49 protein-coding genes and 1 pseudogene (2 of these 50 running past the window's edge) are annotated in these 57671 nt (G+C 64.9%); 24 read left to right on the top strand and 26 right to left on the bottom strand.

The window, feature by feature from the left end; all coding sequences use genetic code 11:
• From JYG37_RS28565 to JYG37_RS28540, 6 genes are all read left to right on the top strand, one after another.
• Window positions 1-521: the 3' portion of a glycine betaine ABC transporter substrate-binding protein gene (locus JYG37_RS28565; protein ID WP_089489584.1), read on the top strand. 241 nt of this gene lie to the left of the window's left edge; only the last 521 of its 762 coding nucleotides appear in the window; its start codon lies beyond the left edge, outside the window; its stop codon occupies window positions 519-521.
• Window positions 522-815: 294 nt separating this feature from the next.
• Window positions 816-1616 carry an SDR family NAD(P)-dependent oxidoreductase gene (locus tag JYG37_RS28560; RefSeq protein ID WP_089489585.1) on the top strand — a complete coding sequence of 267 codons (801 nt, stop codon included), beginning with the start codon at window positions 816-818 and terminating at the stop codon, window positions 1614-1616.
• 57 nt (window positions 1617-1673) lie between these two features.
• Entirely contained in the window at window positions 1674-2435 is a 762-nt protein-coding gene (locus JYG37_RS28555; protein ID WP_050012423.1) for an SDR family oxidoreductase, read from the top strand.
• Window positions 2436-2537: 102 nt separating this feature from the next.
• Entirely contained in the window at window positions 2538-3971 is a 1434-nt protein-coding gene (locus JYG37_RS28550; RefSeq protein ID WP_050012422.1) for a catalase, read from the top strand.
• 77 nt (window positions 3972-4048) lie between these two features.
• Window positions 4049-5413 (top strand): FAD-dependent oxidoreductase, encoded by a 1365-nt coding sequence (locus tag JYG37_RS28545; RefSeq protein WP_050012421.1) that lies wholly within the window; start codon window positions 4049-4051, stop codon window positions 5411-5413.
• 498 nt (window positions 5414-5911) lie between these two features.
• Window positions 5912-7240, top strand: a complete 1329-nt coding sequence (locus tag JYG37_RS28540; RefSeq protein ID WP_050012420.1) for an MFS transporter — start codon at window positions 5912-5914, stop codon at window positions 7238-7240.
• A 92-nt stretch (window positions 7241-7332) separates the two neighbouring features.
• On the opposite strand, the gene JYG37_RS28535 is transcribed toward JYG37_RS28540, so the two are convergent.
• The 14 genes from JYG37_RS28535 to JYG37_RS28470 form a co-directional block, all read right to left on the bottom strand.
• Window positions 7333-7977, bottom strand: coding sequence for a response regulator transcription factor (locus tag JYG37_RS28535; RefSeq protein WP_050012419.1), 645 nt, complete (start codon window positions 7975-7977; stop codon window positions 7333-7335).
• Window positions 7974-9872, bottom strand: coding sequence for a PAS domain-containing sensor histidine kinase (locus JYG37_RS28530; RefSeq protein ID WP_050012418.1), 1899 nt, complete (start codon window positions 9870-9872; stop codon window positions 7974-7976). Before JYG37_RS28530 ends, JYG37_RS28535 begins: the two co-directional genes overlap by 4 nt.
• Before the next feature lie 30 nt (window positions 9873-9902).
• Window positions 9903-10283: a response regulator transcription factor gene (locus JYG37_RS28525; protein WP_050012417.1), complete on the bottom strand. Its 381-nt coding sequence runs from the start codon at window positions 10281-10283 to the stop codon at window positions 9903-9905.
• A gap of 160 nt (window positions 10284-10443) precedes the next feature.
• Window positions 10444-11478, bottom strand: coding sequence for a LysR family transcriptional regulator (locus JYG37_RS28520; protein ID WP_050012416.1), 1035 nt, complete (start codon window positions 11476-11478; stop codon window positions 10444-10446).
• A gap of 398 nt (window positions 11479-11876) precedes the next feature.
• Window positions 11877-14483, bottom strand: coding sequence for a hypothetical protein (locus JYG37_RS28515; protein WP_213346267.1), 2607 nt, complete (start codon window positions 14481-14483; stop codon window positions 11877-11879).
• Window positions 14480-15640, bottom strand: a complete 1161-nt coding sequence (locus tag JYG37_RS28510) for an IS30 family transposase (protein ID WP_124632026.1) — start codon at window positions 15638-15640, stop codon at window positions 14480-14482. The genes JYG37_RS28515 and JYG37_RS28510 overlap by 4 nt, the downstream gene beginning before the upstream one ends.
• A 29-nt stretch (window positions 15641-15669) precedes the next feature.
• The gene (locus tag JYG37_RS28505) at window positions 15670-16086 is read right to left on the bottom strand and encodes a hypothetical protein (RefSeq protein WP_213346266.1); all 417 of its coding nucleotides are present in this window, start codon (window positions 16084-16086) and stop codon (window positions 15670-15672) included.
• Window positions 16056-17147 (bottom strand): IS630 family transposase, encoded by a 1092-nt coding sequence (locus tag JYG37_RS28500; RefSeq protein ID WP_176017029.1) that lies wholly within the window; start codon window positions 17145-17147, stop codon window positions 16056-16058. The genes JYG37_RS28505 and JYG37_RS28500 overlap by 31 nt, the downstream gene beginning before the upstream one ends.
• A gap of 33 nt (window positions 17148-17180) precedes the next feature.
• Window positions 17181-18641, bottom strand: a complete 1461-nt coding sequence (locus JYG37_RS28495; RefSeq protein WP_213346264.1) for a hypothetical protein — start codon at window positions 18639-18641, stop codon at window positions 17181-17183.
• Window positions 18642-18701: 60 nt separating this feature from the next.
• Entirely contained in the window at window positions 18702-19553 is an 852-nt protein-coding gene (locus JYG37_RS28490) for an FRG domain-containing protein (protein ID WP_050012414.1), read from the bottom strand.
• 22 nt (window positions 19554-19575) lie between these two features.
• Window positions 19576-19743 (bottom strand): hypothetical protein, encoded by a 168-nt coding sequence (locus JYG37_RS28485; protein WP_162484452.1) that lies wholly within the window; start codon window positions 19741-19743, stop codon window positions 19576-19578.
• Window positions 19744-19753: 10 nt separating this feature from the next.
• Complete coding sequence (locus JYG37_RS28480; RefSeq protein ID WP_050012412.1) at window positions 19754-20944, bottom strand: PIN domain-containing protein; 1191 nt, start codon at window positions 20942-20944, stop codon at window positions 19754-19756.
• A gap of 27 nt (window positions 20945-20971) precedes the next feature.
• Window positions 20972-21166 carry a hypothetical protein gene (locus tag JYG37_RS28475; protein WP_050012411.1) on the bottom strand — a complete coding sequence of 65 codons (195 nt, stop codon included), beginning with the start codon at window positions 21164-21166 and terminating at the stop codon, window positions 20972-20974.
• Between the two features lie 220 nt (window positions 21167-21386).
• A complete protein-coding gene (locus tag JYG37_RS28470; RefSeq protein ID WP_060734314.1) occupies window positions 21387-22310 on the bottom strand; it encodes a glutaminase in 924 nt (307 codons plus the stop codon).
• Window positions 22311-22549: 239 nt separating this feature from the next.
• Here JYG37_RS28470 and glsA point away from each other — a divergent pair.
• From glsA to JYG37_RS28455, 3 genes and pseudogenes are all read left to right on the top strand, one after another.
• Window positions 22550-23170: pseudogene (glsA, locus tag JYG37_RS28465) on the top strand (glutaminase A); the annotation flags it as partial.
• Between the two features lie 39 nt (window positions 23171-23209).
• Window positions 23210-23911, top strand: coding sequence for a hypothetical protein (locus tag JYG37_RS28460; protein WP_239468990.1), 702 nt, complete (start codon window positions 23210-23212; stop codon window positions 23909-23911).
• Window positions 23912-24130: 219 nt separating this feature from the next.
• Window positions 24131-24766, top strand: a complete 636-nt coding sequence (locus JYG37_RS28455) for a cysteine hydrolase family protein (RefSeq protein ID WP_213346263.1) — start codon at window positions 24131-24133, stop codon at window positions 24764-24766.
• Window positions 24767-24815: 49 nt separating this feature from the next.
• Here JYG37_RS28455 and JYG37_RS28450 read toward each other — a convergent pair whose 3' ends face one another.
• Window positions 24816-25493 (bottom strand): TetR/AcrR family transcriptional regulator, encoded by a 678-nt coding sequence (locus tag JYG37_RS28450; protein ID WP_213346262.1) that lies wholly within the window; start codon window positions 25491-25493, stop codon window positions 24816-24818.
• Window positions 25494-25639: 146 nt separating this feature from the next.
• On the opposite strand from JYG37_RS28450, the gene JYG37_RS28445 reads away from it, so the two are divergent.
• Entirely contained in the window at window positions 25640-27169 is a 1530-nt protein-coding gene (locus tag JYG37_RS28445; RefSeq protein ID WP_213346261.1) for an FAD-dependent monooxygenase, read from the top strand.
• 138 nt (window positions 27170-27307) lie between these two features.
• On the opposite strand, the gene JYG37_RS28440 is transcribed toward JYG37_RS28445, so the two are convergent.
• The 3 genes from JYG37_RS28440 to JYG37_RS28430 all read right to left on the bottom strand — a co-directional run bounded on the left by JYG37_RS28440 (window position 27308) and on the right by JYG37_RS28430 (window position 30254).
• Window positions 27308-28039, bottom strand: a complete 732-nt coding sequence (locus tag JYG37_RS28440) for a ribonuclease T2 (RefSeq protein ID WP_050012407.1) — start codon at window positions 28037-28039, stop codon at window positions 27308-27310.
• A 127-nt stretch (window positions 28040-28166) separates the two neighbouring features.
• Complete coding sequence (locus JYG37_RS28435; protein WP_050012406.1) at window positions 28167-28757, bottom strand: hypothetical protein; 591 nt, start codon at window positions 28755-28757, stop codon at window positions 28167-28169.
• A 93-nt stretch (window positions 28758-28850) separates the two neighbouring features.
• Window positions 28851-30254: an HdeD family acid-resistance protein gene (locus JYG37_RS28430; protein WP_050012405.1), complete on the bottom strand. Its 1404-nt coding sequence runs from the start codon at window positions 30252-30254 to the stop codon at window positions 28851-28853.
• 343 nt (window positions 30255-30597) lie between these two features.
• Here JYG37_RS28430 and JYG37_RS28425 point away from each other — a divergent pair, with 343 nt between their 5' ends.
• The 8 genes from JYG37_RS28425 (at window position 30598) to JYG37_RS28390 (ending at window position 40048) form a co-directional block, all read left to right on the top strand.
• A complete protein-coding gene (locus JYG37_RS28425) occupies window positions 30598-31236 on the top strand; it encodes a hypothetical protein (RefSeq protein ID WP_089489589.1) in 639 nt (212 codons plus the stop codon).
• Window positions 31237-31283: 47 nt separating this feature from the next.
• Window positions 31284-31850, top strand: a complete 567-nt coding sequence (locus JYG37_RS28420; RefSeq protein WP_050012403.1) for a helix-turn-helix domain-containing protein — start codon at window positions 31284-31286, stop codon at window positions 31848-31850.
• 79 nt (window positions 31851-31929) lie between these two features.
• Window positions 31930-32511: an HD domain-containing protein gene (locus JYG37_RS28415; RefSeq protein ID WP_050012402.1), complete on the top strand. Its 582-nt coding sequence runs from the start codon at window positions 31930-31932 to the stop codon at window positions 32509-32511.
• An 882-nt stretch (window positions 32512-33393) separates the two neighbouring features.
• Window positions 33394-34296, top strand: coding sequence for a DUF3658 domain-containing protein (locus JYG37_RS28410; RefSeq protein WP_235356164.1), 903 nt, complete (start codon window positions 33394-33396; stop codon window positions 34294-34296).
• Window positions 34297-34339: 43 nt separating this feature from the next.
• Window positions 34340-35098 carry a DsbC family protein gene (locus JYG37_RS28405; RefSeq protein ID WP_060734312.1) on the top strand — a complete coding sequence of 253 codons (759 nt, stop codon included), beginning with the start codon at window positions 34340-34342 and terminating at the stop codon, window positions 35096-35098.
• 331 nt (window positions 35099-35429) lie between these two features.
• Window positions 35430-36611: a macrolide transporter subunit MacA gene (macA, locus tag JYG37_RS28400; protein ID WP_050012400.1), complete on the top strand. Its 1182-nt coding sequence runs from the start codon at window positions 35430-35432 to the stop codon at window positions 36609-36611.
• 2 nt (window positions 36612-36613) lie between these two features.
• Window positions 36614-38662, top strand: a complete 2049-nt coding sequence (locus JYG37_RS28395) for a MacB family efflux pump subunit (RefSeq protein ID WP_213346260.1) — start codon at window positions 36614-36616, stop codon at window positions 38660-38662.
• Window positions 38663-38668: 6 nt separating this feature from the next.
• On the top strand, window positions 38669-40048 hold the full coding sequence (locus tag JYG37_RS28390) for an efflux transporter outer membrane subunit (RefSeq protein ID WP_050012398.1): 1380 nt from the start codon (window positions 38669-38671) through the stop codon (window positions 40046-40048).
• A gap of 51 nt (window positions 40049-40099) precedes the next feature.
• Here JYG37_RS28390 and JYG37_RS28385 read toward each other — a convergent pair whose 3' ends face one another.
• The gene (locus JYG37_RS28385) at window positions 40100-41638 is read right to left on the bottom strand and encodes an MFS transporter (RefSeq protein WP_050012397.1); all 1539 of its coding nucleotides are present in this window, start codon (window positions 41636-41638) and stop codon (window positions 40100-40102) included.
• Between the two features lie 185 nt (window positions 41639-41823).
• Between JYG37_RS28385 and JYG37_RS28380 the strand changes: the two genes are divergently transcribed.
• Window positions 41824-42744, top strand: coding sequence for a LysR family transcriptional regulator (locus tag JYG37_RS28380; RefSeq protein WP_124555604.1), 921 nt, complete (start codon window positions 41824-41826; stop codon window positions 42742-42744).
• Window positions 42745-42795: 51 nt separating this feature from the next.
• Here the strand turns inward: JYG37_RS28380 and JYG37_RS28375 are convergent, their stop codons facing one another.
• The 6 genes from JYG37_RS28375 to JYG37_RS28350 form a co-directional block, all read right to left on the bottom strand.
• Window positions 42796-43935, bottom strand: coding sequence for an enoyl-CoA hydratase/isomerase family protein (locus JYG37_RS28375; protein ID WP_050012395.1), 1140 nt, complete (start codon window positions 43933-43935; stop codon window positions 42796-42798).
• The gene (locus tag JYG37_RS28370; protein WP_124555603.1) at window positions 43932-44723 is read right to left on the bottom strand and encodes an enoyl-CoA hydratase; all 792 of its coding nucleotides are present in this window, start codon (window positions 44721-44723) and stop codon (window positions 43932-43934) included. Before JYG37_RS28370 ends, JYG37_RS28375 begins: the two co-directional genes overlap by 4 nt.
• Window positions 44720-45622, bottom strand: a complete 903-nt coding sequence (mmsB, locus tag JYG37_RS28365) for a 3-hydroxyisobutyrate dehydrogenase (RefSeq protein ID WP_050012393.1) — start codon at window positions 45620-45622, stop codon at window positions 44720-44722. The genes JYG37_RS28370 and mmsB overlap by 4 nt, the downstream gene beginning before the upstream one ends.
• An 18-nt stretch (window positions 45623-45640) precedes the next feature.
• Window positions 45641-47170: a CoA-acylating methylmalonate-semialdehyde dehydrogenase gene (locus JYG37_RS28360; RefSeq protein ID WP_213346259.1), complete on the bottom strand. Its 1530-nt coding sequence runs from the start codon at window positions 47168-47170 to the stop codon at window positions 45641-45643.
• A gap of 114 nt (window positions 47171-47284) precedes the next feature.
• The gene (locus tag JYG37_RS28355; protein ID WP_213346258.1) at window positions 47285-48991 is read right to left on the bottom strand and encodes an AMP-binding protein; all 1707 of its coding nucleotides are present in this window, start codon (window positions 48989-48991) and stop codon (window positions 47285-47287) included.
• Window positions 48992-49175: 184 nt separating this feature from the next.
• Window positions 49176-50309: an acyl-CoA dehydrogenase family protein gene (locus JYG37_RS28350; RefSeq protein WP_023477775.1), complete on the bottom strand. Its 1134-nt coding sequence runs from the start codon at window positions 50307-50309 to the stop codon at window positions 49176-49178.
• A 137-nt stretch (window positions 50310-50446) separates the two neighbouring features.
• On the opposite strand from JYG37_RS28350, the gene JYG37_RS28345 reads away from it, so the two are divergent.
• From JYG37_RS28345 to JYG37_RS28335, 3 genes are all read left to right on the top strand, one after another.
• Window positions 50447-51481, top strand: a complete 1035-nt coding sequence (locus JYG37_RS28345) for an AraC family transcriptional regulator (RefSeq protein ID WP_213346257.1) — start codon at window positions 50447-50449, stop codon at window positions 51479-51481.
• A gap of 121 nt (window positions 51482-51602) precedes the next feature.
• Entirely contained in the window at window positions 51603-53153 is a 1551-nt protein-coding gene (locus JYG37_RS28340; protein ID WP_050012389.1) for an NfeD family protein, read from the top strand.
• Entirely contained in the window at window positions 53150-53923 is a 774-nt protein-coding gene (locus JYG37_RS28335; protein ID WP_050012388.1) for a slipin family protein, read from the top strand. Before JYG37_RS28340 ends, JYG37_RS28335 begins: the two co-directional genes overlap by 4 nt.
• An 81-nt stretch (window positions 53924-54004) precedes the next feature.
• Here the strand turns inward: JYG37_RS28335 and JYG37_RS28330 are convergent, their stop codons facing one another.
• Window positions 54005-55282 (bottom strand): HAD family hydrolase, encoded by a 1278-nt coding sequence (locus JYG37_RS28330; protein ID WP_050012387.1) that lies wholly within the window; start codon window positions 55280-55282, stop codon window positions 54005-54007.
• Between the two features lie 507 nt (window positions 55283-55789).
• On the opposite strand from JYG37_RS28330, the gene JYG37_RS28325 reads away from it, so the two are divergent.
• Together JYG37_RS28325 and JYG37_RS28320 are read left to right on the top strand one after the other, a co-directional pair.
• A complete protein-coding gene (locus tag JYG37_RS28325) occupies window positions 55790-56689 on the top strand; it encodes a M24 family metallopeptidase (protein ID WP_050012386.1) in 900 nt (299 codons plus the stop codon).
• Window positions 56690-56733: 44 nt separating this feature from the next.
• Window positions 56734-57671, top strand: partial view of an SDR family oxidoreductase gene (locus JYG37_RS28320; RefSeq protein ID WP_089489595.1) — the 5' portion only. 850 nt of this gene lie beyond the right edge of the window; 938 of the gene's 1788 nt are visible here — the first part of the coding sequence; it begins with the start codon at window positions 56734-56736; its stop codon lies off the right edge, out of view.

Below are 57671 nucleotides of genomic sequence, written 5' to 3'. Positions count from 1 at the left end.
TGCACAAGATCACCGTCCTTTACCGGCCATATGCATTGTGGGGCGTACCCGACTACGTGCCCGAAAGCGCGGTGAGCTCCATCTCCGATCTGAAACGGCCGGATGTGGCGTCGCGGATGGTGAAGCGGATCCAGGGCATCAATCCTGGTGCGGGCATCAGCAGATTTTCCCGCGAAATCGTCGCGCAGTACGGCCTGGCGGACGCAGGGTATCACTTCGAAAACGGCACGCTCGACGATTGTGTACGCGCCTTCGAGGAGGCCGTCTCCGCAAGGCGGTGGGTGGTGGTTCCTCTTTGGACTCCACAGTATCTTCACGAGCAATACACCATCCGCGAACTCAAGGATCCGAAGGGTCTGCTCGGCGGCACGGACGACGCCACGTTGATTGTCAGAAATGCGTCGCTTGACGCGATCCCGTTGGCCGCATTGTCCGAACTGCGCACTCTCAGCCTCGGCAACCGGGAAACGAGCCGTCTGGACCATGTCCTCTCACGCACCGGTTCGCCGCGAACGACCTGAGGCGCCACGGGCGAGCACCTTCGGTGACGAACGCGTAGACGACGCGTATCGACCAGAACCGCCGCGAACGTCGACAGCCGTGATGCAGTTCGCGCGAACGAATATTCGGAGTGGGTGAAATGACTTTATGGGCGGAGCGCGTTGATCGACACGTCGCCTCGCCAATAAACTGCATCGCACTACATCGCAATCGCCGAGAAACAGAAGACTGAAACGAGCCGGCTGAGATTACGCACCGGTTCGGCGTTTCCCGGCATATGTCATTCACTTCGTAACCATCGACGGAACAACATCATGACGCAAGCACACAAAGGCACCGCACTGATCACGGGCGCATCGTCGGGTATCGGTGCGGTCTACGCCGAACGACTCGCACGCCGCGGGTTCGATCTGATTCTCGTTGCACGCAACAAGGATCGGCTCGACGCATTTGCGAAGCGCATTACCGACGACACGCAGCGCGGTGTCGAAGTGATCGCCGCGGATCTCGGCGATTCGCGCGCGCTGGCCGCCATCGAAGCGAAGCTGCGCACGGACGCGAGCATCACGCTGCTCGTGAACAATGCCGGTGTCGGTACGCATAAGCCGCTGCTCGACAGCGACGTCGACGCAATGACGCGCATGATCGATCTCAACGTCACGGCGCTGACGCGCCTCACCTATGCAGCAGCCCCCGGCTTCGTCGCTCGCGGCCACGGCGCGATTATCAACATCTCGTCCATCGTTGCGATCGGGCCCGAGCTGCTGAACGGCGTGTATGGCGGAAGCAAGGCATTCACGCTGGCCTTCACGCAGTCCCTTCATCACGAACTGGCAGACAAGGGCGTGCAGGTCCAGGCCGTTCTCCCGGGCGCTACGGCGACGGAATTCTGGGAGATTGGCGGGCTCCCGCTGGACAACCTTCCGAAGGAGATCGTCATGTCGGCTTCCGACATGGTCGACGCAGCGCTGACCGGCTTCGACCGTCAGGAACTCGTCACGATTCCATCGCTGCACGCTGGAGAAGAATGGGCCGCATACGACGCCGCCCGCCGCGTCATGATTCCCCATCTCTCGAGCAATACCCCTGCGGCGCGTTACGCCGTCGCGCAATAAGCGCAGCAAGCCTTTTTTCGCAACCACTCCAGTCGTCCATTCAAAGGAACTCCGATCATGAAACTCACCGGAAACACTGTCTTCATCACCGGCGGCACGTCGGGTATCGGCCGCGCTTTCGCAGAAAATCTTCACAAGCGTGGCAACAAGGTCATTGTCGCGGGGCGTCGCAAGGCGTTGCTGGACGAGATCGCTCGGGCCAATCCGGGTATCGACACCGTGGAGCTGGACGTCGGCGACCCCACGCAGATCGAGCGTGTCGCGCGACAGCTGATCGCGGACTATCCGACGCTGAACGTCGTGATCAACAACGCGGGCATCATGCCGTTCGATGACGCCGGCGGTGCGCTGGACGACGCGCAAGCCGTCCGGCTCGTGAACACGAACCTGCTCGGTCCGGTGCGTGTCAGCGCCGCGCTCGTCGAACATCTGAAGGCGCAACCCGAGTCGTTCATCATCAACAACAGCTCCGTACTGGCATTCGTCCCGCTTGCTGCCACGGCGCTCTACTCCGCGACGAAGGCGGCCATTCATTCGTACACGATGTCGCAACGCTTTGCGTTGCGCAATACGAGTGTCCGCGTGCTGGAAATCGCCCCGCCGTGGGTCGACACGGATCTGATCCACAAGAGTGGTGATCCGCGAGCAATGCCGCTGGACGCCTTCATCGCCGAGACGATCCAGCGTCTCGAAACCGCGACGACGGAAGTCGTGGTCGAGATGGCGCAGCCGCTGCGTAACAACGTCGGCCCCGACGAGTATGCGTTCGTCGATCAGTTCAATCAGGCGCTCGTCGAGAACCCCATTCCGGTAGCCTGAGGCGCCGCGAAGAAGGACTCCGGAAGGCGGCCCTGCGACGCCGCCTTCCGCCCCCGCAATTCAATCACTCACCGAACGACAAACGACTTGAGGCTGACAACAATGTCCGACAAGAGCCTGACGACCGCCGCCGGCGCCCCCGTATCCGACAACCAGAACTCGATGACCGCCGGCGCGCGTGGCCCGGTCGTACTGCAGGACATGTGGCTCGTTGAAAAGCTGGCCCATTTCGACCGCGAGGTAATTCCCGAGCGTCGCGTACACGCAAAGGGATCGGGCGCCTTCGGAACGCTGAAGGTCACGCACGACATCTCGCGCTACACGAAAGCCAAGGTCTTCGACCAGGTTGGCAAGGAAACGCCGGTTTTCATGCGATTCTCGACGGTCGCGGGCGAGCGCGGCGCCGCCGACGCGGAGCGCGACGTGCGCGGCTTCTCGATCAAGTTCTACACGGAAGACGGGAACTGGGACGTCGTCGGCAACAACACGCCAGTGTTCTTCGTTCGAGACCCGCTCAAGTTTCCGGATTTCATCCACACGCAAAAGCGCGATCCGCGCACGAACCTGCGCAACAACGTCGCGGCGTGGGATTTCTGGTCGCGCCATCCCGAGTCGCTTCATCAGGTGACGATCGTGATGAGCGATCGCGGCATCCCGAAGAACTACCGGCAAATGCACGGCTTCGGCTCGCACACGTTCTCGTTCGTCAATGCCGCCAACGAACGCTTCTACGTGAAGTTCCATTTCAAGTCCGCGCAGGGCATCGAGAACTATACGGACGCGGAAGCCGCTCGTCTGGTCGGCCAGGATCGCGAATCCGCGCAGCGCGATCTTTACGAGGCGATCGAACACGGGAACTTCCCCAAATGGCATTTCCGCATCCAGGTGATGCCGGAAGCGGACGCATCGAAGGTGCCGTACAACCCGTTCGACATCACCAAAGTCTGGCCGCACAACGATTACCCGCTGATCGACGTCGGGACGATCGAGCTGAACCGGAACCCCGAGAACTATTTCGCGGACGTCGAGCAGGCCGCGTTCACGCCGGCAAACATCGTACCCGGCATCGGGTTTTCGCCGGACCGCCTGCTGCAGGGGCGCCTGTTTTCGTACGGCGACGCGCAGCGCTACCGGCTCGGCATCAATCATCACCAGATCCCCGTCAACGCGCCGCGCTGCCCGTTTCACTCGTTCCATCGCGATGGCGCGATGCGCGTCGACGGCAACCTCGGCAGCACCGTGAACTACGAACCCAGCCGTCAAGGCGACTTCGCCGCGAATCCGGCAGCGGCCGAGCCGCCGGTGCAGGCAGGCACGGTCGACCGTTACGACCATCGCGACGATGACGACTATTACAGCCAGCCCCGCGCGCTGTTCCGCCTGTTCAGCGCCGACCAGAAGGAGCGGCTGTTCGCCAACATCGGGCGGGCGATCAGCGGCGTCCCGCAGGACGTGGTCGACAGAGTGCTCGTCCATCTCGAGCGCATCGATCCGGCGTATGCCGCCGGTGTCCGCACCGCTATCTGGGCAGAGTAAAACCGGCGCGCGCGTCGTGCAAACGGCGCGCGTCGATCTCGCGGATTCGTCTCTCGGATCAATCAAGGAGTAACGTCATGGAAAGCGCGAAGCAATACGAATATCTGTTCCTCGGCGGCGGCAAGGGCGGAAAATCGCTGGCGATGGATCTCGCCCGAAGCGGCAAGCGCGTCGCCATCATCGAACGCGGCATGATCGGCGGATCATGCATCAACGTCGCTTGCATCCCCAGCAAGACGTTGATTCAGAATGCACGCAACATGCATGCGTGGCGAGCGGCATCCGCCGACGCACACCCTTTTGCGGACATGTCGCGCGTGCATGCGAACGTACGCGCCGTCGTCGACGGCATGGTGGATATCAACCGTCGCGCTTTCGAGCAGTCGGGCCTCGATCTCGTGATCGGTTCCGGTCGATTCGTCGCGCCGCGACGCATCCTCGTTCGGGCCGGCGATGGCACCGAACAGCTGTTCGAAGGCGAGAACGTCTATATCAACACGGGCACCGTGGCGGCGGTTCCCGACGTGCCGGGCCTGCGTGATTCGAGCCCGCTCACGCACGTGGAGGCGCTGGACCTCGACGTGTTGCCGAAGAAACTGATCGTGATCGGCGGCGGCTACATCGGCCTGGAGATGGCGCAGGCATTTCGACGCCTCGGCAGCGAAGTCGCACTCATTCACGACGCACCGCGGGTCGCCATGCGCGAGGACGAGGACGTCAGCGTCGAAATCCAGCGCGCGTTCGAGGACGACGGCATCTCCCTGCATCTGTCCGCCCGGATCACCGGCGTCACCGGACGATCCGGTACAGGCGTCAACGTCGTACTCGACGACGGCACGTCGATCGACGGCAGTCATCTGCTCGTCGCGGCAGGCCGGCGGCCAGTCACCGACGAAATCGGCCTGGATCTGGCAGGCGTCGAGCGCGACGCGCGCGGCTTCATCAAGGTCGACGAGGCGCTCGCGACCACCGCGGAACGAACGTGGGCGATCGGCGAGGTCGCGGGTACGCCGATGTTCACGCACGCGTCGTTCGACGACTATCGCGTACTGAAGGCCGGTATCGAAGGGCGTGCAGGCAGCACGGCAGCGCGCATCATTCCGTACGCGTTGTTCACCGATCCGGAACTGGGGCGCATCGGCCTGAACGAAGCGGACGCCAAGGCGCGCAATACGCCCGTCATCGTCGCGAAATTGCCGATGGCGGCCGTACCGAGAGCCCGCACCAACGGAACGACGCGCGGCTTCATGAAGGCACTCGTGGCGCCCGAAACCGGACAGATCCTGGGCTTCACGATGGTCGGCTCCGGGGCGGGCGAAGTGACGTCGGTCGTGCAAATGGCAATGATCGGCAACCTGCCGTACACGTCCGTGCGCGACGCCATCATCGCCCACCCGCTTCTCGCCGAAGGCCTCAATCTGCTCTTTGCCACCATCAAATAAGCGAGTGCCTTTGCCATTTGCCTGGCTTGCCCCACCGAACGCGGGCCAACCCGATGCTCGTGCCGCCACGACGCGCTTTGCGTCGCGGCGGCTTTCGTGCTTCCAATTCAGTCGTCGCCGCCACGATAAAAATGCTGACAGCCGCTCTCCTGCGATCGACACTATCCGGTAAAATCTCCGGACGAGTTCGAATCGCGCAACGCCAGCCCGTCATGTGCCGCACGGGCAGTTCCGCGATCGCGGGCCCTGAGAAAAATATGCCTTCGTCAACACCGGCGTCCCGGTCCGGACGCCCCGAGTGAACGATGGGCAAAGTCGCCGTTCTTCCACCTCATCCAGCATTGCCTGCGCCTCGTTACCGACGCGAACGAAGTGCGGGCACGGCCGTGCGTCGTGGAGTGGATACATGAATTGCTGCTGGCATCCGATATCGACGCTCACTGGCGTCGATGTCGACACATTTGTGCGGCCTTGCTCGCCGAGCAACGGGGGAACCTCTTGGATCTGAACGCGACGCGCGCATCCGGTCATCCGGTCGATAGCAACGACCCGAACGACGAAGCGCGGGAAAATCGTATTTCGCGGCATCTCGCGCTGCGAATCCTGCCCATTTTCATGTTTGCGTATGTTGCCGCCTACGTCGATCGCATCAACGTCAGCTTCGCGAAACTCCAGATGGGGGTCGACCTGGGTTTCACCGACGCAGTGTTCGGATTCGGCGCGGGTACGTTCGCGCTCGGCTACGTGGTGTTCGAGGTTCCGAGCAACATGATCCTGCAGCGGGTGGGCGCCAAGCGATGGCTCACGCGCATCATCCTGTCCTGGGCGATTGTCTCGGCATTGACGACTTTCATCGCGACGCCCAAGCAGTTCTATGTGATGCGCTATCTGCTCGGGATTGCGGAAGCCGGGCTCGTCCCCGGCATCGTGTATTACATCTCCCAGTCGTTCCCGCGATACCATCGCGTGAGGGTGCTGTCGACCTTCTACGCGGCGCTACCGCTGTCCGGCCTGATCGGATCGCCGCTGAGCGGCTTCATCATGGAATATTTCGACGGAATCGGTGGGCTTTCCGGCTGGAAATGGATGCTGATGGTCGAGGCGCTGCCGGCGTTCGTCGCGGCGCTTCTGTGCTGGAAGTATCTCGAGGACGACGTCACCCAGAGCCGCCACGAGACCGAGGCCGATCGCGCCTATCTCGCCCGCACCCTCGCCGAAGATCGCGCGCTCGCCGCATCGGCCAACAACAGCGCGATGTTCGGCAGCTGGATCTTCTGGGTATTCGGGCTGATCTACTTCCTCGATGTCGTCGGCATTTACGGCTACACGCTGTGGGCGCCCACGATGATTAAGTCGCTCGGCGTGGGTCGGGATTTCTTCATCGGATTGATTGCAGCGCTGCCCAATGCGGTCGCGATGGTCGTGATGATCATGACCGGACAAAGTGCGGATCGCAGCCGCGAGCGGCGCCTGCATACAGCCGCACTGTTCCTGCTGGCCGCGTTGGGCCTGACGCTCGCCCTCGTCTGGCACGGCAATCTGTGGCTTACCGTCATGGCGCTGTGCATCGCCAATGCGGGGTTGCTGTCGCTGCCGCCCGTGTTCTGGGGCATGCCGACGGCGGTGCTCGGCCCGAGCAACGCCGCCAGCGGCATCGCGTGGATCAGCGCGATCGGCAACATCGGCGGCTTTTTCGGCCCTTATATGGTCGGCGTTCTCAAACAGTCATCCGGAGGCTTTGCGCTTCCCGTTTCGTGCATGATCGCGTGCCTGCTGCTGGGCCTGTGCCTGACGCTGTCGTTGCCGAAACACATCGTCAACAGATAGGGCCGCGCCGGGATGGACGCCGCGGGGCGGCCATCGGCGTCGGCAGTTGCGCCGACGCAGCGCACCGTCCATGCGCGTCGCGACCGACGCCGCTAGTCCGCGTTGGGATCCAGCCCCAGCGACTGCGCGCCCAGCACGAACTCGGGCAAGGTTCGCGCGCCCATCTTCCGCATTGCGTGGCCGCGATGGATCTTCACGGTGATTTCGCTGAGTCCGAGCTCCGCGGCGATCTGCTTGTTCAGGAGGCCGCTCACGACGTATTTCATCACTTCGCGCTCGCGCGGCGTCAGCGTCTGGTAGCGGCGGCGCACGTCGGCAACGCGGCTCTCCGACTTGCGCCTTTTCTCGTCCTTCAGTAACGCATTCTGGACGACGTCCAGCATGTCCTGGTCGCGAAAGGGCTTGGAAAGGAAATCCAGCGCCCCGTTTTTCATCGCCTTCACCGACATCTCGACATCGCCATGAGCGGTGATGAAGATGATCGGCAACTGCACGTCGCCAGCGACGATCTGCTCCTGCAATGCCAGCCCGCTCTGTCCTTTGAGCCGAACGTCGAGAATCAGGCAACTCGGCACATCGGGCTTGTCGAAATCAAGGAACGCCTGCGCGGAGCCGAAGAGCTCCACACCCAGGCCGACCGATCGAAACAGCCGGCCGAGCGCTGTTCGCATGGAATCGTCATCGTCGACGACGTACACGACGGAGTGTGTTGCGATGAGATCGGGACCCTGGCTCATGGCTGAGTGATTCCTTCAAGCGGTAGAACGAACTGCATCAATGCCCCCTTGTTTTCCTGCGACTCGGCCCAGATGCGGCCGCCATGCCCCTCGACGATGGAACGGCAAATCGAGAGCCCCATGCCCATGCCCTCCTTCTTGGTGGTGAAGAAAGGCGTAAACAACGAATTGACGTCTTCGCTGCGAATGCCGGGGCCGGAATCCTCCACGCGCACCTGCACGTTTGCGCCGTCGACGAGCGCGGTCGACACGGTCAGGATGCGCTTGCCGTCAGCGACACCGCTCATCGCCTGGACGGCATTCATCAGCAGGTTGATGATGACTTGCTGCAACTGCACGCGATCCCCGCGGACCCAAAGAGACGGTTCACCGGCCCGCGCGACCTCGACGCCGTGACTCTGCAGCTCCCGACGCATGAGATCGACGGATTGCTCGACGATGGACGTCACGTCGACGAGCGCGTCGTCCCGGTCTCTTCGCTTGGCCATCGCCCGAATCTGCCGAATGATGTCCGTCGCCCGTCTCGCGTCGTCGGTGATCTGTTCGAAGGAATCGCGCACCTCGACGAGATCCGGCACGTCGTGGTCGAGCCAGCGCAACCCCGCCTCGCCGGACGTGACGATCGCCGCCAGCGGCTGAGTGACCTCATGCGCGATCGAAGCCGCCAGCTCCCCCAGCATCGTGACGCGCGTGACATGCGCCAGTTCCGAGCGCGATCGCTCGAGCGCCTGCTCGGCCTGCCGCCGCTCCTCGATGTCCGTGTTGACGCCGTACCAGCGCAGGATCCGGCCGTCTTCACCGCGCAATGGCGCGGCACCGACGATCATGCAACGATACTCGCCGCTGCCGAGCTGGACGCGCGCGGTGACCTCGAACGGGCTGCCGGAAGAAATCGCATCGTGCCACGCTGCGCGCAGCGTCTCGATGTCGTCGGGATGAACGATATCGCGCCATACATCCGTGCCGTCAATGGTCCGCACGCCGTAATCCGTCCAGCGCCGATTGAGATACAGCAGGCGCCCGTCTTCGTCCGTGCTCCACACCATCGCGGGAATCGCGTCGACGGTGGCCACGAGTTCCTCTTTCTGGCGGCGCAGCTCGGCTTCCAGCGATTTCGCCTGCGTGATGTCGCTATCGGTGGACAGGATCGCGATCGGCAGGCCCGACTTGTCACGTGACACGATCCACCGACTCGAAATCACGACGCGTTCGCCGTTCTTGCGAATGCGCGTCAGCTCGCCCTGCCAGTTGCCGTCCGCCACCGTCTTCTCGATCAGCTCCGCAATCGGCAATGCGGCGCCGGTGTGCGTCAACTCGTGGAACGCTTTGCCGAACGCTTCCGGTGCGCCCCATCCGTACAGGCGCTCCGCGCCCTTGCTCCAGAAGCGGATACGCCCGTCGAGCCCGTACACCACGATCGCATCGTGAGTCAGGTTGAGCAAGTCGACCTGGTTCTGCAGCGTCGCCCGGCTGCTCTGATTGCGCAATGCCAAAGCAGAGACGGTCACGATCGCAATGACGCTGACGATACAGCGCGCGAGAGAACTGACTGCGATCTGATCGCTCTGGGCGAGAAGGAATCCGAGGACCGTCAGGGATACGCAGGCCCACGCCACACCGACGGTGACCGTTTGAGACGCGACCGACGCGACCAGCAGGACCACGACGACATACAGCACGGCGACGGCGACGTCGACGGGCGCAAATGCGTCGACGAGGAATACCGCGAGGCCGAGCGCAATCGCTACCGCGTACACCGCGGGCTGACTGTTCCGGAGCTGCGTCTGGAGATTGGGCCCGAGCGCCGACGCACGCGCCGCCGCGAGTTCGGCCGGCGCTATGACCGGATCCAGGTATGCGCCGCGGCCATCGCCCGCCTGGCGATCGTTGTTCATAAAGTCACTCGGTAAAGACGGATTTCCGGATCACGTCCGATTGCGCTCCGAGCCGATATCCTCGAGGCGCTGCTTGATCTGCGCCGGATCCACCGGTTTGCTGAATACGCAGATCGCGCCAAGCTTCATCGCTTGCTCGCGGGTGGCTTCGGATGGAAAAGCTGTGATGAAGATCACGGGTGGGGCCGGCCCGCGCTCGAGAAGCGCCTCATACATCTCCAGCCCGGTGATGCCCTTCATCTGGACGTCCGAAATGATACACGCGACGTCCATGATCAGGTCGGCGTCAAGGAATTCCTCGCCGGACTCATAGACCCTGACTTCCCAGCCGAGCGAGCGAACGAGGCTTCGCGTGGCTCTGCGGATGGACCGGTCATCATCGACGATGGAAACAATACCTTGGTTGGGCATACGAGCGGTCCTTGACCTTCCATTCAGTAACAATTTCGAGAACGCGAACATTTCAGGTCGACGGCTCGACCGAATCGTATGCTGCCGGCATGCGGCGCGCAAACTATACTTCGGTTTAAGTATGGCCTCGGCGAGCACGCTCGCGCGCTGCCGGCACCGGCTACGCGGTCGGGGCCGCCGCCCCAAGGCGCTGCAAACCCGTCGGAATGAACGGCGCCTCCTTGCGGCCGTCGGCGACGCTCCAGTACGGTGCCGCGTCGCGCCCGCCGCCGATCGCGGGAGCGCTGTCGAAACTTGCGATCTCCAGATCGCGGAGCTGGGCCTGAATCCAGTCGATGAACGCCCGAATCGACATGGGCACCTGCCGCCGGTCCGGATACAGAACGGAAATCGGCAGCGGCGGCGGAGCATATTCGTCAAGGATGACGACGAGCGTTCCTTCGGCGAGTTCGTCCGCCACCATGCGCTCGCTCACCTGGGCGATGCCGACGCCCTCCACTGCATAGCGAACGGCGGAACGGACGTCATTGACGCAAATGCGCTCCGCCAGCCTGAGCCGCGATTCCGCGCCGTCGACGGTGTAGCGGAATTCCCGGGCCGGGCCGAAGCGCCGCGGGGTGTAATGGATGACGTCGTGACAATGCAGGCTGTCGGGGTCGGCCGGCGTGCCGCGAACGCGCAGATAGTCCGGGCTCGCGACGGTCACCACGTGAAAATTCCCGACGCGCCGGCTGCGCAGCGACGAATCGGCAAGCTGCCCGACGACGACTGCGCAGTCCACGCCGTTCGCGATCAGGCCGTCCGCATCCCCACCTACGTCCACGCGCAGGCCCACTTCCGGGTAAGTTGCGTGAAACGCCGGCACGAACGGCAAAACAGAATGTGCGACTTCCTGGTCGACGTCCACGGCCAACCGACCGCGCGCGATCTTCCCCGCGCCGCTGAGTTGCTGCTGCATGTGCTCGATCTCGCCGAGAATGCGCTGGCAGTGCTCCTGATACTGCGCGCCCTCGGTGGTCAGCCGAACACAGCGGGTCGAGCGCTGAAGCAACGTCACGCCGAGATGCTCCTCCAGTCTCCGGACTAGCGTGCTGGCCGACGCCGCGCTGATACCGAGCATCTCGGCCGCTGCAGTGAAACTGCCCAGTCGGGCGACGTGACTAAACACTGACATCGCGTGCAGGGTACGGTCCATGCTGTTCTCCGGAAATCGTTGCGGTAGAAGGATTAACCAGAAGTCTAGAGAACAGTCGGCCCCGGCAATATCACCTCGTGGGAGCTTAATCCTTATACGATGGTGTTACGAGGCGCACGGCTGACGCAGCGCGATGAAATCGTGGCCCGCTTGGGATTCCCGGGCCAAATGAAACAGGTCGGCGGCTCGGGTTCCGGCGATGCTACTGCCGCGCGGCCGGAGCCACGCGTTTTGCGACAGCGGAGTTTGAGCAGCCGATCGTGCCATGGTGATAAGGTTCCTTTTTATCTCATTATCATGCTGTTCGGCGATGTCTGCGAACAGCCACGCAGCGACACCGGGTGGCCGTTCTCGAGCCGGCCAAAAGGCCCTTTTGCGAACCGACGCTCGCTTCTCAGTTAGTCTCTACCCGACCGCTTAGGTACCGACTTGGAAGGTTTGACGGGCCGAGCGCAGGTAGAGACATCGACGACGCAGATTTCGGGATGCGGGCCCGCTGCCGATTCGCTTCGGATACGTACGGCCAAAGTGAGCAGCCGCTGTACCACCCCCTCAAAATTCAAGTAGGTGCCGTCGGGCAGTTCCCAGCCCTTTGGCCGCGGCTTCTGATGCACCAAGAGAAGGATGCCTTCGCGGCCATTTTGCGCGCGCAGATATTGCCCGCATAGCTGGCTGACCAGCGCTTCCTCAAGCTGCTGCATCGTCCAACTCTCCGCGACCTTGATTTCAGTGGCCACATTTGCATCGCTGGCCTTCGCTCTGAAACGCAGGTCTGGTTCCTTCTCACCTGCTACGCGCACTTCGCGCTCGATCGAATAGGCAGTTCCCTGCATTTGTCTTAACCGATCAGCCATCCAGTTCTGCACAGCGGCTTCGTCAGGCCGTGCACTCAAGGTCGTGCCCTGCTGGAAATCGCCATGGACAAGATCGTGTTGCAAGTCTTCTAAGCGCTGCATCGCCATAAGCTGCAGTTCGTGGCCAGTCACTGGCTGCCTCTCAAACTGCTGCTCATAGCGGAGCGGCTCATCCGCACGCCAGGCTGTCTGCTCCGCGTCATTGGCAGCCCGTTCTCGCGCTAGTGCGAGCAGACGTGATCGAGCCACCGGGAAATTGGGTTCATCCATCAAGCGAAGGATAGCGGCATAGGTGGCATGTCCCGGTGTGCTGACCAAAGCTGTGAATGCCGCTGAACGTGCATCTTGCGCATCGTCGCGTTCGTCTGGCGAAAACACGCCATTGTTCGTGCGGTCACGATCCTCTTCCACTCGCACTATGCGATACGCGAGCATGACCAGACGCTCCAGGGTTGCTACATCGAGATGCGCGTCCGGCGGTGCCGACCGCGACCAGCGCGAACCGAATATCTGGGGCAATACACGCTCGACGAGCACTGTCTTCTGAGCCTCGCCCAGCAGATCGAGCTTTGCCATCAATGTGTCCGTCGCACCTTGCACGTCGATCGCATATGCGGCTCCCAAGTATTGCGCACTGACTTGCGGGTCCGTTGAAGACTGGAACCTGTCAAGCACCAATGTGTAGAACGCCCGCTTTGTGTCTGCTGGCAAGCCGCGCTTGAGGATGAACAGAACTGGACGCAGCGCAACACAATTCAGATCAGATCGAGCCTGCAGTTCGCGCCACAGGGAGGGAGCCATCAGGCGAGTCAGGCTTTCATCGCTGCGGCTGATGGCCTCCACGATTTGATAATGTCCTGGTGGCGTGGGGTCGTCCAGGTTGCTTGTCGCCTCTTGCGCGAACACCTTCTCTACCGCGGCAGGCCAGACTGCAGCTAGCGCTGTGGTCCAATCGGGAAAACCGTTGAGTTCCAGCGTCGCGTATTCAGCGGCACGAATTGCTTGCTGCTCGGTCAGATGCAGCGCCCAATCTGCCCGTGCCGCCGCTTCAATCGAAACCCCGGCGATGCCCAGACAATCAATCGAGCTGATCAGGTTGCGTTCGCCGGGCGGACGCGCACTATGCAGTGTCGGTTTCCAGGCTCGCCAAATCTCGGCAAGCCCGGCGGTAAACGCTGCCGCGACTTCCTCTCCGGCCAGTTCTTTAATGGGCGCGACGCTGTCGATCGCGTAGCGCGAATTGCTGCTGGTGGCCTCACTAAGCAACTGCCAAAGGCTATAAATCCGGTTGTCAACGCCCTTCGGTGTGATGGGGTGCAGGTGATGCAGCTGCGCCGGATTTGCCTGCAGATCCGCGATGAAGTCGACCCACGACTGCTCCTGCTCAACCTGTCTGTGCTCGCTTTCCAGAATAGCCTCTGCCAACTCTTCTTCGCTCTTGATTTCTTCCGCCGACTTGATGCGTGGAGTCATCCATTCGATATAAGCTGCTTGCATTTCCGTGTCCGTTGCGGCGACGCCAGCAATGCGTGCCTTCAACGCCTCTGGCTCGCCAGCCGTGAGCCAGAGATTGAGCGCAGTGTTGATAGCCAGTTGCCGCTCAGTAGCGAGCGGCCGAGATGCACCGTCGGTCAAAAGCCAATCGATGTCGTCGAGCACCAGCCCAGGCGGCCAGCCAAGAAACTTCATTTGGAAAGAGTAGAGCAACGGGCGTCCCGACAGATTTTTGTGGTTGCCCAGTCGGTCGGCAGCTCGCCAGAAGACGGCACGACGGCGCTCCGGCGTACGATGCAACAGTTCGACCGCATCGGCCGCCTTGTTGATTTGCCGCTGCGTCATGTCCAGATGCCCATCACCGATACACAGCACTGCGTCGATCGCTGCGGTTGGCGATACATTGGATGGTGACAAATCCAGTAGACGCTGTGCTGCCACGCCGAGCGCCGTAGCGTACTGCTCATGCCTTGGCGATCTTTCGCCAATACCTACTTCCGGCTCCGCTTCTAGCTGTTGCAAGAGCCCTTCAATCAATCGAGTCAGGTCAGCCGCGCTCGTCAGCCGCTCGACGAGCTTTGCCCCGTCCCAATCGAATCTGAAGCCACCGCCCTCGGCGTCACCCAGGTGAATGACCGCCAGGATCTGCGGATTCAACCGGTCGATGCAACAGATTGATGGAACCGCTGGGCGGGTGTGTCAAAGTTTAGCGTCTTACGCGGACGCTCGTTGAGACGCCTCGCTACAGCGTCGAGTTGGGCTTGGGAATAGGCAGAGACGTCGGTGCCTTTCGGGAAGTACTGCCTCAGCAGTCCGTTCATGTTTTCATTCGAGCCGCGTTGCCACGGATTCTGCGGATCGCAGAAATAGACCTGGATCTTGGTCGCCACGGTAAAGCGTTTGTGATCAGCCATTTCCGTGCCCCTGTCCCAGGTCAGCGATTTATATAGTTCTCGAGGTAACTTGCTGGCGTGTCGTATCAGCGCGTTGACCACAGCCTCGGAATCCTTACCGGCTACTTTTACCAGCATCACGTATCGACTCTGACGTTCGACAAGAGTCGCAATCTGGCTGGTCGCGTTGCCAAACAGCAAGTCACCTTCCCAGTGCCCGGGTATCGCGCGATCCTCCGCCGTCGCGGGGCGTTCACTGATCGATACAGCGTCGCGAATGTTCGTGCGGTCTTCGGTTTTCAATGTGTGATGGCGAGACCGGCGCATCGCTCGAGAGCGTCGCAAGTGTTCAAGCAATTCCTTTTTCAGGGCACCGCGAGCTTGAATATAGAGGCTCCGATAGATCGTCTCGTGTGACACCAGATGGTCCTTGTTGACGGCATACGTATGCTTGAGCCAACCAGAAATCTGCTCAGGGGACCACTGCAGCTTCAGCTTTGCAGCGACAACTCGCGCCAGCGTCTGATTGCTCACTAATTTGCAAATCTTCGGGCGACGTGCCCGATCCCAGGCGAGCTCATCCGCCCGGCTCGCTCGATAACCTTGGCTGCCTCCGTTGCGCTGCAGCTCGCGGCTGATCGTGGAAGGAGCACGTCCCAGCTTGGCCGCGATAGACCGAATCGATAATCCGCTTACCAGGCAGCGAGAGATTTCCTCGCGTTCCGCGAGCGTCAATGTCTGCGGTGCGCGATGTCTTTGCGGTGGCTCGATGCCGCCGGCCTCTGACAGGATCCGCTGTATCGAAGAGTGGCCCCGATCGAACAGTTTGGCAATTTGATGAATCGTTTCACCTTTGCGCCAGCGGTCCCACATGAGTGCTTTCTGACTCTCAGAATAGTAGATCCTCGGCCTCTGCTTCATTTGCAACACCTCCACTGCTTGCGCAGATTCTAGTGTGTTGCATCGACCGGTTGAATCCGCATCGCCAGCAGGTCATCGACACCGAGCAGTCGCGGGAACAAGTCCTCGACGGCTTCCCGGACGACTGTTGGCGAGATTGATGCACACTGCATCTTGATGTATTCGGCATAGTCTCTGTGTGCGGCTTCACCACCAGCAGCAAGAAGAGCGCGACCGGCGGTGATGGCTGTGTAGAGATCTTGGTATCGGCCGAACGACGCGGCGACCGCCAGATCAACACAATCTTTGATCTTGCCCAACCAAATCAAGCGCAACACGAAGCGTCGAATTTCGTCGTGTTCCTTGTCCGCCGCCCAGATGCCGCGCAGCGTCGTCGCGATATCCGGCTGAGCAAATCGCGCAAGGCTACTCAGATCTAGTGTCCTGTTCCGCTGATTCGCGAGCAAAGTCGATGCAGCTTTTCGAGGATCGAATCGGCTGACGCGGTCCAGACGAAGGGTTTGCAGTTTTCGTTGTAGTGGGAGACGAATTGATCGATTCGCTTGACCAGTTGTTTGACCGAGCCGAACGAGCCTCTACGGATCGCTTTGTCGGTGATCAGCGCAAAGAAGCGTTCGACCTGGTTGAGCCACGAACTGTAGGTGGGAATGAAATGCATATGCCAGCGGGGGCGTGCCGCCAGCCACGCCTTGACCTTCGGATGCTTGTGACTGCCGTAGTTGTCGACGATGCAGTGCACGTCGAGTTCGGCTGGCACGGCCTTGTCGATTTCGCGCAGAAACGACAGGAATTCCTGATGTCGATGACGCGGCTTGCAGGTAGCGAGCACGGCGCCATTGAGCACATTCAGGGCGGCAAACAGCGTCGTGGTGCCATGACGGACGTAATCGTGAGTGACGCCTTCAACGTAGCCGAAACCCATCGGCAGCATGGGTTGCGTGCGCTCGAGCGCCTGACATTGGCTCTTCTCGTCCACGCACAGCACCAGAGCGTTCTCCGGCGGACTGAGGTACAAGCCGACCACATCGCGCAGTTTCTCGATGAAGAACTGATCGGTCGAGAGCTTGAAGCTTTCACTTCGGTGCGGCTGCAGACCCAGCAGTTTGAAGTAGCGGTGCACGCTCGTCGGCGAGATGGCGGTTTCGGCGGCAATCGTGCGCACGCTCCAGTGAGTGGATCCATCTGCCGGCTTCGTGTGCAGGGTCTTGTGAATCAGTTGGGCCAGCCGTTCGTCGTCGATGGTGCGTGGCTTGCCGGGACGTACTTCGTCGTAGAGTCCGTTGATTCGCTGCTCCAGAAACCGCAGACGCCACTTGCCCACCGTGGTACGTGTGAGTTGCAGGCGTTGCGCGATCGCGCTGTTGGGCTCGCCGTCAGCCGCCGCCAGCACGATGCGCGCCCGCGAGACCAGCGCAGCCGAAATCGAGCGAGAACGCGCTATCGATGTCAGTTGCGAACGCTCGTCTTCGCTCAGCACCAGTTCCGCCTTCGGTCGTCCCATCGCCATGCTGACGTCTCCCGTTCCGTTGACGTCAACATGCTACGTGAACATAGACCGGTTAACAACGGAACAGGACACTAGGTGTGGCACTTCTTCCTCCCGGCGCATCCGCTCCACCAGCGCCGTGAGCAATGTTTGCCGTGTTTCAAGAGAAAGGCTTGCCGGGTCTCCTGCGGTGAACAGCAGAAAGGGCGCGCGACGCACAACCTCCCTGGCGACGCTTTCGTCCCAGAGAGCAAGCCAAGCCGCCGTTTCCAACATCGAAGGCTTGACCAACTCGACTTCGTAGGTCCGTGAAAAAAGCAGATCATGCAGTCGGCGTTGCGGGAGGTTTGCACGCCGCAACCGCTGCAGCCAACGTGCCGCAAGATAGGCGCGCACCACGCCTTCGTTGTCGTTGTGCAATCTGGCGCGGCCGAAAGTCGCTGGGTCGAATGCCGGCCTCGTGAGCAGTTTCATCCGATCTTCGCTAGACCAGTCCGGAAGCACGTCGTCGATCTTGGCTACGCTTCCTTCGGTTTCGAGCCGGGTATCGTTATCCGGTATTGCGACGGTCGTCTGCCGTCCAAACACGAGGGCTGCACCGATCCGTTCTAGGCCCTGTTTAGCGCGCTCGGTGTCAAGGCTATCCCGGCGACCGCGTTCCGGGTCTGTTTCCTGGAGTCGTTCACGCAGGCCCACTTCCGTCATCACGGTGAAGCTGCCAAGGTGCCCGTGGCTGTCCCAGTAGCTCACGATCCAGTCTAGGTCTAGCGGCCGGCACGCGAATCCCCATAGGCTCGCAGCCTCGATAGCGTCCATTAGCCCTTCGAGGTTCGGGGCGTTTTTGGCTGCGGCATAAGTCCGTACCTGCTCGGTATCGAGCTGGGCCATCACCACGATGAGAGGCGTTTCAGCCGGCGTCGGTTCTGGGCGTTTTTCGCGGCGGAGGACGCGGCGGACCAGCGTTCCGAGCGGGGGAAGAGGATCGGCGGGGTTGTCGTGGGGCAGTGGCAGTTCGTCGTTCAGCCGCTGCGCATCGCGCGCGAATTCCCAATCAGTGTGCCGTCCGGACAGAACGATGTGGGCGCGGCTCTCTCCACCGGCAATCCCTTCAGCAATTTGTCGCAGCGCTCTTTCCAGGCGGATATTGTCGAGTTTCGCCTCATCAATGGAGTCAATGAAAAACCATCCCGGTTCATTGCTGTTGCGCCAATCATTTAACCGTTGCCGGTCGGCAGGCCGCAAAGCCTTATCGAGCCCGTCGCGACCAACATCTTGAACAGTCGCGTAGACAGCAAATCTGCCTGCAGCCGTCTGCTGGCGTGCTTGCTCGGACAGTTCCACGGTCTTGCCACTACCTGCCTCAGCTAGGATAACGACGCGGCGCTTAGCAATAAGCTCGGACCAACCCAGCAAGCCATTCGACAAGCCAGCCGCGGCCCGAAACCGTGAACGGGCGAGCGGATCTGTATTTTCTCGCCATTCATAAAACTGGCGATTCAGCGGGATGGCGGTCATTGGTATAGGTGCGCAGCGGCAGTAGGTCTCTGTTGAGGGCGATTGGCCACGGGAGGCGCCTCAGAGATTGCCAGCGCCGGGCGTTGGCTGGTCAGCTGGATACAGGATGGTGTCGGTGATGCGGCCGGCGACCCCGTCGAGGTCCGGGAACAACACACCGCGATTGATGCCGGCCCGCTGAAGCTGTCCCCGAATGATGCCGAATTTTTCGCCTGGAATACGAATATAGCGCAGCCGGTCGCGAAACTCAGGGTTGGTGTCGAGCGCGAAGTACTTCGTGTCGAGCCCACTCTGCTTGCCGCGATGCACTGTAAACCAGCCATCCTGGGCAGCGATACGGCGGGACACGTGCCGCGGCTTAAGCAAACGTGTTTGGCCGAGCCCGAGCGGATCTTTGCTCTCATCGGAGGAGATCAGATCGCCATGCGTAACGGGCAACATCCAGACCGCGCCCGGCAACACGCCGCGGCCCTCCTCGTTTTCACACGAGCGGTTCTCGCACGGTTTCTCGACGGCTGGCTTTTTCACGGCGAACCAAAGAGCCGACAATGCACTCCCCGACCAATCCAGCAAGCGGGTTGGCATCGCGTGGTGTTGCGCGATCGCGAGCCAGTCGGCATTCGTCAACTCCACGGTCGATTCGACGTGAGGCACGGCACGCTGCTTGAACTCGTCGAGCATGCGTTGCTCGGTGCCGGGCCGAAGCCGCATCTGGTACGGTGCGCGTCCAATGGAGGGCAGCAGCCGCCACGACTCGACTTCCTGACCGCGAAACAACGGGAAATCGAGATCCATCACGGGGACGCTGGCAAGCCAGTTGTCGACGTGTTGTAGAAAGCTCACGAGGTCCGTCGCTTCCCCGACACATTGGACATCGCGGAGATTGGGATCGAGACTGGATGAGGTGCTCATTGGTGAATCCTTTGTTCGTGGGTCAGGGTAACGGCCCGAAGGCTGCGCTTTCGATCATGTGGGGACGACATGGCATGACGCGCACATCGGTGCTCGGCACGCCGTAGTGTGCGCGCAAGATCGGCTCGTCGAGCTCCCCCAGATACGCGCGATACAACGCGAAGTGAGCGGGGGTCAGGCGGGTCAGCATCGTCAACCTCTCAGTTTCCGTCCGCGCCGACGCCAAATGTGGCATCGGGCAGGCCTATCGCATTGATCGGATCGATCCACTCCGGCGTGATCTCGCCAACCGCAATCCGATGCGCGGTCGGCAGAAACTCAATATCGCGTACCGTCACCCGATGGGAGGTGTCGCCGTCGACCGTGACAAGCATCCCGCAGGGGATCTCATCATCGAACACCATCGTCGAGCCGCCAACGGTAACGGTCCCGTTACCTGCGCCCGTCATGGCCGAAAACGTGAAGTAGACCGCGATTTTTGTCTGGAGCGCCCCCTTGACCCGCACCACCACTTTTCCGTCGCGGTGATCAATGGCTTCGCATTCGTCGAGCACCCCGTCCGTCGCGGGCCACCGGATCGCTTCAACATGGACGTCATAGGTCCAGGTAAAGTCGAACGCCGAGCGAACATCGAGCCCCACTCCGATTTGACGCGCGAAGGACCGACCGGCCGCCAGCAATGCCTGCGCCAGTTTCCCGTCCAGGCCCTCGACCAAAGTCTCAGCCAGCCGATCGGCGGCAAACTGCGCACTTTCGTCCTGAAACGCCGCCAGCGCCCCGCCCAAATTATTGGTCCAGAGCAGCCGCGGATGTGCCGTACAGAAGCGTTGCCAGTCAGCATCGGTGGACACCACCAGCACCGCCGTGTCGTGCTCGCCGGCCCAGTGTTCGAGCGCCAGCAGCGCCACCGCGTCGGGGAACTCGTGCTTCTTCTTGCTCGACTCCGCAAACGGCGGCTGCGCCGCAAAGTACCGGTCGAACAGGGTGCGCATGTCGACCCGCGCGGCGACGTCGAGCACCTCGGCGCGCGTGCCCGCCAACCAGCCTTCCATGCGCATCCTCGCTGCGAGCGCCGGCTCGTCCATCTGATACTCGATGACCCGCAGCTGCTCGAGCGCGTCACTCGACAGCAGCTGCGCCCGGGCCGCCATCCGCACCGAGCGCGCCAAGCCACTGCGTGCTTCGGCGGCATCGCGCTGCACATGCGCCTCCACCTCACGTCGCACCACGTCCGGCATCAGCACCTGGACTCGGTCGCTGCGATGGAACTGCTCGACACGGCGCAACAGCCCGCCCTCCAGATTACGTTGTTGCGCGTCGAACACCGAGGTGTCGAGTGCAATCGCGCCGAGCCGATTCGTGGCGATCAATTCGATGATGCGGGTATCCATCACGTGTTCCTGGCGAGTAGGTATGGGTTAGCGCGGCGCATCGATCGCGAGTATCGCGCGCAGGTTGGCCTTGGTCTGCACGAGCGCGCGTTGCTGCGCCTGCTTCTGGTCGACGAACTCGGCGGACATCTGCTCGCTGCCCCCGAGCTCGGCCACGGCATCAAGCAGCAGTTGGCGAATCGCCGCCAGGTGGCCACCCTCGTCTTGGGCGTCGCGCCGCAAATTTGCTCAGCAGGAAATGCTGCCAGGAGGGAAGCGTCTAAGCAGACTGGGCGTCAAAGATGTTGAATGTCGGCTGAGCCATGATGATTCACCGCCCCAATACAAGTGCACGCAGCTCAGATAGTTTCGAGCCTGCCTGATGACTCTTCGCGCGCCAAGTCACCGGAAACATATCCGTCATCCGCGCAGCATGCCCTTATACCCTTCTGCGTAGGCGATGTTAAAAAATCGAATGTTCGGTAAGCGTTGTTAGCCATTCCAACGATTTGACGCCGGCGAGCGAGTTACCGTTTGCATCAAGTCCGGGTGACCATACGCATACCGCCATCTCCCCCGGCAGTACCGCGACGATGCCGCCTCCCACACCACTTTTCGCCGGCAGACCAACTCGATAGACGAAGTCGCCCGCTGCATCATAAGTGCCACAGGTCAACATCAACGCGGACAAGCGCTTTGCAGAACTCGCATCGAGGACACGCTCCCCTGATACAGGGGCAATTCCCCCGTTGGCGAGAAAAAGCGTAGCCGTGGCAAGCTCGATGCAATTCATCTCGATAGCGCACTGACGACAGTAAGCATCGACGACGGTTTCAGGCGGCATCTCCATGTTGCCGAAGCTTGCCATGAAATGCGCCATCGCGCGGTTACGGTCGGCGTGCCGAAGTTCGGAGTCAGCAACACGCAGGTTATAGTCAAGATCGGAAACGCCAGTCAGTCTTCGCACGAACTGCACTAGGGCCGTTTCGGCGCCAACGAAGCGCCGACACAATACGTCGGTCACAACGAGCGCGCCTGCATTGATAAATGGATTACGTGGTACGCCGCGCTCGGTTTCAAGTTGGACGAGGGAGTTGAATGCGGTCCCCGATGGCTCCCGACCGACACGCTCCCAAAGTTCGTCACCGAGGAGTTGAAAAGCGAGCGTACACGCAAACAGCTTGGAGATACTCTGGATGGAGAAGCGCTCTCGCGCATCACCAACCGCAAATACACGACCGTCTAGCGTCACTATAGCCATGCCAAAACGGTGAGCGCTTACGTTGGCGAGTTCTGGGATATAGTCGGCGACCCGGCCAGCAGTACGCCAGGGAGCAATATCGCGATGAATCTGTTCGAGGATCGCCGGATAGTTCGGGTCAGTCATTACAGGGGGCTGAGCATCAACATGCAGGGACCGCGATAATAGCGCAACCGCTCCACGCCCGACCCTCCGAGGATTGACGACTTCTCTCCGTTGCATGTCAACAAATCGTGCCTCCAAGCGGCGATTGGATGCTTGCTATTGACTACTTCCCGTGATTTGGACCCAATATGGCTCACGGACCCCAATGAATAATTGGCTTCCCGCACTTATTGACGCTTGACAGGTCACCATAAGTTGAACAGCTCGAAAGCGAGCGCGGCAAGCCGCGCAATCCGTTCATCAATGCGGGCGCGCTGGTCGTCACCGACGTGCTGTGCCGCCGCTTCGTGAAGGCCGAGACGGCGCTCGTCGAATTCGTGCGGCGGCTGATCGGCGCGAACGACATCGACTACGATTCGCGCGTCGCGACGTCGGAGTTGCAGCATGCGGAGCGCAACCGCGCGATGGCGCATTTCATGGCGAGCTTCGGCAACATGCAGATGCCGCCTGATACGGTGATCGACGCGTATTGCCGGCAGTGTGCGATCGAGATGAATTGCGTCGAGCTGGCCAGCGCCGCGCTGTTTCTTGCGAACGGCGGTGTCGCGCCGGCGACAGGCGAGCGGATCGTCGATTCGAGTTCCGCGAAGCGGCTGTCGGCGCTGATGCTGACCTGCGGGACCTATGATGCGGCCGGTGATTTCGTGTATCGGGTGGGGCTGCCGGCGAAGAGCGGCGTCGGCGGCGGGATCGTCGCGGTGCTGCCGGGGGAGATGGCCGTGTGCGTGTGGGCGCCGGGGTTGGATGCGAACGGGAACTCGTTGGCGGGGACACTGGCGCTGGAGTGGTTGACGACTTATTCGGGAAGGTCGATTTTTTGAGGCGTCTCAGTGGCGCACCCGGTCGTCCGGACACCTCGAATGAACATCTTTGCTTGGCGCTACGACCACCCGCTACAAGGATCCAGCGTGATGCAGGTCAAGAACGGAAATCACGTCGCTTCGACCGGCCGTACCCGGCGCGGATTCTTCCGCCCCGTGACGGTCATGGCGGCATTGAGTTTGTGCCTCCCGTTTGGCGGCGCACATGGGCAGCCGGCAGACGCCCCGCCCAACAGCACGGGGGCGTCGCAGGTCGAATCTCGAACCGAGGCAAGCCTGACCGTCACGCAAGCGCTGCAAGGCATGCTGGCGCTGATACGGGTCAGCAATCAGGTTACCGACATGACGCCCGACGCGATGCACCGCAGCTTTGGCGTGCAGACCAAAGCGACCGCCAAAGACAGCTTCGGCTACGGCCAGCGCTTGCCTGGCAACTGGGCGTTCGGTATCGAAAGGTTCGTGGTCCCGGGAAGGGGGACACAGGTGGAACTGGGCTTCGATCCGATTCCCGGAATGCAGGCTGCGCCGCTGACGGCATGCGAGCCGAACTTCGCGCAATTCACGGCAGCACTGGAATCCTTGGGGTTCAATCATCGTACTCGGTACGGCGAACACGGCCGCCGGATCTCCGAGATCTTCTGGCGTCAGGAGATCTCTGTGGAGGTAGCCCCCTATAGAGCATTCAGCGATAACGGTGAGCCATTGGGTCCGGCTTGCGTAAGAACGGTACGGGTGCGATAGATCGCCGTCACCGCGCGATGCAATTACGGCAAGCGTATGGACGAAACGCCGTGATCCTCTGCTGTCAAACACGCAGGAAATCGCTCGACTCGTGGATACCCCGAACCCAATCCGGCGAAGATTTCGCGACGCGTGGGCACGCCGGCGCCGACGTGATTGACGACGTATCGAACGACCAATTTTCCGACATTTCGCAGCGATGACTGGAGAACGCAACGCATGAATCGGGACAACGCATCAGAAGTCACAACGTCAGCCCCCGCGCGCGCGGGCAGCAATTCCTCCTCGCCGATCCCGCCCATCGCGCCATCCAAAACCGCGCTGCTCGTCATGCATTACCAGACCGACATCCTCGGCCTCTTCCCGTCGGTCGCGCCTGAATTGCTCGCCAATACGCGCCGTCTCTGCGACGGGGCACGCGCTGCCGGCGTCGGCGTCTGGTTCGCGAATCTGAGGTTCAGCCCCGGCTATCGGGAGGTCAGCCCGCTCAACAAGAACGGCCAGGGCATCAAGCAACTCGGCCTGTTCATCGACGATGCCCCGTGCCCTGAACTCGCCAGGCGGCCCGACGAACCGCTGATCCTGGCCCACCGCGCGAGCGTATTCTTCGGCACCGATCTGCAGACGCGGCTCATCGCACAAGGTGTCGATACGCTGATCATGGTCGGCATCGCGTCGACCGGCGTGATGCTGTCGTCGATAGCCCACGCGAGCGACGCCGATTTCCGCCTCTACACGGTCAAGGATTGCTGCTACGACCCGGACCCGATCGTCCACGAGCATCTGTTCGCCACCGCGTTCGAATCGCGCACGACGGTGCTGTCGCTCGCGGATGCGCTGCGGCTGCTGGCATGACAACGGACTCGTCGCACCGCCGTTCGAAACCATGCATCCGACGGCGGGCCTACCGGGTCGCCGCCCCAATCCCCGCCAAAATCAGATCGATGCCGGCCAGGAACTGCGCACGCTCGTCGTGCGCGGCCAGTTGCTCGGCTACCTTGCGCACGAACGGATACTGCGCCGGTTCGAGCTGCGCCCACCGCTCGGCCACGACCGCGATGACCTCCGACTGCCCCGTCTCGCGCGGATGCAGCCGCGCACCCGCCGCGTACTGGCCGGCCAGCCCGAAGATGTAATGCATCAGCGCCGACGCCGCGTTGAATTGCGCGGGCTCGGGCACGCCCAGCGCCTGAAGCTGCCCGCCGACGCGCTCGAGGATCCGCAGCACCGCCTGCTGCCACGGCGCCCGGAACAACTGCGCACCCACCCACGGATGCATGCTGAACGCGTCGAACAGGCGCAGCGCGACACGCCGGAGCGCTTGCGCCGCATCGCCGTCACGCTGCGTCGGCACGTCCGTCAGCGCAGCCGCGATCACGTGATCCGCGGCCGCCGCGAGCAGATCGTGCTTGTCGGCGACGTGCCAGTAGATCGCGCCGCTTCCGGTCGCCAGATGTGCGGCGAGCGCGCGAAACGTCAGCGCACCCTCGCCGGCATGGTCGAGGATCCCGATCGCGGCCTCGACGATCCGGTCTTTCGACAGCGCGTCCGCGCGCCGCTCGGTCCGTTTGCTGGTTTTCATGCGCGCTAGCTTGACACATCTGGAACAGCGTTCCAATATCGCATCGATGGAACAACGTTCCACCAGTTTCCTGACGCATGCGCAATGCCGGCGCGTACCGCCCTCTCGATCCCACCGGGCTGCCTTGGCCCGAAACCGAGCCACCGATGAATCTGCCCGTTACCCATGATGTCGTGATTGCCGGAGCCGGCCCTGTCGGCCTGTTTCTCGCCTGCGAGCTGCGCCTCGCCGGTGCATCCGTGCTGGTGGTCGAGCAGGCGGACGATCCGGAATCCCCGCTGAAGCATCTCCCGTTCGGCATGCGCGGCCTGTCCGCGCCGACGATCGACGCGCTCTACCGCCGCGACCTGCTCGACGGCATCGCGCTGCCGGGCCGCGCCGCGGACACCGCGCACTGGATGCAGCAAGCGCGTCGTCCGGCCGGTCATTTCGCCGGCATCCAGTTCTTCCACGACGACATCGATGCGTCGCAGTGGCCGTACCATCTGCCCGGCCCGGCCGGCACGCACATGGCGACCGACATCGCGCGGATCGAATCCATGCTGACCGCCCGTGCGCACGCGACGGGCGTCGAGATTCGGCGCGGTCTTGCCGCCGAAGGCTTCGATCAGTCGGACGATGCGGTCACGCTGTACGCAGGCGGCGAGACATTCCACGCACGCTGGCTCGTCGGCTGCGACGGCGGCCGCAGCGCGGTCCGCAAGGCCGGCGGCTTCGCGTTCGCCGGCACCGACGCCGAATTCACCGGCTACTCGATCGAAGCCGAGTTCGCCGATCCGGGCGCGCTGCTGCCGGGCCGTCACTACACGCCGGCCGGCACGTACACGTACACGCCGCCCGGGACCGTCGCGCTCGTCGAGTTCGACGGCGGCACGTTCCACCGGAGCGGCCCGGTGACGCTCGAGCACGCGCAGGCCGTGCTGCGCCGCGTGTCCGGCGTCGGCGTCACGGTGACCGCGCTCCGGCTCGCCGCCACGTGGACCGATCGCGCGTACCAGGCATCGACGTACCGCGACGGCCGCGTGCTGCTCGCGGGCGATGCCGCGCACATCCACTCGCCGCTCGGCGGCCAGGGGCTCAATCTCGGGCTCGGCGATGCGATGAATCTCGGCTGGAAGCTGGCCGCGACGATCCGCGGCGACGCACCGGCCGGGCTGCTCGACAGCTACACGGACGAACGGCATCCGGTGGGCGCGCGCGTGCTCGACTGGTCGCGTGCGCAGGTCGCGCTGATGCGGCCCTCGCCGGGTTCGCGCGCGCTCGCGGCGATCATGCGCGATCTCGTCGACACGCGCGACGGCGCGACGTACTTCGCCGAACGCCTGTGGGGCGTGTCGCTCGCGTACGATCCCGGCAGCGGCCATCCGCTGGTGGGCCGTAGCGTTCCGGACTTCGAACTGGCCGACGGCACGCGGCTCGGCGAACACGTCAGGCACGGCAAGGGCGTGCTGCTGGACTTCGATGCGGATCGGCCGCTTCAGTCCGTGGCAGGCCGCTGGCGCGACCGCCTCGCCTATATCGCGAGCGACGCGAAGGAGCGGCTCGGATTGCGTGCGATGCTCGTGCGTCCGGACGGTTTCGTCGCGTGGGCCTGCGATGACGATGCGGACGTGGACATCGACGCCGCCACGCAGGCAGTCACGCGATGGTTCGGCGCGCCTTGCGCGGCACATTGAGCGCAGCCGCCCAACGCAGGAAGCGGATGTGTGTCGCCGAGCGCCAAACGTGCATGGGCGCCAGCAACGGCGCGCCCGACATCCTCGAATGCCCACCGCCCGCGACGTGCGCGATAGCGCGCACGCCGGCCGCGCCCCTCACTTCGCGATCAACACCCCCGACGTCGGGCACGTACCCTGCGTATTGCCGTCCGTCACGAGCGACGCGGCGCTCGGAAACTGCGCGGTCGCATTCGTCTTCACCGCGATCCATGCTTCGGTGAAGTAGCTCACGCCGTTCGTCTTCGTGCATTTCAGCGACACCGCGCTGCGCGTGTTGCTGCCGAATGCGCCCTCGAACGCCGACAGCAACTGGTTACGCGTGACCGTCTTGCCCGCGTTCGCCTGCAGGAATGCGTTGAACGACGTGTTGCCCAACCGGCTGATCATGCCCGACGCCTGGTTCCAGTACGCATCGGGCGTCGCCGAATTCGAACAGGTGCCGTGCTTGAACCACTCGTGCTTGTCGAGACACGATGCGACGCCAGGCATGTATGTCGACAGCGTATTGCGCGTTGCGCTGCTGATCGGGTACGCGTCCATGCTGCACCACTGGTGCGCGTTGTCGAGGTCGATGTCGTTCTGCGGCACGCCGCAGTAGAACGGCTGGTTCCCGTCGTAGCGGTTCGGCCACAGCCCGTGCAGCGACAGGCTCGTCGCCGCATACGAGCCGGCGAGGTTCGTGCATTCCGGTGTGTCGTGCGACGCGCAGAAGCCGGGCTCCCACGACGCGGCAAGCAACAGGTAGTCGTAGCTGGTCTGCGCGGCGGCGTGCAGTGAAACGGAAGCGACGGCGAGTGCGGCAGCGGCGCGGGCGAGCGTCTCGAGCATGGCGTGTTTCCTCGGAAAAGGCTTGCGGTCGCGGGATGCGCCGCAAGATTGTCGAATGTCTGCCCGCGATTGTTGCTGCCGCAACATGGCACGAATGTGAAGGTGCACGAAAGAATGCGCGGTTCGCTCAGGTGCCGAGCTGCGTGCACGCGCGCGCCGACGCTTCGGGGCCCTCGAGCGAGAGAATCTGCCACACGCCGACGCTGACGCGCCGGCGCGCCGCCATCGACGGATCGGCCAGCAACGCCTCGACACGCGGCGCGGCGTCGGGCGCCTTCTGCTTCAGCGCCGCGTGGTGCCGCGCCCGCGCCGCCGGCTCCGGTTCGTACACGTCGCACAGACGCACCATGCCGGCGAGGCCGGCCAGCGTATCGTCCTTGTCGATCGCGGCCGGCTCGACGGGCGCGAGCCCGTCGCGCTCCGCCGGCGGCAGCTTGTTGCGCGCGCCTTCGTCGATCGCCGTGGCGGAAGCCGGCGGCAGGCCGCCGATCGCCGCGACGATCCGGCTGCCCGCGGCGATCATGTCGCCCTGGCACGCGATCTTTTCGGCGGCCGCGACGTTCGAGCAGAACGACACCGACATCCGGTACACGTCGTTGCTCATGCGCGGCACTTCGTCCGTGTCTGCCTGCGCGAGGCCGGCACTCGCCAGCGACAGCCCTAGCACCAGCGTCAGCGCGGCGGGAGTCTGGATGCGCAACGCTCTCGTCTCGTTCATCGTTGTCGTCCGTGGGTTTTTATCGCGGGCAATCTCGCCGGGCCGCACGGTGGCGCCCCTTGTGATGCCGGGCCCTCATCCGGCGCCACGCGTTCACTTCATCGACGCCGCCTCCGATCCGCCGGGCGACAGCGCCGCACTGTCCTGCTCGCGCCACGCGCGGCGCGACGCCATGATCGCGCTCACCGCCGAGCGCGCGACCTTCCACCACGCGAACGGACGCGGATCGGCGAGCATGCTGAGCGCGCGCGCATAGTCGAGCGTGAGCCCCGGCGTCCACGCCATCGTCACCGCGCGCTTGCGGATCTGGGCGGCCACCCACAGCTCGGGCGTGAGCAGCAGCCGCACGAACGCGCCCCACCCGGCCCGCGCGCCCTTCAGCCGCCACACGGCGCCGTCGAGCGCGGCCTCGAGCGCATTCGACACGGTGCTCGAGCAGTTGCGGTGCGTGAGGTTGTACGTCGTGTTCTGCCGGTACGACGACCAGAACGCATCGAGCTTGGCCGGATCGTAGTTGCGGATACGCACGCGCACGGTCGACGGGCACCACGCTTTCGACTCGGTCGCGTAGTCGGGCTGGAACAGGCCGGGCACGTCGTTCTCGCGCGTTGCGCGCAGGATGCGCGTGAATTCGTCCGGAGAGCGATCGATTTCGACGCCCGGATACAGGCTGATGTAGATGCCCTCCGGCGATTCCAGCGCCGCATGCCCGGTCGAGATCACGCCGTTGACGTCCACCGCCGCGATATAGCGGTCGATCAGCGGATAGCGCTGCGCCTCGGCCTTCGACGTGCCGGTCGGTGTCCATACGTGCACGGTGAGCGCCCGCTCGCCGTCGGCCGGCGGGCCGTCCCATTCGGATTGCGCGAACTGCGGCAGGCCCTGCGCATCGTCGAGATCCGGCGCGAGCGCCGGCGCGGGCGACGTCGCGAACGCCGGGTTGCGCGTCAGCCGCCGCACGCGTGCGGCGAGGCTCAGCAGGTGCATGCCGCCGAACATCAGCAGCAGGCCCAGGCAGTACGGCACGGTGCCCGCGTAGTGCGTCGGGTACGGCTGGAAGAAGAAGATTGCCAGCAGGATCTCGACGACGCCCCACGAGAACGCAACGTGCCAGCGGCGATAGCGCACCATCCATGCGGACGTGCACTGCAGCAGCCCGTCGACGAGAAACAGCGTGCCGAAGATCATCGACAGCAGGAAATGGCCGTGATGATGGCCGGCAAACACGAGCCCCGCGGCCACGACGACCGCGATGCCCTTCACGTAGCGCAGGATGCGCTGCCCGCCGACCCCGCTGCCGGCCACCGCGAGCGTCGCGAGCCCTTCGATCAGGAACAGCCACGCGAACAGCTCGATCGGGAAATGCAGCGCGCCGTCGAGCGCGTCGACGAAAATGCCGACGCCCGCGACGACCCACAGCCAGCCGAGCACGGTCAACCCGCGCCAGCGGGTTCGCAGATATTCGATGCCCAGCAGCAGCAACACCAGTCGTACCATCGCGCCCTCGTATCTTTTTCGGGACACGCGCGGCCTCGCGCGCCCTGTCGTGTCGACCGCGCGTCGGGCGACGCGCCGGCCGGAAGGCGGTCATCGTTGCCGGCGCATCATGTCGTCGACATGATCGCTGGTAGCCGGCACGCGCCGCTCTGGCCGAATAATAAGATATGGCGGGATAGGTTGAAAGCGTCGCGGAAACGTTGTCGATGGCGCGGATGCGCACGGCGGCCCGCTGCCGCGGCAGCTTTCCGGTTCGACAACGTGCGGTGGATACGCGAGAATCCGGCTTCCGAGGGCGAAAGCCACTGAACTGAACCGAACCGCCCAGACGGGACAACAAGAAATGAGCCTATCCACCACGCGCCGGCGCCTGCTGGCCGCCGGCGTCGCCGCGAGCAGCGTTGCGCTGTCGGGGTGTTTCACGCCGAAGCTGTACAAGAACGACGCGTACAGCGAACACGTATCCGCGTTCATGATGACCGAAGACGGCAAGAAACTGGTCGTCCTCGGCACGCGCTACCATTACATCTTCGATCTGCCGGCCCGCTTGCGGCCCGTCCTGCTGTCCGGCTACCGCAAATCGGTACGCACGACGTTCGCGGACTTTCATGCGAGCGGCGGCAGCGTCACCGGGCATTACCGGATCGTGCTGCCGAAAGACGCTTCGGACGACGATCGACAAGCCGCCTCCGCCGACGGCTTCGCGAGCGAGCCGACCGGCCTCGTGCTCGAAGGCGACATCGACGGCAAGCGCTACTCGACGGAAGGCTTCGTCCAGAAGGACAACGCGGCCGCGCAACCCTTCAACCGCCCGTACTCGGTCTACATCGTGGAATCGCCGTCCGTCGTCGGCATGGGTCTGCGGATTCTCGCGACGCCGATCACGGTGGCCGCCGACGGCGTACTCGTGCTGGGCGGCATCGTGCTCGTGCCGTTCGCGGCCATCGCGATCCAGGCAAGCGGCGGCATCCGGATCATGTAACGGTGCGGTAACCACGCGCCTGGCACGACCGCAACAGGAGCATCGCCATGACCGCCTCACCGCTTCATTCGTTCTCGCTCGGCCCGCCACTGAAGCGCTGGCGCGCGCTGCACCGCGTGAAGCAAAGTCACGCGGCCGAACTGTTCGGCGTCGCGCAATCGACGATTTCGCGCTGGGAGGCGGGCCTCCAGCAGATGTCGCCCGACGAGCGCGCGACGGCCGAACGGCTGCTCGCCGCGCGCATCGATTCGGCGGGCGACCGCGCGCTCGCGCGGCTGATCGCCGGCAGCGCGGGCCGCATGCATCTCGTCTGCGATCTCACGCACCGGCTGCTGGCCAGTTCGCCGGCGCGCGCGGCCGAATTCTCGCAGCCGCTTTCGATGCTGCTCGGCACGTCGCTGTGGCGCTACGCGACGCCGGAAATCGTCCGCATGGAAGCCGCGCTCGACCCGCTCGGCTGGCACGATCGCGCGGGGCCGCCGAGCGTCGAGTTCGATACCGGCGCGAATGCGTCGCGCGTCGTGCCGATTCGCGGCAGCCGCTGCCGGTGGACGCGGATGACGCTGTCGGACGGCTCGGCCGTGCGGCTCGTGGAAACGCTCGACGCCCTCTGACGCGCCGCGCATATTTCATGCGTGGACGCAGCGTGGCCGGCCCGCTTACGCTTGGTGGCTCATCGCAAAGACGCCGACCATGAATCCCGACACGATCCACGCGCGGCTCGCTTTCCTGCGCGAAGCCGAACGCCTGAAGAACGTGCTGCGCAGCGGCTACACATCCGCCGGACGCGCGGAAAGCACGGCCGAGCACAGCTGGCGGCTGGGCCTGATGGCGCTCGTGTTCGCCGACGCGTTGCCCGGCGTCGACACGCTGAAGCTGCTGAAGCTGTGCGTCGTCCACGACCTCGGCGAGGCGCTGCACGGCGACATCCCCGCGATCGAGCAGGCCGCGCACCCCGACAAGAGCGCACACGAACGCGACGATCTGCTGACGCTGACCGCGTCGCTCGACCGCACGCTGCGCGACGAGATCGTCGCGCTGTGGGACGAATACGAGGCGGCCGCGTCGCCGGAGGCCCGCGCGGCGAAGGCGCTCGACAAGCTCGAAACGATCCTGCAGCACAACCAGGGCAGCAATCCGCCCGGTTTCGACTATGCGTTCAACCTCGGCTACGGCCGGCGCTACACCGACGCTACACCGCTGTTCAGCGCGATCCGCGAGATCGTCGACGCCGACACGCAGCGCAGGATCGACACGGGCGGACGCCGCGCGTAAGCGTGCGGCACGGCGCTAGCGCGAGGCATCCTGTTGTCGTACCCGTCGCCGACTGTTCGGTACATCCGTAGTCACTAGCGGCGCGCGAACCCCTCCACCCGGAAGCCATGTTCGACTGACACGACTGGCAAAGCCGCCGCGCGTCGCATTCGGCACCAGCACGGACGGGCTACATATCTGCCCGCCTTCCCTACCATACACCCCTACGCGAACGCCATCTGTTCGATGCCTTCGCCTCCTCCGGGCAGTCCGCCCGCTGCTTTTACCGGACCGGACACAACATCCACGCCATTCCCCAACGGCACTCCAATTTCCTGCCCCGGATAAGCAAAACCCCTTGGCCCTGCCGCTCGCGAGAATTCCGAGTCAACTCGGATTGCAATTGGCAAACGCCAACCAGTCCGATTTGACAAATTTAACAAAAATGACAATCGGCAACAATTTGATTATCTCAAAAAAATAAATCCCTGAAAAACCACCGATCGAAAAATTAATCTATCAAACACAGGAATACTAAATTGAAATCGGCAAATAAATCTCAAAAACATACCCGTTGCATCAAGCAGTCATTGTCTTTCCTCAACCCGCCACAAAGGAGGTTTCGATGCATTCCAAGCAACGCTTCTTCACTCGAAAGGCCACCAGGTCGGCTGCAGTCACCTTTGGCATCGTCATTGCCTTGCTTCATCCTGGCAGTGCTGCAGCCGATGGGCTTGCGAGCAAAATCCTCGAGGTCCCGAACACTTCCAATCAACGAGCATTCACAAGTTGCTCTGTTTTCTACACAATGTGCATTCAGCGATACGGCAGCAGACCCGGTGGCACGGCTGGCATGACACGATGCGCAGATTGCTTGAATAACTGCAATCGCTCGAATGGATGGTGGCCGATGATCAGCGGTTGTGCCGTATAACGACAGTGATGTGCTTCGTCGCGAGTAGTTATGTCGATGGCGGTCAACCGAGCCAAAATCCACCGTTCGCTCGCGACGAGGTTGAAATTTCTACCCGAAATCAAGGCATACCAATGCTCCGAAACAACGATTACCAAAATTTGATCCACGCATCATTCTCGGACATCACGTCCAACGTCATCGCATCCGCAATTTCGGAAGGGCAGTTGATGGGGTCACATGTTCTTATTGGCGGAAACTGGCACCTCGGCCCTCTCAAAGAACGCAACATCTCGACACTGTCGGCGTGGTTTTCCGATATTTTTGGATATATCCCAAACGACTTGACTATCGACACCCCAATCATCCCCACCCACGAGTCGATCAAAATATGCGCATGGGTAAGTCCCTTATCATCAATCGAATACGCGAATTTCATACACTGGATAAGTCATGATACTCCACACGATTTCCTGTTGATTTCGGTCTCAGAAAAGTGCATCCATTCGGCTGCGGAGAATTTCTTCGATCTCGCCGAGCTTCTCGGCAATGCAGTTGAAATAAAATCGAACGATGTCAGTCCCTATATCACAGAATGGGGTTCCCTGGTTGAGGAAAATGCCGATTTCAGAATGATCAACGAAATTGGAAAAATTCAATCATTCCGATCTACAGATTTCGATGAATACATCATCAATTCCATGACCAGGAAGTGGGAGCCCACGCCGATAGTAGTATTGCGCATAATAGAAACAATCCACTCGGAAGGACATGATTTTCCGGGAGACATTTTTCTCTATCATCGACTCGAGAAATTCTTCTTGAATGGCATCATCGAGAAACAAGCTGAAGTCAGCATCACGCAAACACAGATACGAATTGCAAGTTCCTGACATCGCCATTCCTCAGATGTGAAAATTTCATCTTCCACACGTCATGCCGAATAATCTACAGCTCCTCCTGACATCACTATTTACAATTGCGCTCGCAACAGCGCACACCGAAGCAGCTGCCGCCGATGTAGAAGCGAACTTGCAACGAAAATTGCAAGCCAAGCTCCCCGAACTGAAGATAGAGCACGTTGTCCCGTCAAAAATCGACGGACTGTATGAGGTCACTGCAAATTCCCAAATTTTCTACAGCAATTCATCGGCATCGCACATTATTATCGGCAGCCTGTTCGACACCAACAGCCAGGAAAACATAACAGAAACACAACTCAACAAGATTAACAGCATAAACATCAATGACCTTCCATTTCAATACGCCATCAAACAGAAAAATGGAACCGGAGAGCGCGTGATTGCTACATTCTTCGATCCGAACTGCTCGTTTTGCAAGAAAATGAGTCCCGAGCTAGGCAAGGTTCCCAACGCAACCGTATACATTTTTCTGTATCCAATTCTTTCTACCGACTCCATCATCAAATCCGAAGTCATTCTGTGCGCCGACAACCGACTCCAAGCATGGAAGCAATGGGTCGAAAGAGGGAAAACCACCGTCCCCCGCAAGCGTTGCCAGTCCATCATCACGAAAGAACTCCTTTCACTGGGAAAGAAGCTCAACATCAAGGGAACACCCACCACGTTCCTGCCTTCCGGGGAAAGAGTCACGGGATTTATTTCCGGGAAAGACTTGGCTGACAAGATTGATCGCAATAACCACGTTGAGCCTAGAACCCCATCCCGCCCCTGAAGTTTGAAGGGTCATTCCGCGATCACGGTAGCGTGGATTGAGCCCGGATGACGATCCTCTCCGTACCCTTGTATTGACCTGCCATTCCATGAATTGAAACACCGACAGAGCTCGGCAGCCCCCGTAGAACTGCCGGCACAATTCAGCACAATTCCTACACGAATTCACGAAATTACCTCAATTATCATGGCCGCCTGACCCGAACCTGCACCGCCGCGCGGTATCCATCCGACTCCTGTATCGATCTGCACTGCATGCCACGATTGCAGGACCACCCTGATTGGCCGCCCACGCCGCCGACGCCCGACTCATCCATGCCGTATGTATTCTCATGAATAAGAAGATCCGCCGCCGGCTCACCGTGCTGGCCATCAGCGGTGCCGCCATTGCCACCGCTGTTGTAGCAATAACGATAGCCACACCAAACAAGCACCCGCAATACCTGTCCGCGCCCGTCACGCGCGGCGATCTCGAAAACGCGGTGCTCGCGACCGGCGCGCTGCAGGCGTTCAGGCAGGTCGACGTCGGCGCGCAGGTGTCGGGGCAGTTGAAGACGCTGAAGGTCAAGCTCGGCGACAAGGTCACGAAAGGCCAGTGGCTTGCCGAGATCGATCCCGTGATCTCGGAAAACGCGCTGCGCCAGGCGCGCGCCAGCGAAGAAAGCCTGCGCGCGCAGCAGCAATCGGCGGCCGCGCAGCTGACGCAGGCCGAACTCGCATTCCGCCGCCAGCAGGCGATGCTGCCCGACGACGCGACGTCGCGCGAATCGTTCGAGGCCGCGAAGGCGACGCTCGACGTGCAGCGAGCCACCGTTGCGTCGCTCGCCGCGCAGATCCGTTCGGCGCGCATCCAGATCGAGACCGCGCAGGCCAACCTCGGCTACACGCGCATCGTCGCGCCGATCGACGGCCAGGTCGTCGCGATCGTCACGCAGGAAGGCCAGACCGTGATCGCGCAGCAGCAGGCGCCGGTGATCCTGAAGCTCGCGAATCTCGACACGATGACCGTGAAGGCGCAGGTGTCGGAAGCCGACGTGATTCGCGTGAGCGCCGGCCAGACCGCGTATTTCACGAGCCTCGGCGAACCGGACAAGCGGCACTACGGCAAGCTGCGCGCGATCGAACCGGCGCCGCAGAACTACGCCGACGCGCAAAGCCCGCTCGGCGGCGGCGGCGCGAAGCCGAACGCCGCGGTGTTCTACAACGCGCTGTTCGACGTGCCGAATCCCGAGCACCGGCTGCGCATCGCGATGACCGCGCAGGTCAACATCGTGCTCGGCGACGCGCGCAACGCGCTGATCATTCCGGCCGCCGCGCTCGGCGAGAAGCGTAAGGACGGCACCGTCGCGGTACGCGTGCTGCGCGCCGACGGCAGCACGGAAACGCGCCATGTCCGCATCGGCATCAACAACAACGTGCGCGTCGAAGTGCTGGCCGGCCTGAAGGACGGCGAGCGCGTGGTGATCGGCGAAGCATCGGCGGACGAACGCGTACCGCTGTCGGACGTGGTGTAACGATGCGCCAGCCCCTGCTCAAACTCGCTGCCGTCACGCGTCGCTTTCCGGCTGGCGACAAGGACGTCGTCGTGCTGAACAACGTCAACCTGTCGATCGATGCGGGCGGGATCGTCGCGATCGTCGGCGCGTCGGGGTCCGGCAAGTCGACGCTGATGAACATCCTCGGCTGCCTCGATCATCCGAGCGAAGGCACGTACACGGTCGGCGGACGCGACACGCACATGCTCGACAGCGACGAGCTCGCGCAGCTGCGCCGCGAGCACTTCGGCTTCGTGTTCCAGCGCTATCACCTGCTGCCGCACGTCGACGCGGTCGCGAACCTCGAAATGCCGGCGATCTATGCGGGCACCCCGCGCGCCGAGCGGCACGCCCGCGCCCGCGCGTTGCTCGCGCGCCTCGGCCTCGCGGATCGCGCGCATCACCGGCCCGGGCAACTATCCGGCGGCCAGCAGCAGCGCGTGAGCATCGCGCGCGCGCTGATGAACGGCGGCCAGGTGATCCTCGCGGACGAACCGACCGGCGCGCTCGACACGAAAAGCGGCCAGGACGTGATCCGCATCCTGCACGAGCTGAACGCGCTCGGCCATACGATCGTGATCGTCACGCACGACAAGGCCGTGGCGCGCCATGCGCGGCGCATCATCGAGATCAGCGACGGCGAGATCGTCGCCGACCGGCCGAACCGCCACTACGCGGAAGCGCTCGCGGAATCTAGCGTCGGCGCGGACGCAACGCCAGCAACGCCCGAAACGGTAACCGACACGCCGCCCGCACCGCCTTCCGAAGATGCACCGCCGCCCGCCAGCGCTGACACCGACATCGCCCCGCGCACCCGCCGCTTCGCCGCCGGCACCGGCCGCTTCGCCGAAGCGTGCCGGATGGCGTGGATCGCGCTCGTATCGCACCGGCTGCGCACGCTGCTGACGATGCTCGGCATCATCATCGGCATTACGTCGGTCGTGTCGATCGTCGCGGTCGGCGAAGGCGCGAAGCGCTACATGCTCGAAGAGATCGGCAGCATCGGCACCAATACGATCAGCCTCTATCCGGGTACCGACTGGGGCGACAGCCGCGCGGACACGATCCAGACGCTCGTGCCCGCCGACGTCGCCGCGCTCGCCGAGCAGCCGTACGTCGACAGCGCGACGCCCGAAACGTCGCGCACGCTGCTGCTGCGCTACCGCAACGTCGACGTCCACGCGCTCGTGAGCGGCGTCGGCGATAGCTACTTCCAGACGCGCGGGATGCGTTTCGCGCTCGGCGTCCCGTTCGACGACGATGCGGTGCGCCGCCAGGCGCAGGTCGCGGTGATCGACCAGAACACGCGCCGCAAGCTGTTCGGCGCGACGCGCAATCCGGTCGGCGAGGCGATCCTGGTCGACAACGTGCCGTGCGTGGTGATCGGCGTGACCGCCGACAAGAAAAGCGCATTCGGCAGCGTGAAGAGCCTGAACGTATGGGTGCCGTACACGACCGCGAGCGGGCGCCTGTTCGGCCAGCGCCATCTCGACAGCATCACCGTGCGCGTGCGCGACGGGCAGCCGAGCGCCGCGGCCGAGAAAAGCCTCGAGAAGCTGATGATCCAGCGCCACGGCCGCAAGGATTTCTTCACGTACAACATGGACAGCGTGGTCAAGACCGTCGAGAAAACCGGCCAGTCGCTGACGTTGCTGCTGTCGCTGATCGCGGTGATCTCGCTCGTCGTCGGCGGGATCGGCGTGATGAACATCATGCTGGTGTCGGTCACCGAGCGCACGCGCGAGATCGGCATCCGGATGGCGGTCGGCGCGCGCCAGTCCGACATCCTGCAGCAGTTCCTCGTCGAGGCCGTGCTCGTATGCCTGCTCGGCGGCACGATCGGCATCGCGCTGTCGTTCGGGCTCGGCGCGCTGTTCTCGATGTTCGTCGCGCAGTGGAAGATGGTGTTCTCGGTCGGCGCGATCGTGACCGCGTTCGTGTGCTCGACGCTCACCGGTGTGATTTTCGGGTTCATGCCCGCGCGCAACGCGTCGCGGCTCGATCCGATCGATGCGCTCGCGCGCGACTGACGAAACATGGCCCTCACGCATTCCTCCCCGCTTCACCGTCTCGGCGCATTCGCGTGCGCGGCCGCGCTGCTCGCCGGCTGCGCGGGCGCGCGCCACGATCCGCTGCCGGCCGTCGCGATGCCGGCGAACTGGGCCGCGCCGGTCGCGTCCGACGCGCCGGCCGCCACGCGCGACTGGTGGCGCAGTTTCGGCGATCCGCAACTCGACGCGTTGATCGACGACGCGCTGCGCGCCAACAGCGACCTCGCGATCGCGGCGATCCGCGTGTATCGCGCGCAGTTGCAGGCCGGGCTCGCCGATACGAACCTGACGCCCAACGTGACGCTCGGCGCGAACGGCGCCGTGTCGCGTACGCTCGATACGCATCGGATGAGCCGCTCGAGCGGCGTCAATGGTTCGCTCAGCTACGAAATCGACCTGTGGGGCCGGCTGGCCGCGCTGCGCGATGCCGCGCACTGGGAAGCCGACGCGACGGCCGCCGATCTCGAGGCCGCGCGGCTGTCGCTGATCGGCACGACCGCGGCGCTGTACTGGCAGATCGGCTATCTGAACCGGCAGATCGCGCTCGGCGACGCGAACATCGCGTATGCGGAGCGTACGCTCGCGCTGGTCCGGTCGCGGCACACGGCTGGCGCCGTGTCGGGGCTCGACCTCGCGCAGGCCGAACAGAGCCTCGCCGCGCAGCGCGCGGCGCAAACGCAGCTGATCCAGCAGCGCACCGAGAACCGCCACGCGCTCGCGATCCTGTTCGACCGGCCGCCGCAGCAGCGCGCGGCCGAACCGGCGGCGCTGCCCGACGCGGCACCGCCCGACGTGGCGGCCGGCTTGCCGGCCAGCCTGCTCGGCCGGCGCCCCGACCTGCGGGCGGCGGAATTCCGGTTGCGCGAGTCGCTCGCGCAGGTCGATGCGACGCGCACGAGCTTCTATCCGACCTTCACGCTGACCGGCAGCGCCGGCACGACGAGCACGAGCCTCGAGCGCGTGCTGACGAACCCGGTCGGCACGCTCGGGCTCGGCCTCGCGCTGCCGTTCATCCAGTGGAACACGATGCAGTTGCAGATCAGGGTGTCGAAGACGCAGTACGAGGAGGCGGTGGTCGGGTTCCGCCAGCGGCTCTACACGGCGCTCGCGGAAGTGGAGAACGCGCTGTCGGCGCGCGTGCAGCTCGAACGCGAAGCCGAACAGCGCGCGCTGTCGCTCGCGCAGGCGCAGCGCGCCGAACGGCTGGCCGCCGCGCGCTTCGTGGCCGGCGCGACCGCCGTGCAGCCGTGGCTCGACCAGCAGCAGGTGCTGAGGAGTGCGCAAAGCGCCGACGAACTGACACGCCTGAACCGGCTCAACAACCAGATGAAGCTGTACCGCGCGCTCGGCGGCGGGACTTCCTGACCGGCCGTCACACACCACACGCCACACGTCACGCGCCACACGCCGGCCGCGTCACTCGCACACGGCCGCCCCGCGCCGCGCCGGCGCGAACGCCACCGCGCTCGCGGTCGCGAGCACGGCCACGCCCGCCGCGCCATACACCATCACCCAGCCGAAGCCATGCACGAGCGCCGCGTGCAACGCCGCGCCGCTCGGGTCGGCCTGCGCGAGCGCCGGCGCGATCGCCTGCAGCCCGTCGGTGCGACCCGACGCGATTTCCTGCGCGAGCCGGCGCAGCGCCGCGTCGCCAATCGCGCCCGCCGGGCCGCCCTTCAGGCTCGCGACGATCCCCGCCACCAGCACGAAGCCCATCGTCGCGATGTTCAGCGCGAGCGAGATCATCCGCGCGCTCATGTCGATGCCCGACGCCATCCCGGCCCGCGCACTCGGCACCGCGCCCGTCGTCGTGTTGGTAACCGGCGTGTTGGTCAAACCGAGCCCGATTCCGGCGATCGCGCAACCCGGCAGCATCGTCAGCCAGCTCGCCTGGTCGGCCGCGCTGCCGAGGCGCATCAGCACGAAGCCGGCCGCGATCGTGAACAGGCCGCCCGGAATCACGACGCCCGGCCCGTAGCGCAGCGCGAGCCGTTCCCCGACCGGCGGCACGATCAGCGTCGGCAGCGTGTACGCGAGCAACGCGAGGCCGGCCGTCACGCTGTCGTAGCCGAGCGCGACCTGGAACCAGATCGGCAAGTAGATCATGAACGGCCAGAAGCTGAAGTTCATCCCCATCGAGCCGAAGATTGCGCCGGTGAACGCGCGGATCCGGAACACCGAGAAGTCGAACATCGGCCGCGCGCTGGCGCGCTCCGCGATGACGAAACCGGCCAGCGCGAGCACGGTCGCACCGAGCACGCCGAGGCCGGCCGCGCTCGTGAGCCCGAGTTCGGCGCTTTGGGTGATGTAGAACGCAAGCCCGAGCACCGCGAGCGACAGCGTGACGATGCCCGCGACGTCGAGCGTGCCCGCATGCGGATCGCGCGATTCCCGCACCGCGCCGCCGATCAGCACGAGCGCGACGGCCGCGAGCGGCGCATGGACGAGGAACACCCACGGCCAGCTCGCGAGCGCGACGATCGCGCCGCCGACGATCGGCCCGAACCCGAGCCCGATGCCGAACACGATTCCCCAGATCCCGAACGCGCGGCCACGCTCGCGCCCTTCGCGAAACTGGTGCGACAGCACGGCGATCTGGCAGATCAGCATCGCGCCGCCGCTCGCGCCCTGCAGCAGCCGGCCCGCGACGAGCACCGGCACGTTCGGCGCGAGCCCGCACAGCAGTGACGTCGCGCCGAACAGCACGGTGCCGATCACGTACACGCGCTTGCGGCCGAACCGGTCCGCGAGCGTGCCGGCCGCCATCAGCACCGTCGTACAGGCGATCGTGTACGCGTTCATGATCCACTGCATGCCGTTGAAATCGCCATGCAGCACGTGTTCGAGCGTCGGCAGGATCACCGGCACGCTCGATATCTCGAGGCCGAACATCAGCGACGTGAGACAGACGGCCGCGAGCGCGACCGCATTCCTGCGGGAGTCGGATAGCGTCATGCGTATTGCGCGGCGGCCCGGCGACAGGCCGCGCGCCTCCAGGTCAGTAGGATTCGCCGCGTGCGGCCGGCAACGCACGCTGAGCGGGAATCGGTACTATAGTGAGAATTCATCTCCCCATTGACGCACGCCTTTCCATGCACTGGGGAATATCAGGACCCAATCGACGCAACACCTCACCCACGATGACCGACAGACTCGACGGCGTCACGACCTTCGTCCAGGTCGTGGAATCGGGCAGCTTCGCGCTGGCCGCGGAGCGGCTCGACATCACGCGCTCGGCGGTCGGCAAGACGATCGCGCGGCTCGAGAAGCGGCTCGGCGCACGGCTGCTGCAGCGCACGACGCGCAGCCAGAGCCTGACCGACGACGGCCAGGCGTACTACGACCGCTGCGTGCGCGCGCTGGCGGAGCTGGAAGCGGCGGAAGCCGATCTCGACTGCGGCCGCCACGAGGCGCGCGGCAAGCTGCGGCTGAGCGTGCCGCTCGCGTTCGGGCACCACTGCGTGACGCCGATCGTGCTCGACCTCGCGCGCCAATACCCGCATCTGCGGATCGACGTGTCGATCACCGACCGCTTCGTCGATCTCGTCGAGGAAGGAATCGATCTCGCGGTCCGGATCGGCACGCTCGCGGACAGCACGAGCCTCGCGGTGCGGCGGCTCGGCACGCAATACGGCAGCCTCGGCGCGGCGCCGTCGTATCTCGCGCGCTACGGGACACCGAAGACGCTCGACGACCTGAAGCACCACCGGACGATCGCGTATTCGCGTTCGGGCGTGGTGCAGCCGTGGGATTTGCGCGCGCCGGACGGCTCGACAGTGCGGATCGACATGCCGCATCAACTGAGTTTCGACGACGTGCAGGCGATCGCCGCGGCCGGTGCGTCGGGGTTCGGGATCGCGTGGGTGCCGAGCTGGCTGCTCGACCATTACGTGAAGCGCGGAGAGATGGTGGTCGTGCTCGATCGCTGCTTCGTCTGCGAAGGCGACATTCACGCGATCTGGCCGAAGACGCGCTACCTGCCGCGCAAGACGCGCTGCGTGATCGACGCGCTCGCGCAGGCGGTGCCGCCGATGATCGAGCGCCCGGACGACGCGCGCTGAGATGAGTGGAAGCCGACGCGCCGTGCGGCGCGTCGGGCCCTCACGCAGCGATCACGCCGCGCCGAGATCGGCGAGCGGATGCGCGAACAGCTTCCACGGCGACGTCAGGAAATGCCGCACGCGTTCGGCGCGCAGCTCGACGAGCGACGCGGGCGCCCAGCGCGGCTTGCGATCCTTGTCGACGAGATGCGCGCGCACGCCTTCGCAGAAATCGCCTTCCTCGATCGCGCGTGCGACGATGCCGAGCTCCATCCGGAACGATTCCGCGAGCGTCATCTGCCGGCCGCGCAGCAATGCCTCGCGCGTCACGGCGAGCATCGTCGGCGAATGGCTCGCGAGCGCATCGAGCGTCGCCTGCAGCCATTGGCGGTGCTCGCGCGCGAGTTCGTCGCGCGCCAGATCCTGCGTGAGCGTCGCGACGATCCGCTCGACGGTCGAACGCTTGTCGAAGTGGCGGACGATCCACGGCATCTGGCTGTCGAGCGCCGCATGCGGCACCACGTTGCACGGCGGCTCGAACACCTTGCGCAGCAACGGCAGCGCGTCGCCGTCCCACTTGACGCTTTCGATCCGCGTCTCGAACGTGTCGAGCCACGCGGAGGGCACGCACAGGTCCGCGAGCTTCGCGCTCAGCGCGTCGGCGCCCGACAGCATCGCGCCGGTCAGCCCCACGTACAGTTCGAGTTCGACCGGCATGCGCGACAGGAAATGCGTCGCGCCCACGTCGGGCACGAGGCCGATGCGCGTTTCCGGCATCGCGATCTTGCTGCGCTCGGTCGCGACGCGCAGCGCCGCGCCCTGCGCGAGGCCCATGCCGCCGCCCATCGTCACGCCGTCCATCAGCGCGACCACCGGCTTCGGGAACGTGTGGATCGCGTAGTCGAGCCGGTATTCGTCGACGAAGAACGGCAGCCAGGTTTCGCGCTGCGCGACCATCCTGTACAACGCACGCACGTCGCCGCCCGCGCAGAAGCCCTTCTCGCCCGCGCCGCGCAGCACGACCGCGACGATCTGGTCGTCGTGGCGGCAGCGCTCGAACAGCGCCGCGAGTTCGCCGATCATCGCGTACGACAGCGCGTTGAGCGCGGCCGGCCGGTTCAGCGTGATCAGCGCCACGCGGTTCACCACGCGAAACAACACCTCGGGCGCATGCTCCGCGAATGCGTCGTGATTCGTCACCGGCGTGCTCATCGTTGCGGCTCTCCATCGGTATGCCATTGCGGCGCGCGCTTGCCCAGGAACGCCGCCACGCCTTCGCGCGGATCGGCCGTGTCGAACAGATCGACGAAGCGTTCGCGCTCGACCGCGAGCGCCGCGCTGCGCGGCACGCCGCGACGCGCGAGGCCGATCAGCTCCTTGCTGTAGGCGACCGCATGCGGGCTTTGCCGCGCGACGTTGCGCGCCAGCGCGAGCGCCGCATCGCGCGCCGCGCCGCTTTCCACCACGTCCTCGACGAGGCCGATCCGCAGCGCGGTGGCCGCATCGACGCGCGCGCCGGTCAGGATGATCTTCTTCGCCCAGCCTTCGCCGACGAGCCAGGGCAGCGTCTGCGTGCCAAGCCCGCACGGCAGCAGGCCAACCGACGGCTCGGGCAGCGCCATCTGCGCATGCGTTTCGGCGATCCGCAGATCGCACGCGAGCGCGCATTCGAGGCCGCCGCCCATCGCATAGCCGTTGATCGCCGCGATCGTCACGACGCGCGCGTCGTGCAGCGCCTCGAATGCCGCGCCGAAGCGCGCCGCCATCGCGCGCGCGACCGCGCGATCGCCGTCGGCGAACGTGTTGAGGTCGGCGCCCGCGCTGAAGAACTTCGGGCCGTCGCCGGTGATCACCAGCGCGCGCACGTGCGGGTTCGCATTCAGTTCGGCAACGGTCTGCTGCAATTGCTGCAGCCCGTCGGCTGTAAAGGCGTTCGCGGGCGGACGCTTGAGCGTCGCGCACGCGATCGCGCCGTCGTCGACGAAGTCGAGTTCGATCATGAGGCGTCCTTCTTCGTGACCGGTTGGTACAGGCGGATCACCGCCGAGAAATCGAGCTGGCCGTCGCCGCGGCTGCTCATCGTCTGGTACAGCTGCTGCGCGAGCGCACCGAGATAGACGGGCTGGCGCGCCTGCTTCGCCGCATCGTTCGCGAGGCCGAGATCCTTCAGCATCAGGTCGGTGCCGAAGCCGCCCGTGTAGCCGCGCGACGACGGCGCGGTGTCGATCACGCCCGGATACGGGTTGTAGGTATCCGAACTCCAGCAGCGGCCCGTCGACGTGTTGACGATGCCGGCCAGCACCTTCGGGTCGATGCCGAGCGCGACGCCGAGCGACATCGCCTCCGACACCGCCGCCATCGAGATGCCGAGCACGAGGTTGTTGCAGACCTTCGCGACCTGCCCCATTCCCGTCGCGCCGCAGTGGACGATGTTCTTGCCCATCCCGGCGAGCACCGGCTTCACGCGCTCGAAGTCCGCGTCGCTGCCGCCGACCATGAAGGTCAAGGTGCCGGCCGCCGCGCCGCCGGTGCCGCCCGACACCGGCGCATCGACGAACGCGCCGCCGTGCTCGCGCACCAGCGCACCGAACGCCTGTGCGCTCGCCGGGTCGATCGTGCTCGAATCGATCACGGTCGCGCCGGCGCCGAGGCCGGCCAGCACGCCGTTCTCGCCGGCGAGCACCGAGCGCACGTGCGGCGCGGCCGGCAGCATCGTGATCACGAAGGTCGCGCCCGATGCTGCATCGCGCGGCGACGCGGCCACTTGCGCGCCGGCGTCCTGCAATGCGCGCAACGCGTCGGCGCTCAGGTCGAACGCATGCACGTCATGGCCGGCTTTCAGCAGGTTCAGCGCCATCGGCGCGCCCATGTGGCCGAGGCCGATAAATCCGATTTTCATGTTCGTTTCCTTCGCCGCTCAATGCAGCCGGATCGTCGTGTTCACCGGGCCGGCCGTCGTGTCGTCGTCGAACCAGCGCGCGGTGACCGTCTTCGTCTGCGTGTAGAACTGCACGACCTGCTTGCCGTACGGGCCGAGATCGCCGAGCTTCGAGCCGCGCGAACCGGTGAAGCTGAAGTACGGCACCGGCACCGGAATCGGAATGTTGATGCCGACCTGCCCGACGTCGATCTCGCTCTGGAACTTGCGCGCGGCCGCGCCGCTCTGCGTGAAGATGCCCACGCCGTTGCCCATCGGGTTCGCGTTGACCAGCGCGATCGCGTCGTCGAGCGTGTCGACCTCCATCACGACCAGCACCGGCCCGAAGATTTCATGCGTGTAGATCGACATGTCGGCTTTCACGCCGGAGAAGATCGTCGGGCCGATGAAGTTGCCTTCCTCGAAGCCCGCGACCTTCACGTCGCGGCCGTCGAGTTCGAGCGTCGCGCCTTCCTTGATACCCATGTCGATCAGCGACAGAATCCGCGCCTTCGCGCCGCGCGATACGACCGGCCCGACGTCGGTGCCCGCTTCCGAGCCCGCGTTGACCTTCAGCGTCCTCGCCTTCGCGACGAGATCGGGCAGCCATTCGCGCGCGCTGCCGACGAGCACCGCGACGGACGTCGCCATGCAGCGCTGGCCGGCCGCGCCGAAACCCGCGCCGACCAGCGCGTTGATCGCCTGCTCGCGGTTCGCGTCGGGCAGCACGATCGCGTGGTTCTTCGCGCCCATCATCGACTGCACGCGCTTGCCGTGCTGGCTGCCGAGGTTGTACACGTGCGTGCCGACGGCCGTCGAGCCGACGAACGAGATCGCCTTCACGAGCGGATGCGTGCAGATCGCGTCGACGACTTCCTTGCCGCCGTGCACGACGTTCAGCACACCCTTCGGTACGCCGGCCTCGAGCGCGAGCTCGACGAGTTCCATCGTCGACATCGGGTCCTGCTCGGACGGCTTCAGCACGAACGTGTTGCCGCACACGATCGCCATCGGGAACATCCACAGCGGAATCATCGCGGGGAAATTGAACGGCGTGATGCCGGCGCACACGCCGATGGGCTGGCGCAGCGTGTAGGTGTCGACGCCGCCCGCGACGTTCTCCGCGAATTCGCCGAGCTGCAGCGTGCCGATCGAACACGCGTGCTCGACCACCTCGAGGCCGCGGAAGATGTCGCCTTCGGCATCGGGAAGCGTCTTGCCCTGCTCGGCCGTCAGCGTCTTCGCGATGCGCTGCTGGTTCGCGCGCACCCGATCCTGGAACTTCAGCATGATGCGCATGCGTGCGGAAATCGGCGTGTTCTTCCACGTCGCATACGCGGCGTGCGCGGCCCGCACGGCCGCGTCGACTTCCGCGACGGTCGCGAACGGCACGCGCGCGAGTACCTGCTGCGTCGCCGGGTTGACGACGTCGCGCCACTCGTGGGTGGCGGACTCGACGAAAGCGCCGTCGATCAGCAGCTTGACCGTCGGCACGTCTTGCCCCGTACGGGGCGTCGGATTCGCGTTCATCAGTGCACTCTCCTTGCAGTGAGCCGCGTGGCGTCAGGCGACACGCGGCCGGTTCGGTTCAGTCAGGCTGCGGGCGGCGCGCCGTGAAATGCGACGCGCTCGGCCCGTTTCCGGTCATTTCAGTTCGTTGGCGAAATCTTCTTCCCAGTATTCGCCGGGCATGCGCGCGGTTGCATCGTCGCCGCGCTCGATCTCGCGGCGGCGCAGCTCGACGCGGCGGATCTTCCCCGAGATCGTCTTCGGCAGCTCCGCGAATTGCAGCCGGCGGATGCGCTTGTACGGCGCGAGCTTCTCGCGCGAGAAACGGAAAATCTCCAGCGCAAGCGCGGGGCTTTCTTCATAGCCCTGGCGCAGCGTGATGAACGTCTTCGGCACCGACAGCCGCACCGGGTCCGGGCTCGGCACGACGGCCGCCTCGGCGATCGCCGGGTGCTCGATCAGCACGCTTTCGAGTTCGAACGGGCTCAGCCGGTAGTCGGACGACTTGAACACGTCGTCCGCGCGGCCGATGTACACGTAATAGCCGTCGTCGCGACGCATCGCGATGTCCGACGTGCGGTAGTGGCCGTCGCGCATCGCGTGGGCCGTCGCGTCGGGATTGTTCGCATAGCCAGTCATCAGCCCGACCGGGCGCGTGACGCCGTCGCCGATCGGCAGCGCGACTTCGCCTTCGGTCACCGGCGCGCCGTCCGGGTCGAGCAGCGCGATCCGGTAGCCGGGCAGCGGCCGGCCCATCGAGCCCGCGACCAGCGGCTGGCCCGGCGAATTGCCGATCAGGCAGGTCGTCTCGGTCTGGCCGTAGCCGTCGCGAATCGAGATGTTCCATGCCTTCTTCACGCGCTCGATGATCTCGGGATTCAGCGGCTCGCCCGCACCGACGATCTCGCGCAGCTTCACGTCGAACGACGCGAGCGGCTGCTGCACCAGCATGCGCCACACGGTCGGCGGCGCGCATAGCGTCGTCACCCGGTATTTGACGAGCGCATCGAGCACGACCTTCGGCTCGAAGCGCGCATAGTTGAACGCGAACACGCACGCCTGCGCATTCCACGGCGCGAAGAAGCAGCTCCACGCGTGCTTCGCCCAGCCCGGCGAGCTGATGTTCCAGTGGATGTCGCCCGGCTGCAGGCCGACCCAGTACATCGTCGACAGATGGCCGACCGGATAGGTGCGGTGCGTATGCTCGACGAGCTTCGGCTTCGACGTCGTGCCCGACGTGAAGTACAGCAGCATCGGATCGTTCGCGTGCGTGACGGCGTCCGGCTCGAACGCAGCGCTCGCCGCATAGCCGTCGTTCATCGCGAGCCAGCCTTCGCGCGGCGCGCCGGCGACGATCTTGTGCTTCAGGCCGAGGCCGGCCTGCTCGAACTTCGCGGTTTCGTTTTCGTCGACGATCGCGTAGGTCGCGCCGCCGATCTGCACGCGATCGCGCACGTCGTCGGGCGACAGTTGCGTGGTGGCGGGCAGCACGATCGCGCCGAGCTTCATCGCGGCCAGCATCGCGTCCCACAGCTCGACCCGGTTCGGCAGCATCAGCAGAATGCGATCGCCGCGCACGACGCCGATCGAACGCAGCCAGTTCGCGATCCGCGACGAACGCTCGGACATTTGCGCGAACGAGTACGGATCGCCGGTGCCGGTCGCCGCGTCGACGATCCACAGCGCGGGCTGGTCGTTGCCGCGCGCCATCGGGTCGAAGTAGTCGAGCGCCCAGTTGAACGCATCGAGCACCGGCCATGCGAAATCGCGGTACGCGGTGTCGTAGTCGGTGCGATGGCGCAGCAGGAAGTCGCGTGCGTCCAGGAATGCCTGTACCGTCATGTGTCGTCTCCGTCCAGTCTCCATGCCCAGCGGTCAACCGGCACAGGTGCCGCGGCACCTGAACCGTTCCGTGTTGCACGGCGCACGGTCACGTCGTTGCGTGCCGCGTTCGCCGCGCTGCCCTCGTGCCTGCGTCGTGCGCCTGCTCGTTCGATTGCGTGATGCCGGATCGGAGCGCCGCGGCTCAAAGCTGCCGCGCGATCACCATCCGCTGCACTTCGCTGGTGCCTTCGTAAATCTGCGTGATACGTGCGTCGCGATAGTGACGCTCGACTTCGTAATCGACCAGGTAGCCGTAGCCGCCGTGAATCTGGATCGCATCCGAGCAGACGCGCTCGGCCATCTCGGACGCGAACAGCTTCGCCTGCGACGCTTCCGACAGGCACGGCAGCCCGGCCGTGCGCAGTTTCGCCGCGTGATGCACGAGCAGGCGCGCGGCGTTGATCTGCACGGCCATGTCGGCGAGCTTCTGCTGGATCGCCTGGTGCTCGGCGATCGGTTTGCCGAACTGCACGCGCTCGCCCGCATAGCGGCGCGCCTTGTCGAATGCGGCGCGCGCGATGCCGAGCGCCTGCGCGGCGATGCCGATGCGCCCGCCTTCGAGGTTCGACAGCGCGATCTTCAGCCCTTCGCCGCGATTGCCGAGCAGGTTTTCTTCCGGAATCGCGCAGTTTTCGAACGTGATCGGGCACGTGTCCGACGCGCGGATGCCCATCTTCTTCTCGGGCTTGCCGACGATGAAGCCCGGCGTGTCGGTCGGCACCAGGAATGCGGAAATGCCGCGCTTGCCGGCTTCCGGGTCCGTCATGGCAAAAACGATCGCGACACCCGCGCGCTGGCCGTTGGTCACGAACTGCTTCGCGCCGTTCAGCACCCACTTGCCGTCGCGCAGTTCGGCCCGCGTGCGCAGGTTGTTCGCCTCGGAACCGGCATGCGGCTCGGTCAGGCAGAATGCGCCGATCACGCGGCCGGCCGCCATGTCGGCCAGCCAGCGATCCTTCTGCGCGGGCGTGCCGAAGCCGAGGATCGGCCCGCAGCCGACCGAGTTGTGCACGCTCATCATCGTCGCGCACGCGGCGTCGCCGGCCGCGACTTCCTCCATCGCGAGCGCGTAGGCGACGTAGTCCGTATACGAGCCGCCCAGTTCCTGCGGCACGATCATCCCGAGCAGGCCGAGCTCGCCGAGCTGCGCGACGATCGCGTCGGGCAGGTGCGCGTCGTGGTCCCACTGCGCGGCGTTCGGCGCCAGCATCTCGGTGGCGAAAGCGCGCGCGGCGTCGCGGATCATCCGCTGGTCTTCGGTGTAAAGCTCGTCCATGGTGCTGCTGTCTCCCGCGGCCGCCGGGCGCGACCGTCCTTGCGTTTCGATGCAACAAGTGTAGGCAAGCGCGCGCGACTGTTCGATGCTCGCGTCGCTCATTTACACTGAGCGTTTTTGCCACACCGGCGACACCGATGAAGCAGGAAGACAAGGGAACCGTCGCGATCAGCCTCGTCGCGTACAGCGTCGCGCTCGCCACGCGACGCGGCGTCGCGGCCGAGCCGCTGCTCGCGCAGGCCGGCATCGCGCCGGCGCTGCTCGCGCAGCCGCGCGCCCGCGTGTCCGCGCAGCAATACGGCGCACTGTGGAACGCGATCGCACGCACGCTCGACGACGAGTTTTTCGGGCAGGATCGCCACCCGATGCGCAGCGGCAGCTTCATCGCGATGAGCCAGGCCGCGCTGTCCGCGCGCGACGGGCTGCACGCGATGGCGCGCGCCGTGAACTTCATGCACTGCGTGCTCGACGACCTGCATGCGGAACTCGACGCGAATCCGCAGCGCGTGCGGCTGCGTTTCGTGCACCGCAACAACGGCGCGACGCCCGCGATGTTCACGTACGCGACCTATTTCATCATCGTGTACGGGCTCACCTGCTGGCTGATCGGCCGGCGCATTCCGCTGCTGCATGCGAGCTTCCGCTGCGACACGCCGCCCGCCGACCACGAATACCCGTCGATGTTCTGCGACGACATGCGGTTCAACGAGCCCGATTCGTATGTCGATTTCGATCCCGAATTCGCGACGCTGCCGGTCGTGCAGAACGCGAAGACGCTGAAAACGTTTCTGCGCAACGCGCCGGCCAGCTTCATCGTCAAGTACCGCAACCCGAACGCGCTCGCGCAGCGCGTGCGCGCGGTGCTGCGCGGGATGCCGCCGGCCGCGTGGCCCGGCGCGGGCGGGATGGCCGCGCGGCGGCCCGTGGCCGAGGCCACGCTGCGCCGCAAGCTGCACCAGGAAGGCCACGCGTACCAGTCGATCAAGGACACGCTGCGGCGCGATCTCGCGTTCGAGGCGCTGGCCGACCCGGCCCGCACGATTGCCGACGTCGCGGCCGCGACCGGGTTCGCGGAGCCGAGCGCGTTCTACCGCGCGTTCCGTAAATGGAGCGGGCGCAGCCCGGCCGACTATCGCGACGAAGTGCTCGCGCGCGGCGGCGGCGCAAGCTGACGCCGGCCGGTGCGGCCGCACCTTCGCGCTTTCGGCCGAAACCGCCTAATCTTCAAGCATCGGGCCCACGCCCTTTTCGCGAGCCGGACGGCACGCGGCCGTGCGCCGCCCGGACGCCCCGATGCGTTTTCACCGTCATGAGCCGCCGCCGGCGCCTGCCGCGCCGGCCGGCCGCTCCCGTCACCCGCTGTCCGCGCGGGTCGCGCGCGCCGCGCTGTTCGCGGCGCTGCTCGTCGTATGCGCCGCGGTCGCCGCGCCGCCATCGGCCGACGCGCCCGCCGCGCATCCGGTCGTCGTGATTCCCGTCAACGGCGCGATCGGCCCGGCCAGCGCCGATTTCATCGTGCGTTCGCTCGACCGCGCGGCCCGCGAGCGCGCGCCGCTCGCGATCCTCCAGCTCGACACGCCCGGCGGCCTCGATACGTCGATGCGGCAGATCATCAAGGCCATCCTCGGCTCGCCAGTGCCGGTCGCCGCGTTCGTCGCGCCGGGCGGTGCGCGGGCGGCGAGCGCGGGCACCTACATCGTCTATGCGAGCCACTTCGCGGCGATGGCGCCGGGCACCAACCTCGGCGCGGCGTCGCCCGTGCAGATCGGCATCGGCGGCGCCGCGCCGCCGGGTGCGAATCCCGCCGCGCCGCGACCGACCGGTGCATCGGGCGCGTCCGGTGTGTCGGACGCGGCTGCCGTGCTGCCGACCGATACGCAATCGACCGAGATCCGCAAGGCGATCCAGGACGCTTCCGCATACATCCGCGGCCTCGCGCAATTGCGCGGACGCAATGCCGAATGGGCCGAGCGCGCGGTGCGCGAGGCCGTGAGCCTGTCGGCGAACGAAGCGCGCGCGCAGCACGTCGTCGACCTGATCGCGCAGGACCCGGCCGACCTCGCGCGCCAGCTCGAGGGCCGCACGGTGACGACGACCGCCGGCACGCTGCATCTCGCGACCGCGCACGCGCCGCTCGTCGTGCTCGCGCCCGACTGGCGCAGCCGCTTCCTGGCGATCATCGCCGATCCGAACGTCGCGCTGATCCTGCTGACGATCGGCATCTACGGGCTCTTCTTCGAATTCGCGAACCCGGGCTTCGTGCTGCCGGGCGTCGCCGGCACGATCTGCCTGCTGGTCGGCCTGTTCGCGATGCAGTTGCTGCCGGTCAGCTATGCGGGCCTCGGCCTCGTATTGCTCGGGCTCGGCTGCCTCGTCGCCGAGGCGTTCCTGCCGACCTTCGGCGTGCTCGGGTTCGGTGGAATCGTCGCGTTCACGATCGGCGCGCTGATGCTGATCGATACCGACGTGCCCGGCTACGGGATTCCGTGGCCCGTGATCGCGAGCCTCGCGCTCGGCGGCGCGCTGCTCGTCGCGGGCGTGTCGAGCGTCGCGCTGCGCGCGCGGCGCCGCCCGGTCGTGACCGGCGCCGAGGCGATGCTCGGCAGCATCGGCGAAGTGCTCGACGACGGCCTGCAGCCGGACCAGCCGCAGGGCGCGGCCGGCACGCCACCGTCGGCCGCCGGCTGGGCGCGCGTGCACGGCGAGCGCTGGCGCGTGGCGAGCAGCACGCCGCTGGCAGCCGGCTGCCGCGTGCGCGTGACCGGCCGCCACGGGCTGACGCTGACGGTCGCGCCGCTCTACGACGTGCCCGGCCCCGCCCATCCCCAGGGAGAACCTTCATGATCGGTTACACGTTCGGCTTCAGCAGCGTCCTGGTCGTCTTCGTCGTGGTGCTCGTCGCGTCGTCGATCCGCATCTTTCGCGAGTACGAGCGCGGTGTCGTGTTCATGCTCGGCCGGTTCTGGAAGGTGAAGGGGCCGGGGCTCGTGCTGATCATCCCGATCGTCCAGCAGGTCGTGCGGATCGACCTGCGCACCGTCGTGTTCGACGTGCCGGCGCAGGACGTGATCACGCGCGACAACGTGTCGGTGAAGGTCAATGCGGTCGTGTATTTCCGCGTCGTCGATCCCGAAAAGGCCGTGATCCAGGTCGCGCGCTTCTTCGAGGCGACGAGCCAGCTCGCGCAGACGACGCTGCGCGCGGTGCTCGGCAAGCACGAACTCGACGCGCTGCTCGCCGAGCGCGAACAACTGAACGCCGACATCCAGAAGACGCTCGACGCGCAGACCGATGCGTGGGGGATCAAGGTGTCGACGGTGGAGATCAAGCACGTCGACCTGAACGAGACGATGATCCGCGCGATCGCGCGGCAGGCCGAAGCCGAGCGCGAGCGGCGCGCGAAGGTGATTCATGCGGAAGGCGAATTGCAGGCGTCGGAGAAGCTGCTGCAGGCCGCGCAGCGGCTCGCGCTGCAGCCGCAGGCGATGCAGCTGCGCTATCTGCAGACGCTGACGACGATCGCGGCGGACAAGAATTCGACGATCGTGTTTCCGCTGCCGGTCGATCTGCTGGGCGCGTTGCTGGATCGGTTGGGGACGAAGCGCGAGCCTTGAGACGCGCGTGGGCCGGCCCGCACGGCGCCGCGGGCCGATACCGATAAGCGCGGGCGCGTGGGCTGCGCCGCCCCGCCCGCGTCAGGCCAGCAGCTTGCGTTCGGCCTTGCCGTACTTGATCGACTTCTCGTCCGGGATCATCAGCCCCGTGTGCTCGTCGCGGCCCTGCAGCAGGAAGCGCGCGTCCGGGTTGCCGATCTGTTCGGCCGCGAGCTTGCTGTCCGCGCCGATCTCGCCCTTCTTCATCCGGTTGACGATCACGCCGGCCGCGGTGTCCTTGAAATCGCGCAGCATCCACGCGTCGCCGTCGCTGTCGCCGAACACCAGCAGCGGGCCGTAGCCCTTCTTCGACGCGAGCACGTTGCGAATGCCCACCGTCTTGCCCGGCCCCCAGTTGAAATGCCAGCCGGCCGGATAGGTGCTCGTGTACTTGCCGTCCTGCATGTCGAGACGCAGGCCGATCACGTTCTCGGGCGGCACGCCGTAGCCGTAGTTCGGATTGCCGGCGAATACGCGCACGACGTCGTCGAGCGACGCGGTGCTCACGTACACGTCGATGCCGTTCGCACGCAGCGTATGCATCACCGCGCGGATTTCCTCGTGAATGCGGATGCCGTGGAAATGCGTATCGGCCACCACGCCTGCCTTGCCCGGCAGCGCTTTCGGGCTTTCGTAGCGGACCTTGCGCAGCGCGTCGCCGATCCCGTGGTTGTTCGACGCTTCCGCCATCGCCTGCAATTCAGCGGTCGTCATGTTCTTGTAGAAGTAGATGATCCACTTGTAGCCGACTTCGAGCGGGTGCGTGTCGCAGATCGCGTCGTACATGAAGTACAGCTTCGCGCGGAAATCCTTGAACGGATCGGTCTCGCGAATCTCGTCGAGGCTCTTGTCGCCGCCGAGGCCCTTGTAATTCGCATGGAGCCAGCGGTAGTCGGACTCCACGTCGGCGGCGAGGTCCTCCATCGTCACCGGCTTGCCGTCGACGGTCGTGTAGTCCTTCATGAACGCGCCCTTCGGCACGTCCTTCCACATCACGGCGACGAACTCGTCCGGCGTCAGCTTGTACTGCAGATGGTTGATCTGGTACATCAGCAGCGCTTCTTCGCAGTCGTTCATGATGCACGTGTTGTCCCAGTCGAACACCGCATACGGGCGGCGCTTCGCGTCGTAGCGCGCGCTCTTGACGCCATGCCGGTCGAGCACCGCCTGCAGGCGCGCGGCGTTGAACGGCGACCAGCGGCCCGGGTCCAGCGCGTCCGGCGCGGTGGCGCTCTTCGCGCCGGCGATGCCGGCCTTGAGCATCAGCGGCGTCGCGGCGGTCGCCGCGGCAAGGGTGTTCATGAACCGGCGGCGTTGCATGGTCTCTCTCCGTGGAAATGTCGAATCGGCTCGGTCGCTGCCCCGCGCGACGCGCGGCACACCGGCCTCGCGAAGCCGAAAAGGCTTCGAATCGGGGCGGATGATGTGACGAAATTATTTCGGCAATTTGACAGCGTCGTGCCACGACGCGACGGGGAGTTGATCCGGCGCGACATGCCGGGCGGGCGCCGGAGCCTCGCGGGGGGCTCCCGGCCGGCTCCCCCGCCTAGGACGCGTGAGCACGCACCAACCCTCCGGCCCCGACCGCCGCAAACCTAGAGCTTCCCCTCCATTTCGACCGTTCATTAGGAGAAGCCCTCATCCCCAAGGGCTGGCGTATGAGACCAAACCGGCTATGATTGTTACATCGAACAATGGCACATTAAATGCTGGCTGAATAATCCGCTCGGGATCATCGGCGGAGGCGTTCCGGATCAGCGCCCCAGCCTCGCACTGGACCCGCGTCGCGCCGAGACGCAAACGCGGGCCGACACATGGAGACGCATCATGACCGCCCACCATCCGCTGCCGGAAGTCCACCTCGACGAACTGCCGCAATTCCGCGCGGTTCAGCAGCTTGCCTACCGCTGCGTCGAGACCGTCGGCGCGATGCTCTATCCGGGCATCACCGAAAAGGAAGCCGCGCGCCTGCTGACCGAATGGCTGCAGGATCACGGCGTGCACGACTGGCTGCACAAGCCGTTCGCATGGTTCGGCGACCGCACCGCGTTCGACGGCTTCTCCGGCCTCAGGCACATGGGCGGCTTCAATCTCGCGTTCTTCCCGAGCAACCGCCAGCTCGAAACCGACATGCCGGTAATCCTCGACGTCGCGCCGGTGCTCGACGGCATCGTCGCCGACGTCGGCTACGCGCACTGTCTCGGCCGCAACCCGATTCTCGAGCAGTTGCAGGACGACCTGATGGACCATCGCGACCTGATCGTGCGGCTCGTGAAGGCGCGCCGGCCAATGGCGGAAGTCGCACAGGAAGTCGACGCGCTGTGCCGCCGCCAGGGCGTCGAGCCGCGTCACAAGGCGTATCCGTTCAAGGTGCTCGCGCATCGCGTCGCGAAGATCCACAAGCTGTCGAAGCCGCGCTTCGTCGCGCGCTTCGGGCTGAATGCGACGCGCAACCTGCTGCTCGACCAGGGCCGCGCGGCGAAACGGCAGGGCTGGTCGCCGCTGTGGTCGATCGACCGCCGCTCCGAGCATGCGCCGGTGCCGGGCCTGTGGGCCGTCGAGCCGCATCTCGGCTTCGCCGGCGTCGGCGCGAAATTCGAGGAACTGCTCGTGATCACCGACGACGACGCGTACTGGCTCGACGACGACCTGCCGCACGTGCGCCGCTGGCAGCGCCGCCAGGCTGAACGCGCGCAGGCCGCGGCGAACGTTCCGGCCGCCGCCTGACGCGCCCGCACCTCTCCCTCGACTCCCTGAACGACGGACTCACGATGCAGCCTCTTTCCGACGAAGCGCCGCTGGCCCTGTTCGAATCGGTTCACGGCGAAACGGCGGTCGCCTCCGGCGACCTGACGCTCGCGGTCCGGACCTGGGGCGACCCGGCCCGCTCGCCGGTCGTGCTCGTGCACGGCTATCCCGACGACAGCAGCGTCTGGCAGCACGTCGCGCCGCTGCTCGCGCGCCGACACTACGTGATCGCGTACGACGTGCGCGGCGCGGGCCTGTCCGGCGTGCCGACGCGCACGGCCGACTACCATCTCGCGAAGCTGACCGACGATTTCGTCGCGGTGATCGATGCGCTCTGCCCCGGCCGGGCCGTGCACCTGGTCGCACACGACTGGGGGTCGATCCAGGGCTGGGAATTCGTCACCGATCCGCGCCTGGCCGGCCGTATCGCGTCGTATACGTCGTGCTCGGGGCCGTGCCTCGACCACGTCGGCTTCTGGCTGCGCGAACGCGTGCTGCACCCGACGCCCGCATCGCTCGCCAGGCTCGGCGGCCAGCTCGTGCGCTCGTGGTACGTGTATCTGTTCCACCTGCCGTTTCTTCCCGAACTCGGCTGGCGGCTGTGGCTGGGCCGCGCGTGGCCGGGCCTGCTGCGCCGGCTCGAGAAAACGCCTGTCGCGCCGCGCCCGACCCAGGCCGACGACGGCGCGCGCGGCGTGCGCCTGTATCGCGCGAACTTCATCCGCTGCCTGTTCGCGCCGCGCGAACGCTATGCGCACGCACCGGTGCAGACGATCGTGCCGCTCGGCGACAAATACGTGAGCCCCGCGCTGTCGGAGAACCTGTCGCGCTGGGTGCCGCAGTACTATCGCCGCGAAGTCGCGGCCGGCCACTGGCTGCCGCTCGCCGATCCCGCGCGCATCGCGGATCTCGCCGGGCAATTGATCGACGCGGTCGAATCCGGCAACGAACCGCCCGCGCT

Origin of the sequence: Burkholderia sp. LAS2, assembly GCF_018417615.1 — a bacterium.
Lineage (GTDB): Bacteria > Pseudomonadota > Gammaproteobacteria > Burkholderiales > Burkholderiaceae > Burkholderia > Burkholderia sola.
Note: the sequence above shows the minus strand (reverse complement) of the source record. Positions and strands in the feature narration are given on the sequence as shown.

Coding starts and splice junctions, on each gene's coding strand:
- JYG37_RS28560 (WP_089489585.1), top strand. CDS start 816: ATGACGCAAGCACACAAAGGCACCGCACTGATCACGGGCGCATCGTCG.
- JYG37_RS28555 (WP_050012423.1), top strand. CDS start 1,674: ATGAAACTCACCGGAAACACTGTCTTCATCACCGGCGGCACGTCGGGT.
- JYG37_RS28550 (WP_050012422.1), top strand. CDS start 2,538: ATGTCCGACAAGAGCCTGACGACCGCCGCCGGCGCCCCCGTATCCGAC.
- JYG37_RS28545 (WP_050012421.1), top strand. CDS start 4,049: ATGGAAAGCGCGAAGCAATACGAATATCTGTTCCTCGGCGGCGGCAAG.
- JYG37_RS28535 (WP_050012419.1), bottom strand. CDS start 7,977: ATGAGCCAGGGTCCCGATCTCATCGCAACACACTCCGTCGTGTACGTC.
- JYG37_RS28530 (WP_050012418.1), bottom strand. CDS start 9,872: ATGAACAACGATCGCCAGGCGGGCGATGGCCGCGGCGCATACCTGGAT.
- JYG37_RS28525 (WP_050012417.1), bottom strand. CDS start 10,283: ATGCCCAACCAAGGTATTGTTTCCATCGTCGATGATGACCGGTCCATC.
- JYG37_RS28520 (WP_050012416.1), bottom strand. CDS start 11,478: ATGGACCGTACCCTGCACGCGATGTCAGTGTTTAGTCACGTCGCCCGA.
- JYG37_RS28510 (WP_124632026.1), bottom strand. CDS start 15,640: ATGAAGCAGAGGCCGAGGATCTACTATTCTGAGAGTCAGAAAGCACTC.
- JYG37_RS28500 (WP_176017029.1), bottom strand. CDS start 17,147: ATGGCGATGGGACGACCGAAGGCGGAACTGGTGCTGAGCGAAGACGAG.
- JYG37_RS28495 (WP_213346264.1), bottom strand. CDS start 18,641: ATGACCGCCATCCCGCTGAATCGCCAGTTTTATGAATGGCGAGAAAAT.
- JYG37_RS28490 (WP_050012414.1), bottom strand. CDS start 19,553: ATGAGCACCTCATCCAGTCTCGATCCCAATCTCCGCGATGTCCAATGT.
- JYG37_RS28485 (WP_162484452.1), bottom strand. CDS start 19,743: ATGCTGACCCGCCTGACCCCCGCTCACTTCGCGTTGTATCGCGCGTAT.
- JYG37_RS28480 (WP_050012412.1), bottom strand. CDS start 20,944: ATGGATACCCGCATCATCGAATTGATCGCCACGAATCGGCTCGGCGCG.
- JYG37_RS28470 (WP_060734314.1), bottom strand. CDS start 22,310: ATGACTGACCCGAACTATCCGGCGATCCTCGAACAGATTCATCGCGAT.
- JYG37_RS28460 (WP_239468990.1), top strand. CDS start 23,210: ATGAACATCTTTGCTTGGCGCTACGACCACCCGCTACAAGGATCCAGC.
- JYG37_RS28455 (WP_213346263.1), top strand. CDS start 24,131: ATGAATCGGGACAACGCATCAGAAGTCACAACGTCAGCCCCCGCGCGC.
- JYG37_RS28450 (WP_213346262.1), bottom strand. CDS start 25,493: ATGAAAACCAGCAAACGGACCGAGCGGCGCGCGGACGCGCTGTCGAAA.
- JYG37_RS28445 (WP_213346261.1), top strand. CDS start 25,640: ATGAATCTGCCCGTTACCCATGATGTCGTGATTGCCGGAGCCGGCCCT.
- JYG37_RS28440 (WP_050012407.1), bottom strand. CDS start 28,039: ATGCTCGAGACGCTCGCCCGCGCCGCTGCCGCACTCGCCGTCGCTTCC.
- JYG37_RS28435 (WP_050012406.1), bottom strand. CDS start 28,757: ATGAACGAGACGAGAGCGTTGCGCATCCAGACTCCCGCCGCGCTGACG.
- JYG37_RS28430 (WP_050012405.1), bottom strand. CDS start 30,254: ATGGTACGACTGGTGTTGCTGCTGCTGGGCATCGAATATCTGCGAACC.
- JYG37_RS28425 (WP_089489589.1), top strand. CDS start 30,598: ATGAGCCTATCCACCACGCGCCGGCGCCTGCTGGCCGCCGGCGTCGCC.
- JYG37_RS28420 (WP_050012403.1), top strand. CDS start 31,284: ATGACCGCCTCACCGCTTCATTCGTTCTCGCTCGGCCCGCCACTGAAG.
- JYG37_RS28415 (WP_050012402.1), top strand. CDS start 31,930: ATGAATCCCGACACGATCCACGCGCGGCTCGCTTTCCTGCGCGAAGCC.
- JYG37_RS28405 (WP_060734312.1), top strand. CDS start 34,340: ATGCCGAATAATCTACAGCTCCTCCTGACATCACTATTTACAATTGCG.
- macA (WP_050012400.1), top strand. CDS start 35,430: ATGAATAAGAAGATCCGCCGCCGGCTCACCGTGCTGGCCATCAGCGGT.
- JYG37_RS28395 (WP_213346260.1), top strand. CDS start 36,614: ATGCGCCAGCCCCTGCTCAAACTCGCTGCCGTCACGCGTCGCTTTCCG.
- JYG37_RS28390 (WP_050012398.1), top strand. CDS start 38,669: ATGGCCCTCACGCATTCCTCCCCGCTTCACCGTCTCGGCGCATTCGCG.
- JYG37_RS28385 (WP_050012397.1), bottom strand. CDS start 41,638: ATGACGCTATCCGACTCCCGCAGGAATGCGGTCGCGCTCGCGGCCGTC.
- JYG37_RS28380 (WP_124555604.1), top strand. CDS start 41,824: ATGACCGACAGACTCGACGGCGTCACGACCTTCGTCCAGGTCGTGGAA.
- JYG37_RS28375 (WP_050012395.1), bottom strand. CDS start 43,935: ATGAGCACGCCGGTGACGAATCACGACGCATTCGCGGAGCATGCGCCC.
- JYG37_RS28370 (WP_124555603.1), bottom strand. CDS start 44,723: ATGATCGAACTCGACTTCGTCGACGACGGCGCGATCGCGTGCGCGACG.
- mmsB (WP_050012393.1), bottom strand. CDS start 45,622: ATGAAAATCGGATTTATCGGCCTCGGCCACATGGGCGCGCCGATGGCG.
- JYG37_RS28360 (WP_213346259.1), bottom strand. CDS start 47,170: ATGAACGCGAATCCGACGCCCCGTACGGGGCAAGACGTGCCGACGGTC.
- JYG37_RS28355 (WP_213346258.1), bottom strand. CDS start 48,991: ATGACGGTACAGGCATTCCTGGACGCACGCGACTTCCTGCTGCGCCAT.
- JYG37_RS28350 (WP_023477775.1), bottom strand. CDS start 50,309: ATGGACGAGCTTTACACCGAAGACCAGCGGATGATCCGCGACGCCGCG.
- JYG37_RS28345 (WP_213346257.1), top strand. CDS start 50,447: ATGAAGCAGGAAGACAAGGGAACCGTCGCGATCAGCCTCGTCGCGTAC.
- JYG37_RS28340 (WP_050012389.1), top strand. CDS start 51,603: ATGCGTTTTCACCGTCATGAGCCGCCGCCGGCGCCTGCCGCGCCGGCC.
- JYG37_RS28335 (WP_050012388.1), top strand. CDS start 53,150: ATGATCGGTTACACGTTCGGCTTCAGCAGCGTCCTGGTCGTCTTCGTC.
- JYG37_RS28330 (WP_050012387.1), bottom strand. CDS start 55,282: ATGCAACGCCGCCGGTTCATGAACACCCTTGCCGCGGCGACCGCCGCG.
- JYG37_RS28325 (WP_050012386.1), top strand. CDS start 55,790: ATGACCGCCCACCATCCGCTGCCGGAAGTCCACCTCGACGAACTGCCG.